Origin of the sequence: Curtobacterium luteum, assembly GCF_001475545.1 — a bacterium.
GTDB classification, from domain to species: Bacteria; Actinomycetota; Actinomycetes; order Actinomycetales; family Microbacteriaceae; genus Curtobacterium; species Curtobacterium luteum_A.
This window is the reverse complement of record NZ_LDQC01000061.1, coordinates 1-57,671: the sequence shown is the minus strand read 5'-3', so window position 1 is coordinate 57,671 and position 57,671 is coordinate 1. Positions and strand designations below refer to the sequence as shown.

The 57,671-nt window shown below is 70.9% G+C and carries 51 protein-coding genes and 1 riboswitch (1 of these 52 running past the window's edge); of the genes, 24 read left to right on the top strand and 27 right to left on the bottom strand.

Translation table 11 applies throughout. The features are described 5' to 3' along the window. Positions 1-42, bottom strand: the 5' end (the start) of a protein-coding gene (locus tag NS184_RS11400) for a ferritin-like fold-containing protein (protein WP_242863036.1). It extends 672 nt beyond the left edge of the window; the window shows 42 of its 714 coding nt (coding positions 1-42); the start codon lies at positions 40-42; its stop codon lies off the left edge, out of view. A gap of 84 nt (positions 43-126) precedes the next feature. Here NS184_RS11400 and NS184_RS11395 point away from each other — a divergent pair, with 84 nt between their 5' ends. Further along, a complete protein-coding gene (locus tag NS184_RS11395) occupies positions 127-1,623 on the top strand; it encodes a DEAD/DEAH box helicase (protein WP_058726230.1) in 1,497 nt (498 codons plus the stop codon). Positions 1,624-1,701: 78 nt separating this feature from the next. Here NS184_RS11395 and NS184_RS11390 read toward each other — a convergent pair whose 3' ends face one another. Further along, positions 1,702-2,583 carry a PHP domain-containing protein gene (locus NS184_RS11390; protein ID WP_058726229.1) on the bottom strand — a complete coding sequence of 294 codons (882 nt, stop codon included), beginning with the start codon at positions 2,581-2,583 and terminating at the stop codon, positions 1,702-1,704. A gap of 61 nt (positions 2,584-2,644) precedes the next feature. Here NS184_RS11390 and NS184_RS11385 point away from each other — a divergent pair, with 61 nt between their 5' ends. Beyond that, complete coding sequence (locus tag NS184_RS11385) at positions 2,645-4,129, top strand: aminopeptidase P family protein (RefSeq protein WP_058726228.1); 1,485 nt, start codon at positions 2,645-2,647, stop codon at positions 4,127-4,129. Between the two features lie 9 nt (positions 4,130-4,138). Further along, positions 4,139-4,621, top strand: coding sequence for a GNAT family N-acetyltransferase (locus NS184_RS11380; RefSeq protein ID WP_083513643.1), 483 nt, complete (start codon positions 4,139-4,141; stop codon positions 4,619-4,621). A gap of 222 nt (positions 4,622-4,843) precedes the next feature. On the opposite strand, the gene NS184_RS11375 is transcribed toward NS184_RS11380, so the two are convergent. Then, a complete protein-coding gene (locus tag NS184_RS11375; protein WP_058726227.1) occupies positions 4,844-5,836 on the bottom strand; it encodes a general stress protein in 993 nt (330 codons plus the stop codon). Between the two features lie 150 nt (positions 5,837-5,986). On the opposite strand from NS184_RS11375, the gene NS184_RS11370 reads away from it, so the two are divergent. From NS184_RS11370 to NS184_RS18895, 5 genes are all read left to right on the top strand, one after another. Next, complete coding sequence (locus NS184_RS11370; protein WP_058726244.1) at positions 5,987-7,306, top strand: magnesium transporter MgtE N-terminal domain-containing protein; 1,320 nt, start codon at positions 5,987-5,989, stop codon at positions 7,304-7,306. A 34-nt stretch (positions 7,307-7,340) separates the two neighbouring features. Further along, entirely contained in the window at positions 7,341-7,838 is a 498-nt protein-coding gene (locus NS184_RS11365; RefSeq protein WP_058726226.1) for a DUF1003 domain-containing protein, read from the top strand. Then, positions 7,831-8,991, top strand: a complete 1,161-nt coding sequence (locus NS184_RS11360; protein ID WP_058726225.1) for an Mrp/NBP35 family ATP-binding protein — start codon at positions 7,831-7,833, stop codon at positions 8,989-8,991. Before NS184_RS11365 ends, NS184_RS11360 begins: the two co-directional genes overlap by 8 nt. A gap of 52 nt (positions 8,992-9,043) precedes the next feature. Further along, positions 9,044-9,892 carry a class I SAM-dependent methyltransferase gene (locus tag NS184_RS11355; protein ID WP_058726224.1) on the top strand — a complete coding sequence of 283 codons (849 nt, stop codon included), beginning with the start codon at positions 9,044-9,046 and terminating at the stop codon, positions 9,890-9,892. Positions 9,893-10,038: 146 nt separating this feature from the next. Then, complete coding sequence (locus tag NS184_RS18895; RefSeq protein ID WP_206556279.1) at positions 10,039-11,355, top strand: carbohydrate-binding protein; 1,317 nt, start codon at positions 10,039-10,041, stop codon at positions 11,353-11,355. Positions 11,356-11,510: 155 nt separating this feature from the next. On the opposite strand, the gene NS184_RS11345 is transcribed toward NS184_RS18895, so the two are convergent. After that, the gene (locus NS184_RS11345; RefSeq protein ID WP_058726223.1) at positions 11,511-11,879 is read right to left on the bottom strand and encodes a hypothetical protein; all 369 of its coding nucleotides are present in this window, start codon (positions 11,877-11,879) and stop codon (positions 11,511-11,513) included. A gap of 64 nt (positions 11,880-11,943) precedes the next feature. On the opposite strand from NS184_RS11345, the gene NS184_RS11340 reads away from it, so the two are divergent. After that, complete coding sequence (locus NS184_RS11340; protein ID WP_058726222.1) at positions 11,944-12,576, top strand: O-methyltransferase; 633 nt, start codon at positions 11,944-11,946, stop codon at positions 12,574-12,576. A 146-nt stretch (positions 12,577-12,722) separates the two neighbouring features. Here the strand turns inward: NS184_RS11340 and NS184_RS11335 are convergent, their stop codons facing one another. Together NS184_RS11335 and NS184_RS17445 are read right to left on the bottom strand one after the other, a co-directional pair. Next, entirely contained in the window at positions 12,723-13,448 is a 726-nt protein-coding gene (locus NS184_RS11335; RefSeq protein ID WP_058726221.1) for an AAA family ATPase, read from the bottom strand. Positions 13,449-13,678: 230 nt separating this feature from the next. Then, entirely contained in the window at positions 13,679-13,849 is a 171-nt protein-coding gene (locus tag NS184_RS17445) for a DUF3117 domain-containing protein (protein WP_017887054.1), read from the bottom strand. A 127-nt stretch (positions 13,850-13,976) separates the two neighbouring features. Here NS184_RS17445 and NS184_RS11330 point away from each other — a divergent pair, with 127 nt between their 5' ends. Beyond that, complete coding sequence (locus tag NS184_RS11330) at positions 13,977-15,131, top strand: AI-2E family transporter (protein WP_193750451.1); 1,155 nt, start codon at positions 13,977-13,979, stop codon at positions 15,129-15,131. A gap of 70 nt (positions 15,132-15,201) precedes the next feature. Here NS184_RS11330 and NS184_RS11325 read toward each other — a convergent pair whose 3' ends face one another. Both NS184_RS11325 and dapE read right to left on the bottom strand, forming a co-directional pair. After that, the gene (locus NS184_RS11325; RefSeq protein ID WP_083513646.1) at positions 15,202-16,458 is read right to left on the bottom strand and encodes a hypothetical protein; all 1,257 of its coding nucleotides are present in this window, start codon (positions 16,456-16,458) and stop codon (positions 15,202-15,204) included. After that, positions 16,443-17,525, bottom strand: a complete 1,083-nt coding sequence (dapE, locus tag NS184_RS11320) for a succinyl-diaminopimelate desuccinylase (protein WP_058726219.1) — start codon at positions 17,523-17,525, stop codon at positions 16,443-16,445. The genes NS184_RS11325 and dapE overlap by 16 nt, the downstream gene beginning before the upstream one ends. 212 nt (positions 17,526-17,737) lie before the next feature. Between dapE and dapD the strand changes: the two genes are divergently transcribed. Further along, complete coding sequence (dapD, locus tag NS184_RS11315; protein ID WP_058726218.1) at positions 17,738-18,703, top strand: 2,3,4,5-tetrahydropyridine-2,6-dicarboxylate N-succinyltransferase; 966 nt, start codon at positions 17,738-17,740, stop codon at positions 18,701-18,703. A 9-nt stretch (positions 18,704-18,712) separates the two neighbouring features. Next, entirely contained in the window at positions 18,713-19,522 is an 810-nt protein-coding gene (locus NS184_RS11310) for an alpha/beta hydrolase (protein ID WP_058726217.1), read from the top strand. 411 nt (positions 19,523-19,933) lie between these two features. Here NS184_RS11310 and NS184_RS11305 read toward each other — a convergent pair whose 3' ends face one another. From NS184_RS11305 to typA, 7 genes are all read right to left on the bottom strand, one after another. Further along, entirely contained in the window at positions 19,934-21,232 is a 1,299-nt protein-coding gene (locus NS184_RS11305) for a citrate synthase (protein WP_083513640.1), read from the bottom strand. 199 nt (positions 21,233-21,431) lie between these two features. After that, complete coding sequence (gene dapC, locus NS184_RS11300) at positions 21,432-22,559, bottom strand: succinyldiaminopimelate transaminase (RefSeq protein ID WP_058726216.1); 1,128 nt, start codon at positions 22,557-22,559, stop codon at positions 21,432-21,434. A gap of 14 nt (positions 22,560-22,573) precedes the next feature. Further along, the gene (gene fdxA / locus NS184_RS11295; RefSeq protein WP_058726215.1) at positions 22,574-22,891 is read right to left on the bottom strand and encodes a ferredoxin; all 318 of its coding nucleotides are present in this window, start codon (positions 22,889-22,891) and stop codon (positions 22,574-22,576) included. 9 nt (positions 22,892-22,900) lie between these two features. Beyond that, positions 22,901-24,124, bottom strand: a complete 1,224-nt coding sequence (locus NS184_RS11290) for a PIG-L family deacetylase (RefSeq protein ID WP_058726214.1) — start codon at positions 24,122-24,124, stop codon at positions 22,901-22,903. 24 nt (positions 24,125-24,148) lie between these two features. Continuing rightward, a complete protein-coding gene (locus NS184_RS11285) occupies positions 24,149-24,691 on the bottom strand; it encodes a hypothetical protein (protein ID WP_152998179.1) in 543 nt (180 codons plus the stop codon). A 70-nt stretch (positions 24,692-24,761) separates the two neighbouring features. Further along, complete coding sequence (locus NS184_RS11280; RefSeq protein ID WP_058726240.1) at positions 24,762-25,955, bottom strand: amidohydrolase; 1,194 nt, start codon at positions 25,953-25,955, stop codon at positions 24,762-24,764. 111 nt (positions 25,956-26,066) lie between these two features. After that, a complete protein-coding gene (gene typA, locus NS184_RS11275; protein WP_058726212.1) occupies positions 26,067-27,989 on the bottom strand; it encodes a translational GTPase TypA in 1,923 nt (640 codons plus the stop codon). Positions 27,990-28,114: 125 nt separating this feature from the next. On the opposite strand from typA, the gene NS184_RS11270 reads away from it, so the two are divergent. The 3 genes from NS184_RS11270 to NS184_RS11260 all read left to right on the top strand — a co-directional run bounded on the left by NS184_RS11270 (position 28,115) and on the right by NS184_RS11260 (position 30,231). Then, positions 28,115-28,864, top strand: coding sequence for a CPBP family intramembrane glutamic endopeptidase (locus NS184_RS11270; RefSeq protein ID WP_058726211.1), 750 nt, complete (start codon positions 28,115-28,117; stop codon positions 28,862-28,864). Positions 28,865-28,999: 135 nt separating this feature from the next. Then, positions 29,000-29,479: a peroxiredoxin gene (locus NS184_RS11265; RefSeq protein WP_058726210.1), complete on the top strand. Its 480-nt coding sequence runs from the start codon at positions 29,000-29,002 to the stop codon at positions 29,477-29,479. Positions 29,480-29,691: 212 nt separating this feature from the next. After that, positions 29,692-30,231 carry a PH domain-containing protein gene (locus NS184_RS11260; RefSeq protein ID WP_058726209.1) on the top strand — a complete coding sequence of 180 codons (540 nt, stop codon included), beginning with the start codon at positions 29,692-29,694 and terminating at the stop codon, positions 30,229-30,231. 135 nt (positions 30,232-30,366) lie between these two features. Here NS184_RS11260 and NS184_RS11255 read toward each other — a convergent pair whose 3' ends face one another. Then, positions 30,367-31,233, bottom strand: a complete 867-nt coding sequence (locus NS184_RS11255) for a helix-turn-helix transcriptional regulator (protein WP_242863035.1) — start codon at positions 31,231-31,233, stop codon at positions 30,367-30,369. Between NS184_RS11255 and NS184_RS11250 the strand changes: the two genes are divergently transcribed. Then, positions 31,228-32,304, top strand: a complete 1,077-nt coding sequence (locus NS184_RS11250; protein ID WP_058726207.1) for a zinc-binding dehydrogenase — start codon at positions 31,228-31,230, stop codon at positions 32,302-32,304. The two genes, NS184_RS11255 and NS184_RS11250, sit on opposite strands and share 6 nt — an antisense overlap. A 312-nt stretch (positions 32,305-32,616) precedes the next feature. Here NS184_RS11250 and NS184_RS11245 read toward each other — a convergent pair whose 3' ends face one another. Continuing rightward, on the bottom strand, positions 32,617-34,335 hold the full coding sequence (locus NS184_RS11245) for an ABC transporter family substrate-binding protein (RefSeq protein ID WP_083513638.1): 1,719 nt from the start codon (positions 34,333-34,335) through the stop codon (positions 32,617-32,619). A 253-nt stretch (positions 34,336-34,588) separates the two neighbouring features. Here NS184_RS11245 and NS184_RS11240 point away from each other — a divergent pair, with 253 nt between their 5' ends. The 3 genes from NS184_RS11240 to NS184_RS11230 are packed head-to-tail and all read left to right on the top strand — an operon-like array spanning position 34,589 to position 38,651. Beyond that, the gene (locus tag NS184_RS11240; protein ID WP_058726205.1) at positions 34,589-35,569 is read left to right on the top strand and encodes an ABC transporter permease; all 981 of its coding nucleotides are present in this window, start codon (positions 34,589-34,591) and stop codon (positions 35,567-35,569) included. Between the two features lie 3 nt (positions 35,570-35,572). Continuing rightward, complete coding sequence (locus NS184_RS11235; protein ID WP_083513637.1) at positions 35,573-36,511, top strand: ABC transporter permease; 939 nt, start codon at positions 35,573-35,575, stop codon at positions 36,509-36,511. Next, positions 36,504-38,651, top strand: coding sequence for a dipeptide ABC transporter ATP-binding protein (locus tag NS184_RS11230; protein ID WP_083513636.1), 2,148 nt, complete (start codon positions 36,504-36,506; stop codon positions 38,649-38,651). The genes NS184_RS11235 and NS184_RS11230 overlap by 8 nt, the downstream gene beginning before the upstream one ends. 94 nt (positions 38,652-38,745) lie before the next feature. Here the strand turns inward: NS184_RS11230 and NS184_RS11225 are convergent, their stop codons facing one another. Continuing rightward, positions 38,746-40,524, bottom strand: coding sequence for an ABC transporter ATP-binding protein (locus tag NS184_RS11225; RefSeq protein WP_058726203.1), 1,779 nt, complete (start codon positions 40,522-40,524; stop codon positions 38,746-38,748). 116 nt (positions 40,525-40,640) lie between these two features. On the opposite strand from NS184_RS11225, the gene NS184_RS11220 reads away from it, so the two are divergent. Beyond that, complete coding sequence (locus NS184_RS11220) at positions 40,641-41,270, top strand: PH domain-containing protein (RefSeq protein ID WP_083513635.1); 630 nt, start codon at positions 40,641-40,643, stop codon at positions 41,268-41,270. A gap of 14 nt (positions 41,271-41,284) precedes the next feature. On the opposite strand, the gene NS184_RS11215 is transcribed toward NS184_RS11220, so the two are convergent. From NS184_RS11215 to NS184_RS11205, 3 genes are all read right to left on the bottom strand, one after another. Then, positions 41,285-42,301, bottom strand: a complete 1,017-nt coding sequence (locus NS184_RS11215; protein ID WP_083513634.1) for an ABC transporter permease — start codon at positions 42,299-42,301, stop codon at positions 41,285-41,287. 70 nt (positions 42,302-42,371) lie between these two features. Beyond that, complete coding sequence (locus NS184_RS11210; RefSeq protein ID WP_058726201.1) at positions 42,372-43,895, bottom strand: ABC transporter permease; 1,524 nt, start codon at positions 43,893-43,895, stop codon at positions 42,372-42,374. A gap of 240 nt (positions 43,896-44,135) precedes the next feature. Beyond that, positions 44,136-45,899, bottom strand: coding sequence for an ABC transporter family substrate-binding protein (locus NS184_RS11205; protein WP_058726200.1), 1,764 nt, complete (start codon positions 45,897-45,899; stop codon positions 44,136-44,138). A 317-nt stretch (positions 45,900-46,216) separates the two neighbouring features. Between NS184_RS11205 and NS184_RS11200 the strand changes: the two genes are divergently transcribed. Continuing rightward, positions 46,217-48,256 carry a S9 family peptidase gene (locus NS184_RS11200; RefSeq protein WP_058726199.1) on the top strand — a complete coding sequence of 680 codons (2,040 nt, stop codon included), beginning with the start codon at positions 46,217-46,219 and terminating at the stop codon, positions 48,254-48,256. Between the two features lie 87 nt (positions 48,257-48,343). On the opposite strand, the gene gcvP is transcribed toward NS184_RS11200, so the two are convergent. From gcvP to gcvT, 3 genes are read right to left on the bottom strand one after another with little or no spacing between them, the layout of a single operon-like run. Continuing rightward, positions 48,344-51,286, bottom strand: a complete 2,943-nt coding sequence (gcvP, locus tag NS184_RS11195; RefSeq protein WP_058726198.1) for an aminomethyl-transferring glycine dehydrogenase — start codon at positions 51,284-51,286, stop codon at positions 48,344-48,346. Next, entirely contained in the window at positions 51,283-51,660 is a 378-nt protein-coding gene (gcvH, locus tag NS184_RS11190; RefSeq protein WP_058726197.1) for a glycine cleavage system protein GcvH, read from the bottom strand. The genes gcvP and gcvH overlap by 4 nt, the downstream gene beginning before the upstream one ends. 4 nt (positions 51,661-51,664) lie before the next feature. Beyond that, positions 51,665-52,780: a glycine cleavage system aminomethyltransferase GcvT gene (gene gcvT / locus NS184_RS11185; RefSeq protein WP_058726196.1), complete on the bottom strand. Its 1,116-nt coding sequence runs from the start codon at positions 52,778-52,780 to the stop codon at positions 51,665-51,667. Between the two features lie 168 nt (positions 52,781-52,948). Beyond that, a riboswitch (glycine riboswitch) is annotated at positions 52,949-53,048 on the bottom strand. A gap of 105 nt (positions 53,049-53,153) precedes the next feature. On the opposite strand from gcvT, the gene NS184_RS11180 reads away from it, so the two are divergent. From NS184_RS11180 to NS184_RS11170, 3 genes are read left to right on the top strand one after another with little or no spacing between them, the layout of a single operon-like run. Then, complete coding sequence (locus NS184_RS11180) at positions 53,154-53,528, top strand: BlaI/MecI/CopY family transcriptional regulator (RefSeq protein WP_058726195.1); 375 nt, start codon at positions 53,154-53,156, stop codon at positions 53,526-53,528. A gap of 12 nt (positions 53,529-53,540) precedes the next feature. Beyond that, complete coding sequence (locus tag NS184_RS11175; RefSeq protein ID WP_058726194.1) at positions 53,541-54,281, top strand: M56 family metallopeptidase; 741 nt, start codon at positions 53,541-53,543, stop codon at positions 54,279-54,281. 12 nt (positions 54,282-54,293) lie between these two features. After that, complete coding sequence (locus tag NS184_RS11170; RefSeq protein ID WP_058726193.1) at positions 54,294-54,776, top strand: FBP domain-containing protein; 483 nt, start codon at positions 54,294-54,296, stop codon at positions 54,774-54,776. Positions 54,777-54,814: 38 nt separating this feature from the next. On the opposite strand, the gene NS184_RS11165 is transcribed toward NS184_RS11170, so the two are convergent. The 3 genes from NS184_RS11165 to NS184_RS11155 form a co-directional block, all read right to left on the bottom strand. Further along, positions 54,815-55,651 carry an alpha/beta fold hydrolase gene (locus tag NS184_RS11165; RefSeq protein WP_058726192.1) on the bottom strand — a complete coding sequence of 279 codons (837 nt, stop codon included), beginning with the start codon at positions 55,649-55,651 and terminating at the stop codon, positions 54,815-54,817. Between the two features lie 67 nt (positions 55,652-55,718). Beyond that, positions 55,719-56,432: an alpha/beta fold hydrolase gene (locus NS184_RS11160; RefSeq protein WP_058726191.1), complete on the bottom strand. Its 714-nt coding sequence runs from the start codon at positions 56,430-56,432 to the stop codon at positions 55,719-55,721. 37 nt (positions 56,433-56,469) lie between these two features. Then, positions 56,470-57,408 carry a helix-turn-helix domain-containing protein gene (locus NS184_RS11155; protein WP_058726190.1) on the bottom strand — a complete coding sequence of 313 codons (939 nt, stop codon included), beginning with the start codon at positions 57,406-57,408 and terminating at the stop codon, positions 56,470-56,472. Positions 57,409-57,671 lie beyond the last annotated feature (263 nt).

The window sequence follows — 57,671 nt, the reverse complement described above, 5'->3', positions numbered from 1 at the left end:
GGCCAGCCGCGCGGCACGTTTCCGGTTCCACCAAGACACCACGCCAGCAGCATAGGGGTCCGGACCCGGGACCCCGGTCTGCGTCGGTAGACTGGTCGGGACTTCCACCAGGACTAAGGTGATTCTTTGACTTTCGCAGACCTCAACATCGAGCAGGACATCGTCGACGCGCTCGCGACGAAGGGCATCACCGAGCCCTTCCCGATCCAGCAGCAGACGATCCCGCTCGCCCTGACCGGCCAGGACATCATCGGTCAGGCCAAGACGGGCACCGGCAAGACCTTCGGCTTCGGCCTGCCCCTCATCCAGCGCCTCGGTGCCGCTCCGGAACCGGGCGTGAAGGCCCTCGTCGTCGTCCCGACGCGCGAACTCGCGGTGCAGGTCACCGAGGACCTCGAGCTGGCCACCTCGAACCGCCCGACGACCATCGTGTCGATCTACGGCGGCAAGGCGTACGAGGGCCAGATCGAGCAGCTCAAGGCCGGTGCGCAGATCGTCGTCGGCACCCCTGGGCGCCTCATCGACCTGCAGCGCCAGCGCCTGCTCGACCTCTCCCACGTGCAGGAGGTCGTCCTCGACGAGGCTGACCGCATGCTCGACCTCGGGTTCCTCTCGGACATCGAGCGCATCTTCCAGGCCGTCCCGGCCGTGCGGCACACGATGCTGTTCTCGGCGACGATGCCCGCGCCGATCGTCGCCCTCGCCCGCCGCTTCATGTCGCGCCCGGTGCACATCCGCGCCACCGACCCGGACGAGGGCCTGACGCAGGCCAACATCAAGCACGTCATCTACCGCGCGCACTCGCTCGACAAGGACGAGGTCATCGCCCGCATCCTGCAGGCCGAGGGTCGCGGCAAGACCGTGATCTTCACCCGGACGAAGCGCGCCGCCGCGAAGCTCGTCGAGGAACTGAAGGACCGCGGCTTCAACGCCGCCGCGGTCCACGGGGACCTCAACCAGGAGCAGCGCGAGCGGGCCATGGCCGCCTTCAAGGCCGGCAAGCGCGACGTCCTGATCGCGACCGACGTCGCCGCCCGCGGCATCGACGTGGACGACGTGACGCACGTGATCAACCACACGATCCCGGACGACCCCGACACCTACCTGCACCGTGCCGGCCGTACGGGCCGCGCCGGCAAGACCGGCATCGCGGTCACGTTCGTCGACTGGGACGACCTCCACAAGTGGACGCTGATCGACAAGGCGCTCGAGTTCGGCATCCCGGAGCCCGTCGAGACCTACTCGTCGTCCCCGCACCTCTTCTCCGACCTCGACATCCCCGCGGGCACCAAGGGTCGACTGCCGGGTGCGTCCGCGCACGCCGCGTCGGCCGGCGAGGCGAAGGGCGGCGACCGCCCGCGCGGTGGACAGCAGGGCGAGGGTCGCTCCGGCGGCTCGCGTTCGCGGTCCCGGAGCCGCACCCGGTCGGGAGGCTCGGCACCGGCCTCGACGGAGCAGTCCGACACGCAGGTGCCCACCACTCCCCCCGCGGACGGTGCGACTGCTGAGGCCGGTTCCGGCGACGGAGCGGCCAAGCGCCGCCGGCGGCGTCGTCGCCGCAGCGGTGGCGGCTCGTCCGAGGCGACCGCCGCGACGCCGCAGGCCGCCGGCGAGGGCGAGTAGCGCCTCCAGGCCGAAGGGCCCGTCGCTGACGCGACGGGCCCTTCGTCGTCCCACCCGTGCGGGCAGGGCGGGCCGTGGTCAGGCCAGGCGGGCGCCGGGGCCGGAGACGGGTGCGGATCCGGTGGCCGCGGCGACGATCGCGTCGAAGGCGGCGCGCGACGTGCGGTGCTCGCCGAGCCGGTTCGGCTTGCCGGTCCCGTGGTAGTCGCTCGACCCGGTGACGAACAGGTCGAAGCGGGTGGCCCAGTCGAGCAGGGTGCGCTTGCCGTGGGAGACGTTCTCGCGGTGGTCGACCTCGAGTCCGCCGAGCCCCGCGTCGACGAGCGTGCGGAGCATCTCCTCATCGATGACGATGCCCCGCGAGGACGCCGCCGGGTGCGCGATGACCGGGACACCACCGGCACCGCGGATGAGCTCGACACCGTGCAGGGGCGACGGTGCGTCGTGCGGCTCGTAGTAGCCGGAGGCCGGGTGCAGGATGCCCCGGAACGCCGCGCTCCGGTCGGGTTCCAGCCCGCGGGTCACCAGGGCGTCCGCGATGTGCGGGCGTCCGATGGTCGCGCCCTCGCTGGCCTCGGCGAGCACGTCGTCCCAGGTGAGCGGGTGGTCGGCGCCGATGCGCTCGACCATCCGGCGGGCGCGGGCCAGACGGCCGTCCCGGATGCGCGTGGTCTCGGCGACGAGTGCCGCGTCGGTCGGATCGACGAGGTACCCCAGGACGTGCACGCTGCGGTACCCGATGCGGGTGCTCAGCTCGAGGCCGGGGAGGAGCGTGACCGGCAGCTCGCGCGCGGTCGCGACGGCTTCGTCCCACCCGGCGGTGGTGTCGTGGTCCGTCAGCGCGACGCCCTCCAGCCCTGCGGCCACGGCGGCCTGGAGGAGCTCGGCAGGCCGCTCGGTGCCGTCGGACACGCTCGAGTGCGTGTGCAGGTCGATGAACGGATCGGGCACATCGCCCATGCTATCCACAGGTGGCGACGCGCAGAGGCCGCGGTGGGCCGGACGGTGCGAGGATGGGTGCATGGCCGACACCACTCCCCGCGCGACGAGCAACCGTTCCACGACCCCCGGTTCCTCGACCTTCAAGGACCACATCGGATCACAGTGGGCCGAGCGCGAGCGTCCGCTCCCCGAGCCCCGTGAGCAGGCACCCCACGCCGCGGCACGTCGGGCACGCATCTCCGAACTGCACCCGGGCCGGACGATCGTCGTGCCGGCCGGGCAGGCGAAGGTCCGCTCGAACGACTGCGACTACCCGTTCCGACCGCACTCCGCGTTCGCCCACCTCACCGGATGGGGCACGGACACGGTCGTCGGCTCCGTGCTCGTGATGACGCCGAACGGCTCCGGCCACGACGCCACCCTGTACTTCCGTGCCACGGCGGGCCGCGAGTCCGAGGAGTTCTACGCCAACCCGGAGATCGGCGAGTTCTGGGTCGGACCGCGTCCGTCCCTGGCCGAGGTCGCCGCCGACCTCGGGCTCCCCACCGCCGACCTGGGCGACCTCGACGCGGTCGTCGACGGCCTCGACGCCACGGTGCTGGTGGTGCGCGACGCCGACGCCGAACTGACCCGGTCGTTCGACGAGCGTCTCGGCAGCTCGGTCGGCGGCGCCCCCGAGCAGGACGGCGTCCCCGCGACCGACGACGTCCTCGCACGCGACCTCTCGGAACTCCGCCTGGTGAAGGACGCGTACGAGGTGCACGAGCTCCGCCGGGCCGTGGCGGCGACGAAGGCCGGCTTCGACGACGTCATCGCTGACTTCGACGCCGTGCTGGCGCACCCCCGCGGTGAGCGCATCGTCGAGGGCACCTTCAACCGTCGGGCCCGGGCGGACGGCAACACCGTCGGCTACGACACGATCGCGGCGTCCGGTCACCACGCCTGCATCCTGCACTGGACCCGGAACGACGGCGCCGTGCAGCCGGGCGACCTCATCCTCATCGACGCCGGGGTCGAGGTCGACTCGTTCTACACCGCCGACATCACCCGGACCCTCCCGGTGAGCGGCACGTTCACCGACGTCCAGCGGATGGTCTACGAGGCCGTGCTCGAAGCGGCGGACGCGGCGTTCGCGATCGTCAAGCCGGGCATCACCTTCCGGCAGGTGCACGCCACCGCGATGGAGGTCATCGCCCGCAAGACCGCCGAGTGGGGCTTCCTGCCCGGCACGGCCGAGGAGTCGCTGCAGCCGGAGAACCAGTTCCACCGCCGGTACATGGTGCACGGCACGAGCCACCACCTCGGACTCGACGTGCACGACTGCGCGAAGGCCCGCCGTGAGATGTACATCGACGGCGTCGTGCAGCCCGGCATGGTGTTCACGATCGAGCCCGGTCTGTACTTCCAGCAGGACGACCTGACGGTCCCGGAGGAGTTCCGCGGCATCGGCGTCCGCATCGAGGACGACATCCTCGTGACCGAGGACGGCGCGGAGAACCTGTCGGTCGGGATCCCTCGGACCCCCTCGGAAGTGGAGGGGTGGATCGCCCGGTCCGGCCGCTAGCCTGAGCGGGTGACCACGCCCGAGCACACGCCGACGACGGACGACATCGACATCGAGGTCGAGCACTTCGACTCCCCGGACGCCCAGCGGCTCCGTGCCGCACAGCGTGTGGAGATCGACCGCGCCTACGGGCAGGACACCGAGCCGGGCGAGAAGCCCACGGCTGAGTCGATCGCGGTGTTCTTCGTCGCGCGGGACGCCTCGGGCACACCGCTCGGTTGCGGCGGGCTGCGGATCGTGCAGGACGGCATCACCGAGATCAAGCGGATGTACGTCCGGCCGGAGTCGCGCGGTGCCGGGGTGTCGACCGCGCTCCTCCGTCGCCTGGAAGAGGCAGCGCTCGACCTCGGTTCACCAGCGCTGGTGCTCGAGACGGGCACGGAGCAGAAGCGGTCGATCGGGTTCTACGAGCGCGAGGGCTTCACACGGATCGCGAACTTCGGCCCGTACGCGGGCGTACCGACCTCGGTCTGCTACTCCAAGGTGCTCTAGTCGGGCAGCGTCGGGCGGCGGCACCCGAGGTTCCACGATCCCGGCACCTCGAGCGGCATCGTCGTGGGTTCGTGGAACCTCGGCGGACCGGCCACGGCAAGTCGTGGAACCTCGACGGCTCGGATCAACCGACAGTGGCCAGACGCAGGCCGCGATCCGTCGGACACACACGTGGACGATCGGATCCGCCGACCGTGGACGGTGTTCGGCGGTCGGGCGGCGTCAGGACCGGCTGTCGTCGATGCCCTTCCCGTACTCCGGCGCGGACGACGGCGCGGAGGTCGGCGCGGACGACGGCGCGGACGACGGCGCAGAGGTCGGCGTCACGCGTTCGCCGAACTGGGGCTGCTCGTCGGGGCGAGCTGCGTCGGCGGGACGGTTCGTCCCTGCTGCCTGCGGCTGGTAGCGGGGCCCGTCGTTCGTCCCGTACCGCGGCGGACCGGCCGGAGCTCCCGAGGGAGCGGCGGGAGCTCCTGCGGCTGGCCCCGCCGAGCCGCCGGACGGCGCGTCGCCGTAGCGCGGCCCGTCGTTCGTGCCGTAGCGCGGCGCCCCCGCCTGCGGGCCGGGGGCCGACGCGCCGGGCTGCTGTGTGCCTCCAGGCTGCTCGTGGGGCGTGGCCTGCCCGCCGTACGGAGCCTGCTGCTGCCGCGGCTCCGGCCGCCAGGGCTCCTGCCGGTTCACCGGCGCACCCTGCGAGGACGACGGCGAATCCCAGTGGGTGGACTGGGTCGCGCCGAACTGTCCGAGGATCTTCTGCGCCTGCCCGGTCAGCTGCGGGTCCACCACGATCTGGTAGTTCGTCGCGAGCACCTGGTGCACGCTCGTGAAGTCCCGCTGCCGCTTCGTGATCGCGAACGAGACGATGCCGTAGAGCATGCCGAAGGCGGCGCCGATGATCGCCGCGGCGATGATGAGGCCGCCGGCCGTCGGGGAGAAGAGGGTGAGGACGATGCCGAAGAAGATGCCGAGCCAGAGGCCGGACAGCGCGCCCGCGATGGCGGCGCGGCCGTAGGTCATCTTGCCGGTGACACGCTCGACGGTCTTGAGGTCGTTGCCGACGATCGAGATCTTCGCGACCGGGAAGTCCGACTCGGCGAGCTTCGCGACGACGCGCTGCGCCTCCGGGTAGCTGTCGTAGGTGCCGAGGACGTCGCCCCGCGGCAGCGTCGGGAATGCCTGGGCCGTCCGGCCGCCGAAGGGGCTCTGATTGCTCACCCAGCCATCATCCACCGGACACCTTGCAATCGCACGTGCGCTCCCAGGGAAGCCACCGACCGGGACCGGCTCGGCGGACGGCTGAGCCGATCGGTGGAGCTCCTCAGGCGCGGCGGCGTCGGCGCAGGGCCGAGCGACTACGCTGGACGGGTGAGCGCCACGAAGGTCTTCGTCGCCCGCCTCGCCGGGTGCTCCGTCTTCGACCCCGCGGGCGACCGCGTGGGCCGCGTCCGGGACGTCCTCGTGGTCTACAGACGGGTCGACGCCCCACGCGTCGTGGGGCTGATCGTCGAGGTCCCCGGCAAGCGTCGCATCTTCGTGTCGGTCGGACGGATCACGTCGATCGGCGCCGGGCAGGTGATCACCACCGGCCTCGTGAACATGCGCCGCTTCGAGCAGCGCGGGGGCGAGGTCCGCGTGATCGCGGAGATGCTCGGTCGCAAGGTGCTCATCAAGAACCAGCGGATCCGCGCCACCATCGAGGACGTCGCGATCGAGGACCGCGGGCAGGGCGACTGGGAGGTGTCGCAGCTCTTCCTCCGCAAGCCGAAGACGACGCCGTCCCCGTTCGGCAAGGGTCCGACGACGTTCGCGACGTGGAACGAGGTCACCGAGGACGAGCTGCCCGGCGAGGCACAGTCCGCCGAGCACGTCATCGCCGCCTACTCCGACCTGCTGCCGGCCGACCTCGCGTCGACGCTGCTCGACCTGCCCGAGGAGCGTCGGTTCGAGGTCGCCGAGGAGCTCCCGGACGACCGGCTCGCCGACGTGCTCGAGGAGATGCCCGACCAGGAACGCATCGAGATCCTCAGTCGGCTCGAGGACGCCCGCGCCGCCGACGTGCTCGACCAGATGCAACCGGACGACGCCGCCGACGTGCTCGCGCAGTTCCCGGACGACCGGTCCGAGGCCCTCCTCCAGCTCATGGAGCCGGAGGAGGCGCAGGACGTCCGCATGCTCCTCGAGTACGAGCCCGACACCGCCGGTGGTCTCATGACGACCGAGCCCGTGATCGTCTCCGCCGACGCGACCGTGGCCGAGGGGCTCGCGCTCGTCCGCCGCCACGAGCTCGCCCCGGCCCTCGGCGCGAGCGTCTGCGTCGTGCTCCCGCCGTACGAGCCGCCGACCGGTCGGTTCCTCGGCCTGGTGCACTTCCAGCGCATGCTCCGCTACCCGCCGAACGAGCGGCTCGGCACCCTGATCGACCAGCAGACCGAGCCGGTCCGGGTCGACGCCAGCGCCGCCGAGGTCACCCGGATCATGGCGACCTACAACCTGCTGTCCGTCCCCGTGGTCGACGACGCCCACCGTCTCGTCGGGGTGGTGACGATCGACGACGTCCTCGACCACGTCCTGCCCGACGACTGGCGAAGTCAGGGCGAGGGAGAACCCTCACCCCTGCCTCGCCAACGCTCGCGCAAGACGCCCGTGACCACGGGAAGGAGGACCACCAGTGGCCCGAACGGATGACACCCGCCAGGAACGTCTGGACTCCCCGAAGGGCATGCGCACCCGCGTGCTCCCGACCCGCCGTCGTGGTCGCGGAGACACCTTCGGACGCGCGACGGAGGGCATCGCGCGGGCGATGGGCACGCCCTGGTTCCTCGTCGGCCTGACGCTGTTCTGTGCCGTGTGGATGATCTACAACTCGGTCGCGCCGGCGCGCTGGCAGTTCGACTCGGCGTCGATCGGCTTCACGGCGCTCACCCTCGTGCTGTCGCTCCAGGCGTCGTACGCGGCACCGCTCATCCTCCTCGCGCAGAACCGGCAGGACGACCGCGACCGCGTGCAGTTCGAGCAGGACCGCCAGCGCGCGGAGCGGAACCTCGCGGACACCGAGTACCTCGCCCGCGAGGTCGTCGCGCTGCGCCTCGCGATGCGGGACATGGCGTCGAAGGACTTCATCCGAGCCGAGATCCGGTCGCTCCTCGAGGAACTCGACCGCCGCGACGCGGACGACGCCGGCTTCGCCGACGAGCCCGGTACCGCTGCTCGTGGCTGACGGCGGACCGTCCGACGAGCAGCTGGGCGGGGCCGTCCTCGCGGCGCTCGGCCGGGTGATCGACCCCGAGATCCGTCGGCCCGTCACGGAGCTCGACATGATCCGCGGGGTCGACGTCCAGCCGGGAGGCACGGTGCGCGTCGACCTGCAGCTCACGATCACGGGGTGCCCGGCCGCCGACACGATCGAGCGCGACGTGCGCGCCGCCGCCGGTTCGGTGGACGGCGTCTCCGCCGTCGACGTGGACGTGTCCGTGATGTCGCCGGCGACGCGTGCGGCGCTGACCGAGCGGCTCCGCGCGGGTCGTCCCCGGGGAGTGCAGTTCACACCGGACTCGCTGACGCGGGTGATCGCGGTGACGAGCGGGAAGGGCGGCGTCGGCAAGTCCACGGTCACGGCGAACCTCGCCGTCGCGCTCGCCGCTCGGGGACAGCGGGTGGGCATCGTCGACGTCGACGTGCACGGCTTCAGCATCCCGGGGCTCATGGGCCTCACCGACGCCGCGGGCGTGGCACCACGACCGACCCGGGTCGACAGCATGATCCTGCCGCCGGTGGCGCACGACGTGAAGGTCGTGTCGATCGGCATGTTCGTCGACGACGTCTCGACCGCGGTGTCGTGGCGCGGGCCGATGCTGCACCGGACGGTGTCGCAGTTCCTCACCGACGTGTTCTTCGGCGACCTCGACGTGCTGCTCCTCGACCTCCCACCCGGCACCGGCGACGTGGCGATCTCGGTCGGTCAGCTGCTCCCCCACGCCGAGGTCCTCGTCGTCACCACGCCGCAGACCGCCGCCGCGGACGTGGCCGAGCGCAGCGGGATCGTCGCACGGCAGACCGGGCAGCGGGTGATCGGCGTCGTGGAGAACATGGCAGGACTCGTCCAGCCCGACGGCTCGGTCCTGCACCTCTTCGGCGAGGGCGGCGGTGCCGAGACCGCTGCTCGGCTCTCCCGCGGGCAGGACGCCCCGGTCCCGGTGCTCGGCAGCGTGCCGCTCTCGGTGCCGCTGCGGGAGGGCGGGGACGCGGGCGTGCCCGTGGTGCTCGGGACCCCGGAGGACCCGGCGGCGGTGGCCCTCGGCGCGATCGCCGACCGGGTGTCGGCGATGGGCCGGGGGCTCGCAGGTCGCAAGCTCGGGCTGTCGGTCGGCTGATCCCCACCGAGCGTCGGCAGGGCCGGGACGCTCGCTCGGTAGGGTCGAGGGCATGAGCACTGATCACGTCAACGTCGACTGGGACCAGGCCCGCGACACGAACCGCGCGAACTGGGACGACCGCGTCCCGATCCACGAGGGCGCCTACGACATCGACGCCCTGAGCGACCCCGCGCACCGCTCCGGCGTCGTCCGCGAGGACCTGCCCGTCCTCGCCCGCTGGCTCCCCGGTGGCTCCCTCGCCGGACTCGACCTCTGTCACCTCCAGTGCCACATCGGCACGGACACGGTCTCCCTCGCCCGCGAGGGTGCCCGCGTCACCGGGGTGGACTTCTCCCCCGCGGCACTGGACTCCGCCCGAGGGCTCGCCGACCGCCTCGGTGTCGAAGCCACCTGGGTCGAGACGGACGTCCTCGACGCCCGGGCCGCGGTCACCGGCGACTTCGACGTCGTGTACACGAGCATCGGGACGATCTGCTGGCTCGACGACCTCGACCGCTGGGCCGCGCAGGTCGCTGCGCTCCTCCGTCCGGGCGGGGTGTTCTTCATCCGCGACGGCCACCCGGCGCTCTACGCCCTGGACGAGGACGCCGACGAGCTCGTCGCACGGCACCGGTACTTCGCGGACGGGACGGCCCAGCAGTGGGACGACGCCGGGACGTACGTGGGCGACGGGACGGTCGCCAACACCCGGACGTACGAGTGGCCGCACCCGCTGTCCGAGATCGTGAACGCACTCCTCGCCGTCGGACTGCGGCTGCGGTTCCTGGACGAGGGCCGGACGCTCCCATGGCGGTTCAGCGCGCGCATGGAGGACACCGGAGACGGGAACTACGTCTGGCCGGGCGCGGATCGGGACCGTGTGCCCGCCACGTTCACCATCGTCGCGACGAAGGACTGAACGCTCCTGCTGTACGTCCTTTCATGGACAGGTCCTCCCACGCGGGTGCATTGTGCAGGGGTATTCCACAATGCTCCTGCGGAATCGGGTCCGCAGGAGCTCCACCCCGCTCGGCAACGTCGCCGGGCCGAGGACAGGAGGACCGTGTGATCAGCAGGACCAGGATCGGGATCGTCGCGGTGGTCGCGGCCGCGTTGGCGGGCGGAGCCGTCGCAACGGCTCCGGCAACGGCGGCCACGCCGACGTGCGCGACCGCGTGGAGCGCCGGCACCGCGTACACCGGCGGCGCGACCGTGAGCGAGAACGGCACGAACTACACCGCGAACTGGTGGACGCAGGGCGACGAGCCCGCGACGCACTCGGGCGCGACGGGCAGCGGACAGCCGTGGACCTCGACGGGCGCGTGCAGCGGCACGAGCACGGGCGGTGGCACCGGGGGTGGGAGTGGTGGCGGCACCGGCACCGGCACCGGCACCGGAGGAGGCACGGGCGCCGGGACCGGCGGCAGCGGCGGCACCGCGAGCGGGCTGGTGTTCAGTCCGTACAAGGACGTCACGGTGAACCTCGACTGGAACACGAACGTCATGAACACCGCGGTCACCGGGACGCGCATCCCGGTCGTCGGGTCGTCGAACAGCCTCGTGTCCACCCGCGAGCCGGGCCTGAAGGCGATCACCCTCGCCTTCGCCACCGGTACCTGCGGGAGCGAGAACTGGGGCGGTGTCGCGGCCGACGCCTTCGCGAGCGCCAACATCCCGAAGCTCGACGCGGCCGGGGTGGACTACATCGTCAGCACCGGCGGCGCCGCGGGCTCGTTCACGTGCTCCGGGACGGCACTGCAGTCCTTCATCGCCCGGTACGCGACGTCGCACATGATCGGCGTCGACTTCGACATCGAGAGCGGGCAGTCCGTGGCCGACGTGCAGAACCTCGTGAACGCCGCGGCGCTCGCGCAGTCGAAGTACCCGGGCATGCGGTTCTCGTTCACGCTCGCGACCCTCGCGGCGTCCGACGGGTCGTACGGCGGGCTGAACAGCACCGGTGACGCCGTCGTCAAGGCCATCAAGGCGTCGAGCCTCACGCACTACACGGTCAACCTCATGACGATGGACTTCGGCCGCGCGACCACCGCGAACTGTGTGCTCTCCGGCTCGACCTGCGAGATGGGACAGTCGGCGATCCAGGCCGTCACGAACCTCGAGCACACCTACGGCATCGCTCTGTCGAAGATCGAGGTCACCCCGATGCTCGGCGTGAACGACGCCGCCGACGAGGTCTTCACCCTCGCCGACGTCGACACGCTGACGTCCTACGCGAAGGCGAACGGCCTCGCCGGCGTCCACGTGTGGTCGCTCGACCGGGACACCCCGTGCTCCTCGAGCACGGCGATGGCCACGTGCAGCTCGGTCCCGAGCGCACCGGCACTCGCGTGGACCGACCGGTTCCTCGCCGACCTGCGGTAGACGCCACCCAGTGACGGACTGGAGCGCGCCCCGCTCAGCGGCAACGCGAAGCGTTGCGCGGGGCGCGCCGACCGAGCCTGCGAGGGAGGAGTGCCAGCCGGCACCGCGCCTCCAGTCCGTCTCCCGGTCGCCTGACAGGCCGTCAGCGCGCGCGGTCAGGTGGCTTCGTTGTCGAACGGTGCGGCCTCGCCAGCGGCGAGCGGCACCACGGGTGCCGTCGCACGCACCTTCGATGCGGTGACCTGCGCCGTCTCGACCGCAGCCACGCTGCCCCCGCTGTCGAGGAGGGCGTCACGGATGATGCGCCGTGGGTCGTACTGCCGCGGATCGAGCTTCTGCCACTCGATGTCGTCGAACTCCGGGCCCATCTCGTCGCGCATCCGCTCCTTCGCGGTGTCGGCGAACCGGCGGACGGCCTTCACGAACTCGGCGAGCTTCGCGGCGTACGTGGGCAAGCGTTGCGGCCCGACGATCAGGACACCGATGATCCCGATGACCAGGAACTTCTCGAAGCCGTCGAACACGGTACGAGCGTAACCCGTCCTCCCCGCGCATCAGCCGTAGAGTTGTCAACCGAACGGAGTGTGCGTGTCAGAGAAAGAGTCGAACTGGAAGTTCGCCGAGGACATCGTCGCCGAGCCCGAGACGATCGCCCGCGCGCGTGAACACTCGTTGGAGCTCGGGGTCGAGGCGATCTCCCCTGCCATCGGCGCACAGATCAGCGTGATCGCCGCGGCCTCGCGGGCGACGAGCATGATCGAGATCGGGACCGGACTCGGGGTCTCCGGACTGTACCTGCTCGCCGGCGCTCCCGAGGCGACGCTCACCACGATCGACGTCGAGGTGGACCACCAGCAGGCTGCTCGTGACGCGTTCATCGCGGCCGGCACCGCCCCCGCGCGCATCAGGCTCATCCCCGGCCGGGCGAACCAGGTGCTCCCGCGGATGAACGAGGCCTCGTACGACGTCGTGCTCGTCGACGCCGACCCGGAGCACGTGATCGAGTACGTCGAGCACGGGCTGCGGCTCGCGCGGCTCGGCGGGACCGTGCTCGTGCCGCACGCGCTGTGGCGGGGACGTGTCGCGGACCCCGTGAAGCGGGACCGTGCGACGACGGACTTCCGGCTGCTGCTGACCGAGGTGTCGACGTCGGGTGCGGTGCGGAGTGCGCTCTCGCCTGCCGGGGACGGCTTGCTGCAGCTCACCAAGCTCACGGCGTAGCGCCGCGTCCTCGGGCGCCTCCATCGCCGGGGGTCCACGCTCGCTCGTCGTCTGCGCTCGTTCGTCGTCTGCGCTCGTTCGTCGTCTGCGCTCGTTCGTCGTCCGCGCTCGTTCGTCGTCTGCGCTCGTTCGCCGTCTGGCCTCGGTCAGTCGTCCTCGTCGGTCAGGTGGCGCAGGTAGCGCTCCGGCGACTCGAGGAACGACCGCTGGTGCCGCACCAGATCGAGGTCCTCCCACGCCGTCCGACGGAGGCCCCACTCCCCCACCTCGTGGATCGTCGCGCCCGGGAACGCCGCGAGCACGGGCGAGTGCGTCGAGAGGATCACCTGCCCGATCCCGCTGTCGACGATGGACTGCAGCAGCCCGATGAGCGCGAGGCACCCGGAGAACGACAGCGCTGACTCCGGCTCGTCGAGGATCCAGAGGCCCGGCCACCGCGCGCGGTCGATCACGAAGTCGAGGAAGGACTCGCCGTGGCTGCGCTCGTGGAACCGCGGCTCGGGGCGGCTGCGGTTCGGGTGTTCCTCGAGGTAGGTGAAGAAGCCGTGCATGGTCTCGGCACGCATGAAGAAGCCACCCCTCGGCGCACCGGGTTCGCGGCGGAGGCGGATGTGCTCGCAGAGCATCGACTCCGACGGGCGGGTCGAGTGCTGCGATCCCGTCCCACCGCCTTCCGGCCCCATGCCGAACTGCAGGGCGATGGCCTCGACGATCGTGGACTTGCCGACGCCGTTGTCGCCGACGAACACGGTCACGGGGTCGAGGTCGAGCCCCTCGTCGAGCAGCTGCCGGACGGGTGACAGCGTCGCCGGCCAGACGTCGCGGGGCATCGGGCCCGGGTCGTTGAACTCCTCGACCCGGGTGATCGGCATGAGGGACCTGCGCACGGGGCCATCCTGCCGGACGCCACCGACGGCATCGTCGCGGAACCGTCCGGCGCCGTCGCCGTCGCCGCCGTCGTCGTCGTCGCCGTCGCCGTCGCGTCGTCGTTGTCGCCGCCGTCGTCGTTGTCGCCGCCGTCGTCGTCGCCCTCGTCCGCGCCGGACGCGACGAAGCCCGGAGCGTACGCGCTCCGGGCTTCGTCGTTCAGTGCTTCGACGGACTAGGCCGAGACGACCTCGGCGAGTGCGTCGTGGAGTTCCTTGGCCTCGGCATCGTTGACCGAGACGACCAGGCGGCCTCCACCCTCGAGCGGAACCCGCACGATGATGAGTCGACCCTCCTTAACAGCCTCCATCGGCCCGTCACCGGTCCTCGGCTTCATGGCTGCCATCAGATGTCCCCTTTCGTGCAGTACATGCCTGCCCATTATCCCGTATCGGAGGGGCAACTGCGAAACCGCCCAGGTTGGGGGTCGCGAAACGCGACGTTCTCGCGGGTCTGCTCCCTAACCTATGCGGATGCCGAACATCCGCTCCATGCTCCGCGGAAGCGATCCCGCGCCCACCGACGACGCGGTGCCCCCGGGCATGCGGATCGCCGCGGCGTTCTCGTGGCGCCTGCTCGTCGTCGGAGCAGCACTCGCGGTGCTGATCCTGCTGGTGGTCCTCCTGCAGGACATCATCGTGCCGTTCCTCATCGCGCTGCTGCTCTGCGCCCTGCTCGTGCCGATGTCGTCGTTCCTCCGCCGACACCGCTGGCCGAAGTGGGTCGCGATCCTGACGAGCCTCGTGTCCGTCGTCGTCGCGATCGGCGGTCTCGGCCTCATCGTGACGGCGCAGATCCGTTACGACCTGCCGTCCCTCGAGAAGCGCCTGCACGCGAGCATCTCCTCGCTGCAGTCGCTGCTCGCCTCGGAGCCGTTCGGCATCACGGCGACCCAGGTCAACCGGTGGATCTCGGACGGCGCGGACTACCTCCAGTCGCACGCGTCATCGATCTTCTCCGGGTTCGTCGCGGCGGGCTCGGGTGCGATCCACGTCTTCGAGGGCCTGTTCATCATCATCTTCACGACCCTGTTCGTCCTCATCGACGGACCGCGCATCTGGCAGTGGGTCGTCCGCATCTTCCCGCGCCGAGCGCGCGCTCGTCTCGACGTCGCCGGTCACGCGGGGTGGAAGACGCTCACGAGCTTCATCCGGGTCCAGCTGGTCGTGGCGATCACCGACGCCCTCGGTGTGGTCATCGGAGCACTCATCCTGCAGATCCCGCTCGCGATCCCGATCGGCGTGATCGTGTTCTTCGGCGCGTTCCTGCCGGTCGTCGGCGCCATCGTCGCGGGCATCGTCGCGGTCGTCATCGCGCTCGTCTTCAACGGGTGGGTGCCCGCGCTCATCATGCTCGGCATCATCGTCCTCGTGCAGCAGCTCGAGAGCCACGTCCTGCACCCGTTCCTCACCGGCAGCGCCGTCAAGGTGCACCCGCTCGGCGTGGTCCTCGGGGTCACGGCCGGCACGACGATCGCGGGCGTCGTCGGAGCGTTCTTCGCAGTGCCGTTCATCGCCACGGTCAACGCGATGGTGAACGCCGCCGCGGCCTGGCGGCCCGAGGACGGTGTGCCGCTCTCCGACATCGAGCGGATCGAGCGGCACGAACCGGCGCCGGCGACCGACTAACGGGAGCCCACGCCGAGAGCACACCAGCGCCCCGTGCCGGCGCCGGGGAGGGGACGGTGGGAGCCCTCGATCACGGCGGCGTCCAGTCGTAGCCGTCCACCCACCAGTTCGCGTACAGCCACACCCACTGGAGCAGCACCGCGACGACGACCAGCACGACCCGGTACACCCGTGACCGCGGCAGCGCAACGACCGCGAGCAACGGTGCGACCGGCATGAGGATGCGCCACGTGCTCGACTGCGGGAAGAACACCGCGAGGAGGTAGACCACGTACGCCACGACCCAGAGACGCAGCTCGAGCCCCACCCGACGTGCTGCGGGCGCCCACACGAGGAACGCGAGCGCCGCGAGGCCGAGCGGGATCGCGAGCGCTGCCGGCCAGCCGCCCGGGTAGCGCAGCCACCACGCGAACCCCTCGACCCACGGCGAGAACGGCAGGAGCTCGCCCCACCCGACGTAGGACGACCGCCAGGCGAGCTCGGTGTCGGTGTACGCCTTCGGCACCCCGGTGACGGCCCACGCGATCGCCGGCCACGCCAGCCCGACGAGTCCGGAGATGACCGCCACGACGAGCGGGGGCAGGCCGGTTCGGAGCGTGGGACGCGCGGTTTCGCGGACCCAGGCGGGTCGGAACCACCACACGGCCAGGAACAGGGCGAGGAAGAACGCGAACGCCAGCCCGGTCGGCCGGGTCATGCCGAGCAGCAGCACGACGGGCAGCATCGTCCACCACCGGCGGTCCACCGCGAGCAGCAGCGCCGCGAAGAGCAGGAACAGGCCCATGGACTCGGCGTAGGCGACCTGGAACATCACCGAGGTCGGCGCCACGCAGAGGAGCACCGTGGCGAAGGTTGCGCGGGATGCGTCCAGGAACCTCCCGACGAGCCGCCGGAACACGAGTGCCGCGCCCAGACCCGCCAGGAGGGACACCGTCACCGCGACCGCCTCGAACGACGCACCGGTGAGCAGCATGAGCCCGCGCACGAGGAACGGGTACGCGGGCATGAAGGCCCAGGCGTTCTCGGTGACGTGCCCCGCGGCGTCCACGGGCAGGGTCGACGGGTAGCCGCCGGTCGCGATCACCCGGTACCAGGCGCCGTCCCAGATCGCGGCGAACGACAGGTACGACGGGTGCTCCGACGTGAAGGAGTTCGCCGACTGCACAGCTGCGAACCCCTGCATCACCACGGTCGTGACGACCCGCGCGAGCACGTAGACGACCGTGATCCGCACCCACCACGGCACCGCTCGGTAGCGGGCGCGCCACCGCACGGCCCGATCGGACCGGGCGCGGAGGGTCCCGCCGGTCGTCAGGCGGTCAGCCACCGACGGAGGCCGTCCTCGACCGACGTGATCTGCGCGAGCGGCACCTGCTCGTCGTCGTGGTGCGCGAAGACGGGCTCGCCAGGGCCGTAGTTGACCGCGGGGACTCCCAGGGCGGAGAACCGCGCGACGTCGGTCCAGCCGTACTTCGGTCGGGGTGCCGGACCACCGACCGCAGCGACGAACTCTTGCGCGAGCGGTGCGTCGAGCCCCGGCCGGGCACCGGCCGCGAGGTCGACGATCTGCACGTCGTAGCCGTCGAAGAGCGCGCGGATGTGGGCGACGGCCTCGTCCGCGCTGCGCGACGGTGCGAAGCGGTAGTTCACGTGGACCATGGCCTCGTCCGGGATGACGTTGCCGGCGATCCCGCCCGAGATGCCCACGGCGTTCAGCCCTTCTCGGTACTCGAGGCCGTCGACCGTCACCGTGCGCGGCTCGTACGCCGCGAGCGTCGCGAGGATCGGCGCCGTCTTGTGGATCGCGTTGTCGCCGATCCAGCTGCGGGCGCTGTGCGACCGCTTGCCGAACGTGCGGATCTCGGCGCGGAGGTTGCCGTTGCACCCGCCCTCGATCTGCGCTCCGGACGGCTCGCCGAGGATCGCGAAGTCGCCGGCCAGGAGCTCGGGCCGGGTCCGCGAGAGCCGGCCGAGGCCGTTCAGCGAGTCGCTCACCTCTTCGTGGTCGTAGAAGACCCAGGTCACGTCATTGGTCGGCTCGGCGAGGTCGTGCGCGAGCTTGAGCTGCACCGCGACGCCGGCCTTCATGTCCACCGTGCCGCGGCCCCAGAGGATCTCGGTGCCGTCCTCGGTCGTGCGGAACTCGGTGGGCAGGTTGTCGTTCAGCGGCACCGTGTCGATGTGCCCGGCGATGACGACCCGGCGGTCACGACCGAGGTCCGTGCGCGCCACGATCGCGTCGCCGTCCCGGACGACGTCGAGGTGCGGCAGCGGCGTGAGCGCCGCCTCGATCGCATCGGCGAGGGCGCCTTCGTTGCCCGACACCGACTCGATGTCGCAGATCGCGCGGGTGATGTCGATGGACGAGGCGGTGAGGTCGAGCTGCTGCGGCATGCGGGCAGCCTACCGGCCGACCCTTGTCGGCTGCCGTCGAGCCGGCCACCTGTGGACGGCGGGCGACCGGTCCACAGGTGGCGTGCCTCCAGGCCCGGCGCGGAGGCGCGGATCGCGTCCCGCGCGAGCCGGCCGGGAGGCCCGTGGCGCGTTCTCCACAGGCCGTCCGGCCGGACGGTGGTCGCCGCTCGCACCTCGCTACCCTTGTCCACGTGACCGACACGACCGCCTCCGCCCGCCCGACCACCGCCTGGGGCCACGGCCTCGCGACGATCGCCGCCGACGGCACGACGCTCGACACCTGGTACCCGGAGACGCACCTCGGCGCGCGGCCGTCCGACGCCGCCTTCCCCGAGGACCTGCTGGCGCACGTCGGCGACGACCCTCGTCGCGCCGTCCGGATCGAGGCGGTCACCACCGAGGTCACGATCGACGCGGCCCCCACGAGCACGCCGGACGCGTACCTGCGACTGCACCTGCTCAGCCACCTGCACGTCCGCCCGAACGAGGTCAACCTCGACGGAGTCTTCGCGCACCTGCCGATCGTCGCGTGGACGAACGCCGGCCCGGTCTCCCCCGCAGACCTCACCCGGCTGCGTCCGTCGCTCCAGCGTGCGGGCATCGCGGTGCACGCGATCGACAAGTTCCCGCGGCTGGTCGACTACGTCGTGCCGGACCGGGTGCGCATCGGCGATGCGAACCGGGTCCGTCTCGGCGCGCACCTCGCCCCCGGCACCACGGTCATGCACGAGGGCTTCGTGAACTTCAACGCGGGGACCCTCGGCGACGCCATGATCGAGGGGCGCGTGTCCCAAGGCGTCGTCGTCGGCGACGGCACGGACATCGGTGGCGGTGCTTCCATCATGGGCACGCTCTCGGGTGGGGGCACGCACCGGGTGTCGCTCGGCGCGCGGGCCCTGCTCGGCGCCAACGCCGGCCTCGGTGTCTCCCTCGGCGACGACTCCGTGGTCGAGGCCGGCCTCTACGTGACCGCCGGCACCAAGGTCGTCCTCGTCGGGGCAGCACCGAACCCGGACGGCACCCCGAAGACCGTCAAGGCCGCAGAGCTCTCGGGCACCCCGAACATCCTCTTCCGGCGCAACTCGGTCACCGGCGCGGTCGAGGCCCTGCAGCGCCAGGGCCAGGGCATCCAGCTGAACACCGCCCTGCACGCGTAGCCGACCCACATGGGGGCGCCACCCGCGGGTCCGACGATCTCTGGTCCGCACGGTCCGGTCCCGGTCCGACACTACGGGTCGGGTTCGGCCGTCACGCTCGTGTGGCTGCACGGCGGCGGGTTCTTCCGGGGCGACCTCGACCTCCCGGAGTCGCACGCGGTGGCGACGGAGTTGGCGGCCCGCGGGATCGACGTCATCGCGGTCGACTACCGGCTCGCTCCCCTGCCCGGGCTGCCGTTCGTCGGTCGCCGGGGGCCCCGCGGCCGACGACGCCATCCGGCCGCGGCTGACGAGGTGCGCGCCGTGCTCGACGCCGTCCGCGACGAGGTCTCAGGGCGGCTGCTCCTCGGCGGAGCGAGTGCCGGGGCGTGCATCGCTGCGGCCGTCACTCGAACGCTACCGACGGGGGCCCGACCTGACGGGCTGTTCCTGGCCTACGGCTTCTTCCACGCGCTCACCCCGCGCGACGCTGCCGTCACCCGGACCGTCCGGGGACACCGCCGGTTGACCCACCACCCCGCGCTGCTCGATCGCGCCAACCGGAACCTCGTCGGACGCGGAGCGCCGACGGACACCGCGTTCCCGGGCGGCCAGGACCTGTCCGGGTTCCCGCCCGTCCTCATGGTCGACGCCGACCACGACACGATGCGGTCGTCGGGTGACCTCTTCGCGGCCGAACTGCGCAGCGCCGGCGCAGACATCGAGCGGCACGTGCTGCCCGACGCTCGACATGCCTTCCTCAACCGCCCGCGCACGCCGGATTCGGACGCCGCGCTCGACCTCGTGACCGCCTGGGCGCTGACGCAGCCCACCCGCTAGCCGCCGGCGCGCCGCGCCTGAGCCGACCGATGCGCCCGCCGCGCCGTCCTGCTCGGCGTCCGCCGCGCCCGACGGATCCGCACAACCAAAGACAGAACGAACCGCGCGTTTCCACGGTTTCACACGTCTTTGGTTGTGCGAGGCCAACCGGCACCACGGGACGTGGCAGCGACGCGTCGTCCACGGGACGCCGGCGCTGACGCCGAGACGTCGGCGGCGACGCGTCGTCGGCCTGGAGGCGCGTGGCGGGCCGGCACCGCGCCTCCAGTCCGCCACGTGTGCACGACCAGGGACACGCCGCACCACGTGTATCCGTGGTGCGGCGTGTCTCCGGTCGTGCGCCGATCGCGCGCGCGAGGGACGCACCGGTCTCGCGCGCTGGAGCGCGCGCAGCCCGCCCCGCCCCGCGCCTCAGCGCGCCGGCAGGTCCCGCTCGGGGTACCCCACGTAGAGCTGCTGCGGACGCCCGATCTTGTTCAGCGGGTCGTTGTTGAGCTCACGCCACTGCGCGATCCACCCCGGCAGCCGCCCGATCGCGAACAGCACCGTGAACATCCGCGGCGGGAAGCCCATCGCCTTGTAGATGATGCCCGTGTAGAAGTCGACGTTCGGGTAGAGCTTGCGGCTGACGAAGTACTCGTCCTCGAGCGCGATCCCCTCGAGCTCCATGGCGATGTCGAGCAGGTCGTCCTGCACCCCGAGGGCCTCGAGCACCTCGTGCGCGGACTCCTTCACGAGCTTCGCGCGCGGGTCGTAGTTCTTGTAGACGCGGTGGCCGAAGCCCATGAGCTTCACCCCGCGTTCCTTGTTCTTCACCCGCTCGACGAAGCGCGACACCGGCTCGCCGGAGTCCTTGATCTGCTGGAGCATCTCGAGCACGGCCTCGTTCGCACCACCGTGCAGCGGGCCGTAGAGGGCGTTGATGCCGGCCGAGATCGACGCGAACATGTTCGCCTTCGTGGAGCCCACGAGCCGGACGGTCGCGGTGGAGGCGTTCTGCTCGTGGTCCTCGTGCAGGATGAGCAGCCGTTCGAGCGCCTTGGAGAGCACGGGGTTCGGCTGGTAGGTCTCGGCCATGGTGCCGAAGTTCAGCCGGAGGAAGTTGTCGACGAACGACAGCGAGTTGTCCGGGTACAGGAACGCCTGCCCGATCGCCTTCTTGTGCGCGTACGCCGCGATGACCGGGAGCTTCGCGAGCAGCCGTACGGTCTGCAGCTCGACCTTCTCCGGGTCGTCGACGCTCATGTCGTCCTCGTAGTACGTCGACAGGGCGCTGACGGCGCTCGACAGGACGGACATGGGGTGCGCCGAGTGCGGGAGGGCGTCGAACAGGCGACGGAGGTCCTCGTGCAGCAGCGTGTGGCGGCGGATGCGGGCGTCGAAGGACTCGAGCTCGGCGGCCGTCGGCAGCTCGCCGTAGATGAGGAGCCACGCGACCTCGAGGAAGGTGCAGTTCGACGCGACCTGGTCGATCGGGTACCCCCGGTAGCGCAGGATCCCCTGGTCGCCGTCGATGTACGTGATCGCGCTCTTCGTCGAGCCGGTGTTCACGAAGCCGTAGTCGAGGGTGTTCATCCCCGTCTGCTTCTTGAAGGTCGAGATGTCCACCGTGGACGCGCCGTCGACGCTCGGCAGGATCGGGAACTCCGCCGAGCCACCCGGGAACGTCAGCGTCGCGGTCTCGGTCTGCTGCTCCGCAGCCGGGCTCACGGGGACGGGCGTGGTGGGCGGTGTGGCCGTCTTCTGAGCGTCGTTGGCAGTGTCAGTCACGATGACAGCCTAATCGCGCCCACTGTCGGTCGTGCACACTCCCGCGCTCCGGGATTGGTGGGAACCACGGATTGCGCTGACAGCGCACCACGTGGTGCCGACCGGACGGGAGGCACGACACCCGCCCGTCGGACACGGTTCAGTCCGCGGACACCCGGCTCGTGCGCCGCGCGCTCGCGAGCCGCTGCGCGGCCGCCGCGATGCGCTCGTCGGTCGCGGTGAGGGCGACGCGGACGTGCTCCTCCCCGGCTGGACCGTAGAACGTCCCGGGCGCGACGAGGATCCCGCGGTCGGCGAGCCACGCGACGGTGTCGAGCGCGGGCTCGCCCCGCGTCGCCCAGAGGTACAGGCCGGCCTCGCTGTGGTCGATGCGGAAGCCGGCGCCGTCGAGTGCCCGTCGCAGCATGTTCCGGCGCGCCTTGTACCGGGACTTCTGCTGGTGCACGTGCGTCTCGTCCTCGAGCGCGACGATCATGGCCTGCTGCACGGGCAGCGGCGGCATCATGCCGGTGTGCTTGCGGACCGCGAGGACCTCGGCGAGGAGCGCGGCGTCGCCGGCCACGAACGCGGCGCGGTAGCCGGCGAGGTTCGACTGCTTCGAGAGCGAGTACACGCTGAGCACGCCCGAGAGCGAGTCGCCCACGACGCGCGGGTCGAGGATGGTGGGGGTCGGCGCGGTGTCGTACGGCGGTTCCCACCCGAGTTCGGCGTAGCACTCGTCACCCACGATGACGGCGCCGAGCTCGCGGGCACGCTCGACCGCGACACGCAGCTGCTCGATCGACAGGACACGGCCGTCGGGGTTCCCCGGGGAGTTCAACCACACGAGCTTGGTCGACTCCGGCCACGCCGCGGGGTCGTCGGAGGCGAGCGCGTCCGCGCCGACGAGGGCGGCACCGAGCTCGTACGTGGGGTAGGCGGCCTCCGGGAACACGACCGTGTCGCCGCGGCCGATGCCGAGCCACAGCGCGAGTCCGGCGATGAACTCCTTGGAGCCGATCGTCGGCAGGACCTGCTCGGGGGTGAGCGTGACACCCTGTCGGCGGCCGTACCACGCGGCGATCGCCTCACGCAGGGCCGGGGTCCCGGCGACCTGCGGATACGCGTGCGCGTCGGTGGCCTCGGCGAGGGCACGGCGGACGAGCTCCGGTGTCGGGTCGACGGGCGAGCCGACGCTGAGGTCGACGATGCCGCCCTCGACGGCCGCCGCGCGCTGCTTGAACGGGACGAGCTGGTCCCAGGGGAAGTCGGGGAGGTCGAGCGCCACGTGCGGGGTCCGGGTCAGCCGCGCGGGGGCTCGGCGAGGACGACCGGGTGGTCCTTGTGGATCACACCGACCTTCGCGGCGCCGCCGGGCGAGCCGACCTCGTCGAAGAACTCGACGTTGGCCTTGTAGTAGTCGGCCCACTCCTCGGGGAGGTCGTCCTCGTAGTAGATGGCCTCGACCGGGCAGACCGGCTCGCAGGCTCCGCAGTCGACGCACTCGTCCGGGTGGATGTACAGCGAGCGGTCACCCTCGTAGATGCAGTCGACCGGGCACTCGTCGATGCAGGCGCGGTCCTTGACGTCCACACAGGGCTGAGCGATCACGTACGTCACGGTTCGATCCTACTCGCGGCCCTGGGCGGATCCGGACAGGCCGGTGTCCGACGGCGCCGCGGAGGCCACCCCGGTCGTCGCCGGTCCGGCCGAACGACGCCTGTCGCCGAAGTCCGGCCAGACGAGCACGACGAACGCGACGGCCGTCGGGGCGATCATCCACGTGTAGCCCGCGGCGTTCGCGAGGACGAGCTGCAGCAGGAACGTCGTCGCGAGCGCGATGCCGAGCCAGACCGCGACGACGAGCACCCGCGAGCGGTACAGCAGCCGGATGCCCGCGAGCAGCCCGATCACCACGAGCGTCGGCAGGAAGATGCCGATCGGGAACGTGCCGATCGTCTGCTGGTGCGTCACGGAGCCGAGGCCGCCCGCCACGAGTCCGAGCACGAACGACACGACGACCGCCGTGGCCTTGCCCTGCGGGGAGAACTCGGCGAAGGTCTGCGGCGCCGGCGGGACCGGGTCGGCATCGTGCCGGAAGGCCTCGACGGCGGGGGCGGACTGCCGTTCACCGTGGGGCATCACCCACGAGAGCGCGGTCGGGTCGGCGGGGTCGACCGGATCCACGGTGAGCTGCGAACGGTACTGCTCGAGCGCCGCACGGACCTTCGCCCGCACCGGGACGACGTCCACGGTCAGGTCGGCCTGCCCCGTGTCGGCCGGGACGATCATCGAGAAGGCGACCTCCTCGGCGCGCGCGGCGTACCGAGCCGCGTGGTGCACCCGCACGTGGTCGGGGTGCCCGTAGCCGCCGTCGTCCGCGTAGCTCACGACGGCGTCGGCCATCGTCGACCGGATCGCGGCACGGACGTCGTCCACGACCTCGCCGAGGTCTGCCGCGGTGAGCGAGTCCGCCGGGGCGTCGTCGGCGGCCGTCGCGCGTCCGTCCGGTCCCCACTGCATCCCCGAGTCGGCGTACCGACGCTCGGGCAGGTCGGTCGGGCGCGCTCCCGCTCCCCCGAGCCAGAGGTGCGCCGGACCGCCGAGCGCGGCCAGCGCAGCGGCGATCTCGCCCTCGCGGTGGGCGGCGACGCGGGGGCCGTCACCCTCGAGCGGTGCGAGCTCGGCGGTGAGCATCTCCCCCCGCTCACCCCGGGTCGCGGTGAGGACGGTGACCTCGGCGCCGAGCTCCAGCAGGGTGGCGATCGTCCCGCCCGACACGAGGGTCTCGTCGTCGGGGTGGGCGTGCACGAACAGGACGCGCTCTGGGCGGGTGACGGGGACCTCGGACATCGGTGCCCAGCGTACGGGACCGGCCTAGCGCGAGGTCACGATGTACGTCGCGGTCACTCCGGCATCGGTCTTCGCGAGGGTCAGGACGACGCGGTACCCGTCGCTCCGGAACAGCCCGAACGCGCTCGACGAGTCCTCCCGCTTCACCGACTCCGTGTAGCCGGCGCGCGTCAGGGCGTCGGCCGCGGCCTGGAACTCGTCGACCGACCCGACCCGGACCTGGGCGACCCAGCCGGAGCCGTCCGGACCCGAGCCGCCGCCGAGGACCGTCCCGTCGACGAGCGGCACGTCCTTCGTCGGGAAGCCGTCGGGCAGCTGCCCGTCCGAGGTCACCTTCGCACCCTTGAGCGCCGTGTCGAGCGCACCGTCGATGCCGCCCGCGACCGACGCCATGCCGTCCTGGATCGCCTTGCCGTCGATCCCCTGGACCGCGTTCGACACGTCCGAGGCGACCGACGAGCCGAGGTCGGTGGCCTGTCGGACGGTGTCGGAGGAGCAGCCGCTCAGCCCTGCCAGGGCGATGCCGGCGGCGACGGCGGCGATCAGGGTGCGGGTCGGGGTGCGCATGCGCAGCACCCTAGAGCGTCTGCCGGGAGGCGCGGCGCACGTTCGCTGTGAAGCTCCCGTCCGACGACGCTCAGGCCAGGTACGCGCGCGCCGCGGCCACGGCCGCGTCCACGCCGACGGGGATCGACGTCTCGGCCTGCGGCGCGTAGAACGGCGAGTGGTTGCTCGGGATCTCCTGCCCGGTGCGGAACAGCTCCGGGTCGGTGATGCCGGTGAACCAGTACACGATCGGCACGCCCGCGGCGGTGGCGAGCTGTCCGACGTCCTCGGACGCCATCGCCAGGCCCGACTCGAGGTCGATGGCGTTGGGCACGGCCTCGCGGACGGCGGCGAGGACCGTCGCGGCCTGCTCCGGGTCGTTCACGAGGACATCGGCACCCGGTGCGCGGTCGATCGTCGGCTCGGGCAGCCCACCCGCTTCGCTCTCGGCACGGACGATCCGCTCGATCGACGCGATGATCCGGCCGCGGGTCTCCTCGTTGCGGGCGCGGGTGGAGATCTCGATGACCGCCTGGTCGGGGATGATGTTCGCGCGCGTGCCCGCGTGGAACGAGCCGACCGTGACGACCCCGGCGTCGCTCGGGGCGACCTCGCGCGAGACGACGGTCTGCAGCCGGACCACGGCCGAGGCGGCGGTGACGACCGGGTCGAGCGAGGCCTGCGGCGCCGAACCGTGGGCGCCGCGGCCGTTGAACGTCACCGTGAGCCGGTCGCTCGACGCCATCACCGGGCCGGACCCCACCGCGACGGTGCCGACCGGCGCCGGGGCGGAGTGCTGGCCGAGGACGACGTCGGGCTTCGGGAAGCGCTCGACCAGGCCGTCGTCGATCATGGCGCGCGCGCCGGAGATGACCTCTTCCGCCGGCTGGAACACGCCGACGACGGTGCCGTGCCACTCGTCCGTGGTCGACACGAGCCGCTCGAGCGTGCCGAGGAGCCACGTCACGTGGATGTCGTGGCCGCAGGCGTGCATGGTCGCGACCGTCGCGCCGGACTCGTCCTGCCCGGTGTGCTCGCTCGCGTACGGGAGTCCGGTGCGCTCCTGGACGGGCAGCCCGTCCATGTCGGCACGCAGCCAGACCGTCGGTCCCTCGCCGTTGTGCAGGACGGCGACGACGCCCGTGCCGCCGACGCCCGTCGTGACCTCGACACCGGACAGCTCCGCGAGCCGCTCGGCGATCACCCCCGCCGTCCGGTGCTCCTGGAAGCCGAGCTCCGGGTGTGCGTGGAGGTCCTGGTAGATGGCAAGCAGATCGAACGTCACGCAGACCACCGTACAACCGTGCCGTGACACGACCGCGGCCCGGCCACCTCGACGAGGTGACCGGGCCGACGGACGGAGGACGGGCCTCCCGGCTGCTGCTCCGCGGCGTGCCTACGCATCCTGGCGCTTGAGGCGGGCGTACGCGCGCTGGCGCGCCTGCGCGTCCAGCTCGACCTTGCGGATGCGGACGGCGTCGGGGGTGACCTCGACGCACTCGTCCTCCCGGGCGAACTCGAGGCACTCCTCGAGCGACAGCTGCCGCGACGGGGTCATCGACTCGAAGGTGTCGGCCGTCGACGAACGCATGTTCGTCAGCTTCTTCTCCTTCGTGATGTTCACGTCCATGTCGTCGGCGCGCGAGTTCTCGCCGATGACCATGCCCTCGTAGACCTCCTCCGTCGGGTTGACGAAGAACGTCATCCGCTCCTGGAGGTTCGTGATGGCGAACGGCGTGACGACGCCCGCACGGTCGGACACGATCGAGCCGTTGATGCGGGTCTGGATCGGACCGGCCCACTCGCCGTAGCCGTGCGAGATGGCGTTCGCGATGCCCGTGCCCCGGGTCTCGGTGAGGAACGACGTGCGGAAGCCGATGAGGCCGCGCGACGGGACGATGAACTCCATGCGGATCCACCCGGTGCCGTGGTTCACCATGTTCTCCATGCGGCCCTTGCGAGCGGCCATGAGCTGGGTGATGGCGCCGAGGTACTCCTCCGGCGTGTCGATCGTCATGTGCTCGTACGGCTCGAGCGTCTTGCCGTTCTCGTCCTTCTTCGTGACGACCTGCGGCTTGCCGACCGTGAGCTCGTAGCCCTCACGGCGCATCTGCTCGACGAGGATCGCCAGCGCGAGCTCGCCGCGGCCCTGGACCTCCCACGCGTCGGGACGGCCGATGTCCTGGACCTTGAGCGAGACGTTGCCGACGAGCTCGCGGTCGAGGCGGTCCTTCACCATGCGGGCGGTGAGCTTGTGGCCCTTGACCTTGCCGACGAGCGGGCTCGTGTTCGTGCCGATCGTCATCGAGATCGCCGGGTCGTCGACCGTGATGGTCGGCAGCGGCCGGACGTCCTCGGGGTCGGTCAGGGTCTCACCGATGGTGATGTCCTCGAAGCCCGCGACCGCGACGATGTCACCGGGGCCCGCGGACTCGGCCGGGTAGCGGTCGAGCGCCTTCGTGATGAGGAGCTCGGTGATGCGGGCGTTCTGCACGGAGCCGTCGTGCTTCACCCAGGCCACGGTCTGGCCCTTCTTCATCGTGCCGTGGAAGATGCGGAGGAGCGCGAGGCGGCCGAGGAACGGCGACGCGTCGAGGTTCGTGACGTGGGCCTGCAGCGGGTGCTCGTCGTCGTAGGTCGGCGCCGGCACGTGCTGCAGGATCGCCTCGAACAGCGGCTCGAGGTCCTCGTTGTCCGGCAGGCTGCCGTCCTCCGGCTTGTTGCGCGACGCGGCTCCGGCGCGGCCCGAGGCGTACACGACGGGGACGTCGAGGATGGCGTCGAGGTCGAGGTCGTCGACCTCGTCCGACAGGTCGGAGGCCAGGCCGAGCAGGAGGTCCTGCGACTCGGAGACGACCTCGTCGATGCGGGAGTCCGGGCGGTCCGTCTTGTTGACGAGGAGGATCACCGGGAGCTTCGCGGCGAGCGCCTTGCGGAGCACGAAGCGGGTCTGGGGCAGCGGACCCTCGGACGCGTCGACGAGCAGCACGACACCGTCGACCATCGAGAGGCCGCGCTCGACCTCACCGCCGAAGTCGGCGTGGCCGGGGGTGTCGATCACGTTGATCGTGATGCGGCCGCCCGGGTTGAACTCCTCGGCGTGCTTCCCGTTGTAGAGCACCGAGGTGTTCTTCGCGAGGATGGTGATGCCCTTCTCGCGCTCGAGGTCGTTCGAGTCCATCATCCGGTCCTCGCCCTCGAAGTGGGCGTCGAACGAGTTGGTCTGCGTGAGCATCGCGTCGACGAGGGTGGTCTTGCCGTGGTCGACGTGTGCCACGATGGCGACGTTGCGCAGGTCGGACCGGGTGGCGAGCGCCATACAGGACATCCTTCAAGTGTTCGGAGAAGATCGGGCGGCCGGTCGACGTGGACACATGGCACCCGTGGGCAGAACGCCCGACACGCCAGTCTACCGGTAGTTCGCAACCAACAGGAGTACAGACCATGAGCCGACGGCGAACGTGGACCGAGATCACGATCGTCCTCATGCTGTCGCTCGGCGGCAGCGCGCTCTACTCGATCCTGCAGATCATCGACGACCTGTCCCAGACCACCCCGCTCGGGCAGCAGTCCACCGCGCTCAACCAGTCGACCACGACCGTGCAGTACGTCGACCTCGCGCGGCAGCTCGTCGGCATCGCCGTGGACCTCGCCCCGGTCGCGCTCGTCTGCTACCTCCTGTGGAGCACCACGCGCCCGCACCTGTCCCGCCTCGGGATCGACCGGTTCCGGGCGCGGCCGGACCTCGGCGGCGCGGCCCTCATCGCGCTGTGCATCGGGGTCCCCGGGCTCGCGCTGTACTTCACGGGCCGGGCGCTCGGGTTCACGGTGAACGTCGACCCCGCGGCACTCGACTCGTACTTGTGGACGATCCCGGTCCTGCTGCTCTCGGCCGTCCGGTCGGGGCTGCAGGAGGAGGTCATCGTCATCGGCTACCTCTACGAGCGGCTCGGCGGGCTCGGGTGGGGCCGGTGGCAGATCATCCTCAGCACCGCCGTGCTGCGCGGCAGCTACCACCTCTACCAGGGGTTCGGCGCGTTCGTCGGCAACGCGGTGATGGGCATCGTGTTCGGGTGGATCTACACGAAGTGGGGCCGGCTCCTCCCCCTCGTCATCACGCACTGTCTGCTCGACGCCGTCGTGTTCGTCGGGTACCCGTGGGTGGCGGCCGCGTTCCCGCAGCTCTTCCGGTGACGGCCCGCTGGACCGCGTACCCCCGTCCGGGCGTCAGCGACCTCACGGACACCGTGCACCCCACTCCTGGGGACGCACAGCAGATCCACAGCGCTCCGCGGACAGCCGCCTCGCCGCCGGCCGTACCGTGAGCACATGAGCATCCCCGAGGTCGGCGAACCCGCACCGGCCTTCAGCCTGGCCGGCACCGTCGTCCGTTACGGGAACCGCACCGACGGCGTCTACGACCTCACCTCGCAGATCGGCCGCACCGTGGTGCTCGCCTTCTACCCGGGTGACGCCACCCCGGTGTGCAGCGCGCAGCTGTGCAGCTACCAGGAGGAACTCGACGACTTCGACGACCTCGGTGCCGTCGTGTGGGGCATCAGCCCGCAGGCGCTCGACTCCCACGAGGCCTTCGCCCGCGGGTCCTCGCTGACCTTCCCGCTGCTGAGCGACCCGTCCGGCGCCGTCGTGCGGTCCTACGGCGTCCGCGCGCCCGGGATCGGCCTCCGGCGGTCGGTCTTCGTGATCGGACCGGACGGCATCGTGCGCTGGCGGCACATCGGGCTCGTCGGCCTGCGGTTCCCGAAGGCCGAGGTCATCCGCCAGCAGATCGAGCAACTCGTCTCGTGACGGCGTGTCGATCCCCGGAATCTCCCAGCCTAGGGTATTGACACCCGAACGGGGGTCCGGCGACCATTGGTGGAACGAGAGGTCCACGTAGGACTTGCCTCCCCGGAGAATCGGGTCGTCCGGAGATACGCGCCGGTGTGTCACACCCGCTCCCCGGACGTCTCCGGGGAGGCACTCTCGGAACACGCATTCGTGTCTCCTACCCTTGGTGCGTGACCGTCATCGTCGCGCCCGGGATGCGCCTGCTCGCCGTCGTGCTCTGGGCCGCCTCCGTCGCGCTCGTCCCCCTCGCCCTCGTCGGCGACGGATCGCCCTGGCTCGCGCCGATCCCGAGCGTCTTCATCGCGTTCCTCGCATGGGCAGTCCTCTGGCGCCCGCGCATCGAACTCGCGCCCGACGCGCTCCGCGTCGTCGACGTCCGCCGCACCAGCAGTTACGCCTGGCGCCGCGTCACCGAGGTCCGCACGAAGTACGGCCTCGAGGTCGTCTCCAGCGAGGGCGTCCGCCGCACCTGGATCGCGACGCGGCCGACGGCTCGCCTCGCGGCACACCGACCGGGAGGCTCGGTGCGGCTCACCGTCGACGCCGCGGCCGACGAGGTGCGCGCGATGGTCCCCGCGGCGGCACCGCAGGGCGGCCCGCCCCCGACGAGCGTCACCGCGGCCCCGATCACGCACCGGGCGCACGGTTGGTCGGTGCTCGCGCTGGTCGTGCTCGGCTTCGTCGCGACGATGGCGGCCGCGCAGCTCTGACGCAGCACCGACGAGGACGACGGATCTCCCCCCGCGAGGAGCGATCCCGGACTGTGAGCCACTCCCCGACGACGTCGTCCAGCCCACCGAACAGGTGCAGGGCCGGAGCGGCGGACGGTTCCGCGAGGCGCACCCTCACAGCAGACGGTAGGTCGTCATGGTCTGGTCTGGTCGGTCTGCGACCTCGAACGACGTGTAGGCCAGGTGTTGCAGTTGCCCGTCGGCTCGCCGAACGCGTTTGATCCCCCCTCGTTCGGTACCCACGTCGTAGCGTGTCCACCATTCGTCGGCCTCCGGGCTGCCCCGGCGCAGCTCGTCCTCGAGTTGCGTGAAGGCCGCGTCACCCGGGCGCCGTCCGGCTCGGGCGCGGAACCGTCCGAGGAGCCCCTGCGCCACGTCGGTCCAGTCCGGCAGGACCTCACGCGCATCCGCCGCGAGGAACATCCACCGAACGAGGTTCGGATGCTCGTCGTGCGTCAGCGCGCCGCGGAACAGGTCGGCCGCCGCCGTGTTCCACGCGAGCAGGTCGAAGCGCGCGCCCGTCACGTACGTCGGGGCCGGACCCAGCAGGTCGACCACGCGCGCTACCTCCGGATCGAGGACGTCCACCGAGGTCGTCGCAGCGTGCGGCTGCCCCGCGATGGCGATCAGGTGCGCGCGCTCCGCATCGCCGAGTTCGAGCGCTCGCGCCAGCGCTTCGAGCACCTGGCGCGACGGGTGGACGTCCCGGCCCTGCTCCAGGAACGTGTACCAGGTGGCGCTGATGCCCGCGAGCATCGCCAGTTCCTCACGACGCAAGCCCGGGGTTCGACGACGAGGCGATCCGGGCAGGCCGACCTCGGTCGGGCGGACTCGTTCCCGTCGGGCACGCAGGAACGTCCCCAGCTCTCGACGCTGCTGCTCGGTGACGTCACGCAAACCGTCCCTCCCTGGTGGTCTGGGTACCAGTATGCGGCGGCTCTGGATGCCGGGACCAAGCCCGCCGAGGCTGTCGTCATGCACGCATGGACTCTCGACAGCATCGGCTCGCCACTCGTCGTCGAGGAGGTGGCGGATCCGGCCCTGCGCAGCGGGGGCGTGTCGTTGCGCATGCGCGCGGTGCAGGTCCCCGCCTACACACGGGTGCTCGTCGAGGGTGGCCGCGGCAGCATCGCGACACCGACCGTGCTCGGCATCGGCGGCATCGCGACCGTCGAACAGGTCGCGGACGACGTCACGACCGTTCGTCGGGGCGAGACGGTGCTGTGCACCGGATTCCTCCGCAGCGGACGTGTCGCCGAGCCGGAGGAGGTCCTGCTCGGGTGGACCGGGATCGGCGGCCGCGGGACGACGACGGACACCACCGATCGGATGCGTCGGCTCTGGCGGAACGGCACCTTCGCCGAGCGCGCCGTCGTGCCCGCGTCGACCGTGGTCGCGCTCCCCGGCGCCGACGCCTACGCCGATCCGACGAAGCTCGCCTTCCTGCCGTGGTTGAGCGTCGCAGCCGGCGCGGTCGAGCGCAGTGAGATGACGGCCGGAGACCGCGTCGTCGTGCTGGGCGCGAGTGGGCAGATGGGCGGAGCTGCTGTCCTCCTGGCACTCGCCCGCGGTGCCAGCCGGGTCGTGGCCGTGGGACGGGACGCTGGCAGTCTCGACCGACTGGAGGCGTTGGACCCACGCGTGCGGGCCGTCCGGTCCGTCAGCACCCGCGGTGACGACGCCGCAGCGATCGGCGCAGCGGTCGACGGCGAGGCGGACGTCGTCATCGACGCGCTCGGACCGACGCCGACCCCGGGCCTCACCATGGCCGGGTTCGACAGCGTGCGTGCAGACGGCACGATGGTCCTCCTGGGCGGGGTCCGCCAGACCCTCCCGATCCCGTACGGCGAACTCATGCGACGGCGGATCACCCTCCGGGGCTCGTGGATGTGCTCCGAGGAGACGGCGTTCCGCGTCTGGCGTCAGGTCCAGGCCGGCGTCATCGACCTCCGGAGCCTCGGAGTCGTCACCGTCGACATCGACGAACCCGCAGCGGCGCTCGCTCAGGCGGAGCGGACCCGCGGGCTGTCCATCGTGGTCCTGACCCCCTGACCCTCCGCCCGCGACCCCGTGCCCCGCTGACGCTCAGACATCGTGCGGGGGCCGATGGCCGATCGGGTGCTGCGGCCGGCGGTGGAACGGCGACGACGTCGCCGGTCCGACCGAGCGCCGTGCCGATCGGGTGCGGACCGGCCGGACCGGGCCTGCGCGCCGGACGCGAGGCCCACCGGACGCGCGCCGACCCACCGGGCCCGGGCCGAGCCTCCAGGCCGACGGCGGGGTGACGGACCTGTCCGGCCCGGTCGCGACGACACCCCCGACGCCGAGGCGCCGGGGGTGTCGTGTGCGGTGCGTGTCCGCGGACTACTTCTCGTAGCCCACGTCCTGCCACTTCACCGAGGACTGCTGGAACTGCGCCGGACCGTAGTTCACGAGGTCCTTGCGGACGCCCCACGCGTAGGGCTCCGGAAACAGCGGGATCGTGCCGGCGAGCGAGACGATCACCTTGTCGATCGCGTTCGCGTCCTTGATGCGTGCGCTCGGGTCGAGCTCACCGTTCGCCGTGTCCCACATCCCGCCGAGCGAGTCGTCGGTGATGCCCATGTAGTTCTGACCCGAGTTCGCCGGGTAGTAGATCGACTTCGTGGACGACACCGGGAAGGGCGTGCCCTGCCAGGCGAAGTACGTCGCGTCGAAGTCGCGCGTGGTCGTGGTGATGTACTTCGTGAAGAAGTCGTCGGTCGGCACGGTGTCGATCGTCACCTTGAAGCCGGCGGCCTTGGTCTGCTGCTGCACGAGCTGCGCGATGTTCGCCGAGTTCTGGTTGTCCGACGGGATCACGAAGCGGACCGAGAGCGTCTTGCCGCCCTTGGCCGCGTAGCCGTCCGAGCCGATCTTCCAGCCGGCGTCCTCGAGCTTCTGCTTGGCCTTTTCGACGCTGTAGCCGTACACGCTGGAGGCGTGGTCGGTGTAGCCCTTCTGACCCGGCAGGTAGATGAGGTTGTTGAGCACCGTGACCGGACTCTTCACCGGCGACAGGATCGCCTGGGCGAGGGTCTGGCGGTTGATCGCCTGCGCGAAGGCCTGGCGGACCTCCTTGTCCTTGAAGACGTCGGAGGTGCCGTTCAGGGTGATCTGCCGCTGCGTCGTGCCGAGCGAGCGCTCGATCTTCGAGTCGCTGCGGGTGTTCGCGGTCTTGAAGTTGTCGGCCGAGCCGTTCAGGTTGAAGGCGTCGAACTCCTTGTTGGCGTACGCCTGCGCGACACCGTCACGCGACACCGTCTTGAAGACGATCGTGTCGAGCTTCGGCGTGTCGCCCCACCACTTCGGGTTCTTCTCGAACGTGAGGACGCCACCGTTGCTGTCGAACGACTTGACGATGTAGGGGCCGCCGGAGACGTAGGTCTTGCCGTCCGCGGCGTACGGGCCCTTGGCCCACGCCTTGTTGAAGTGGTCGGGGGTGTCCACGGCCCAGTAGGGGTAGATGGTCCCGAGGACGCTCGGCCAGTCGGCGTTCGTCTTCGAGAACGTCATGATGACGTCACGCTCGTCCGAGCCCTGCTTGACCGAGTCGACGTCCTCCCACACGTTGGTGGCGAGGGGCGCGAACGCCTTGTTCGAGCCGTTGAGGGCCTTCCAGTTGGCCTCGACGTCCTTCTCGGTGATCGGGGTGCCGTCGGACCAGGTCGCCTTCGGGTTGATCGTGATCTCGACGGTCTGCGGCGAGTCCTTGGTCAGCTCGACCGACGTGGCGAAGTCCTTGTTCACCTCCCACTCGCCGTTCTCCTTGAACTGGATGAAGCCCGGCAGGTAGACGCCCGAGATGGTGGCGTCGTCGACCGTGCCGGAGTCGAGGTTGCTGACCTGGAAGTTCGCCGGAGCCGAGTCGATCGGCAGTGTGAGCGAACCGCCGTCCTTGATGTCGCTCCGGTCCGCGGTCGTCCAGCCCGTCGACTTCAGCGTCGACTGGGCGACGGCCGAGCTGCTTCCTCCGGCGTTCCCGCCGCCCGAGCAGCCCGCGAGCACGAGTGCTGCTGCGGCTGCCGTGGCGAGCACGGCCGTCGTCTTGATCCTCATTCGCATGGCGAGGATTCCCTTTCCTTGTGGTTCGCGCCGAGGCGCAGACGCGCGGCAGCCCCCGGCTGACACGCCTGTTGGTGAAGAACCCTGTCACACGTGCACAGCCGACACAGGCGATCGTGCGAGATCGAAACATGCTCGTAACGCGGGCCGCATAGCGTCGCTGTCGATCACCCTCCACGGTCCGGACCCGTTAGCCTGTCCGGACCGAACAACGCCGTCCGGACGGACGGCCGCACCCAAGAGGTCCCAGTACATGCTTGCTTTCCTCGCGAAGCGGATCGTCAACTACGTGATCCTGACGATCGTCGCGACGACCCTCGGTTACATCCTCGCCAGCGCGACGCTCAACCCCGCCGCACGGTTCCTGGGCCGCAACCCCGCGGTTCCCCAGGGCACCATCGACGCTTCCCTGCAGAAGCTCGGCGCCGACCCCAACGTGCCGCTCCTCGTCCGCACCTGGAACTGGTGGGTCAACCTCGTGACGCACGGCTCGCTCGGGATCAGCTCGCGGGGCACCGAGGTCACGGCCGACATCTTCGCCCGTGCCGGCACCAGTCTGCGTCTCCTCGTCATCGGCACGTTGCTCGGTGCACTCCTCGGCGTGCTGCTCGGCGTCTGGAACGCGGTGCGTCAGTACAAGACGTCCGACCAGGTCTCGACCTACCTGTCGTTCGCGGTACTGGCGACCCCGCCGTTCGTGATCGCGGTCGTCCTGATGATCCTCGCGACGACCACGAACAACGCCGTCGGCACGCAGGTGATCAGCTTCACCGGCGAGTACACCCCGGGGGTGACGGGGTTCTTCCCGGTCCTCGGCGACCGGCTCGTGCACCTGTTGTTGCCGACGATCTCGCTCACCGTCGGTGCCGTCGCCTCGTACTCCCGGTACCAGCGCTCGGCGATGCTCGACGTCCTGTCCAGCGACTACATCCGCACCGCGCGGTCCAAGGGCCGGACGCGGGCATCCGCCATCATGCGACACGGGGTGCGCGTGGCGCTCATCCCGATGTCGACCTTCTTCGCCTACTCGTTCGGCCTCATCCTGACCGGTGCGAGCATCACCGAGCTGGTCTTCAGCTGGCACGGCATGGGTGAGTACTTCGTCCAGAGCATCAGCAACAACGACATCAACGCGGCAGCGGGCACGATCCTCTTCACGGCGATCCTCGTGCTCATCGCAGGCACCCTCGCGGACCTGCTCTACGCCGCGCTCGACCCGCGAGTGAGGGTGTGACCCGTGTCCGTACTCGACCCAACGACCACGACCACCGCCGGTGACCCCGGCGACGGCAAGGCCGGCGAGCCGGCGCACGTCGTCGAGGTGAAGGGAGGCCGCACCCCGCTCTGGCGCAAGGTGTTCGGCACCTGGCGCGCCCGCATCGGCGGCGGCGCCCTCCTGCTCATCATCCTCTGGGCGTTCGTCGGCCCCTACCTCTACCACTGGAACGCGGTGGACTCGGACGGTCTGGCCTTCGGCATGCCGCCGAGCGGGTCGCACTGGTTCGGGACGAACGACATCGGGCAGGACATCTACGCCCAGACGCTCGTCGGCCTGCAGAAGTCGCTGCTCATCGGCCTCATCGCCGGCCCGGCCGCGACCCTCATCGCGGGCATCGTCGGTGCCATCGCGGGCTACTTCGGCGGCTTCATCGACCGAGCGCTCGTCTGGGGCATCGACCTGCTGCTCGTCATCCCGTCGTTCTACGCCCTGGTGCTCCTCAGCCCGCTGTTCAAGAGCCTCAGCTGGTTGGCGCTCATCATCGGTCTGGCGATCTTCGGCTGGATGATCATGGCGCGCGTGATCCGCGGGCAGACGATGTCACTGCGCGAGCGCGACTACGTCAAGGCCGCGCGGTTCATGGGCGTGCCGTCGTTCACGATCATCCGTCGGCACATCCTGCCGAACGTCGCGTCGCTGCTCATCATCGACGCCACGCTCGGCGTCGGGGCGATGATCCTGTCCGAGAGCGCCCTGAGCTTCTTCGGCTTCGGGATCCAGGTGCCGGACGTGTCCCTCGGCACCCTGCTCGCCGCCGGCAGCCAGTCCGCCGTCACCCGGCCGTGGCTGTTCGTCCTGCCGGCCGCGACCCTGGTCGCCACCGTCCTCTCCACCAGCCTGCTCGGCGACGCCCTGCGCGACGCCATCGACCCCACCTCTGGAGCCAACCGTGACTGAGCCGCTGCTCACCGTCTCCGACCTCTCCGTCACGTTCAACCCGTCGATCAAACCCGTGCACGCCGTCCGCGGTGTCGACTACACGGTGAACCACGGCGAGTTCCTCGGCATCGTCGGGGAGTCCGGTTCGGGCAAGTCCGTGTCGTCGATGGCCGTGATGGGACTGCTCCCGTCGTCGGCCAAGGTCGAGGGCAGCATCAGGTTCGACGGTCGTGAGCTCCTCGGTCTGAACGACCGCGAGCTGTCGAAGCTCCGCGGCGGTGACATCGCCATGGTGTTCCAGGACCCCCTGTCAGCCCTGACGCCGGTGTACACGATCGGCCAGCAGATCATCGAGGGGCTGCGCCTCCACGACCGGGCGCTCACCCCGCACGCCGCCCGCACCCGCGCCGAGGAGCTCCTCCGCGCCGTCGGCATCCCGAACCCGACGCGACGGCTCGAAGCCTTCCCGCACGAGTTCTCCGGCGGCATGCGCCAGCGCGCGATGATCGCGATCGCGATCGCCAACGACCCGAAGCTCATCATCGCGGACGAGCCCACCACCGCACTCGACGTGACCATCCAGGCGCAGATCCTCGACGTCCTGCAGAAGGCGAAGGACCTGACCGGCGCCGCCGTCGTCCTCATCACGCACGACCTCGGCGTCGTCGCGGGCAACGCGGACCGGGTCGCGGTGATGTACGCGGGACGGATCGTGGAGACCGCCCCGGTCGAGCCGCTGTTCCGCGAACCGGTGATGCCGTACACGATCGGCCTGCTGCGGTCGATGCCGAACATGGCGTCGTCACGGGCCGAGCGCCTCGTGCCGCTCGACGGCCGTCCGCCGCTGCTCACCCAGAAGCCGACCGGCTGCCCCTTCGCCGACCGCTGCCCGGCCGTGCTCGACGCCTGCCGCGAGGGCGAACCGGCCCTGGTCGCGCCGACCGTGGCCCCGAGCGCCGACAACCCGGTCCTGACCGGCACCACGCCGACGATCACGAACGGCGCCTTCGACGACGAGCACACCGCGGCCTGCATCCGGCGCGACGAGATCGCCGCCGGTACGCTCGCCCGCTCCGAGATCTTCCCCCGCCCCGAGGACGTCCCCGAGGCCTCGGTCGACCACGGCGACGACGTGGTGCTCGAGCTCGACGACGTCGTGAAGACCTTCCCGCTCACCAAGGGTGCCGTCTTCCGCCGCCGCATCGGCGAGGTGCACGCGGTCGACGGCATCTCCCTGACGCTGAAGCGCGGCCAGGTCCTGGGCCTCGTCGGCGAGTCCGGCTGCGGCAAGACGACGACGATCATGGAGATCCTCGAGCTCGCAGGCGCGCAGCAGGGCACGATCAAGGTCAACGGCGTCGACACGAGCACGCTGACGAAGCAGGACCGGCGGGCGCTCCGCAGCGACATCCAGGTCGTCTTCCAGGACCCGATGGCGTCCCTCGACCCGCGCCTCGACATCGGCTCCGTGATCGGCGAGCCCCTCACCGTGCACGGGGTCCCGAAGGACGAGATCCGCCGCAGGGTCCGTGACACGCTCGAACTCGTCGGACTCGAGCCGAGCTACATCGACCGGTACCCGCACGAGTTCTCCGGCGGCCAGCGGCAGCGCATCGGCATCGCCCGCGCGCTCATCGTGGAGCCCAAGATCCTCGTGCTCGACGAGCCGGTCTCGGCGCTCGACGTGTCCGTGCAGGCCGGTGTCATCAACCTCCTCGAGGACCTCAAGCACCGTCTCGGTCTCTCGTACCTGTTCGTCGCGCACGACCTGTCGGTCGTCCGGCACATCGCCGACGACGTCGCGGTGATGTACCTCGGTCGGATCGTCGAGTACGGCGAAGGCGACCGGGTGTTCGACGACCCGCAGCACCCGTACACCCGCGCCTTGCTCTCGGCGGTGCCCGTGCCGGACCCCTCGGCCGAGGCTGCTCGTGGCCGGATCCTGCTCGACGGCGACCTGCCCTCCCCCACCGACCGGATCGAGGGCTGCCGGTTCCGCACACGGTGCCCGCTCTACCAGCTCCTCGACGAAGGCCGGCAGCAGCAGTGCCGTTCGGTGGACCCGAGGCTGCAGGACGTCCACGGTCGCGGTGTGGCGTGTGTCCAGACGGACCAGAACCACCTGCTCACGGAGCGCACGGCCGCCGTCGCTCGCTGAGCCGGCGGGGCGGGCGTGCCCCGCGCCTCCAGGCCGGATGCGGAACGCCCCCTGACACCGAGCCGGTGTCAAGGGGCGTTCTGCGCGTCCAGCGCTACTCGTCCGAGCCGGCCGCGAGGATCTGACGACGCAGCTCGCGCCGCTCACGCTGGACGTCGGGATCCGGCAGCGGCACCGCGGCGATGAGCCGCTGGGTGTACGGGTCCTGCGGGTCGCGGAGGATCTGGTCGCGCGTGCCGACCTCGGCCAGGTGCCCGTGGTGGAGCACGGCGATCCGGTCGGCGAGGACGTCGATGACCGCGAGGTCGTGCGTGACGAAGAGGCACGCGAAGCGGAACTCGCGCTGGAGGTCCTTGAGGAGCTCGAGCACCGTCGCCTGCACCGAGACGTCGAGGGCCGAGGTCGGCTCGTCGGCGATGAGCAGCTTCGGGCGGAGGGCGAGCGCCCGGGCGATGCCGATCCGCTGCTTCTGCCCGCCGGACAGCTCGTGCGGGAAGCGCGTGGAGTACGACGTGGGCAGCCGCACCGCCTCGAGCAGGGACTCGACCTCGCGCTCGAGCTCGCGGCCCTTCATGCCCTTGGCGAGCAGCAGCGGCTCGCCGATGGACTGGCCGATCGTCATGCGCGGATTGAGCGACGACGAGGGGTCCTGGAAGACGATGCCGGCGTTCTGGTGGACCTTCCGGACGAGCGAGCGGGTCGGCTTCGACAGGTCGACGCCGGTCACCTCCAGCCCGCCGGAGGTGATCGGCAGCAGGCCGATCGCCGCGCGGCCGAGGGTCGACTTGCCCGAACCGGACTCGCCGACGAGACCGACGACCTCGCCCTCGTGGACGGAGAGGTCGACACCGTCGATCGCGCGGAACGCCTTGACGCGGCCGCGGCCCGGGTACTCGATGACGACGTTCGAGAACTCGAGCACGGCCGGGCCGAGCGTCGCGACGACGTCGGTGTGGAGCGCCGGCTCCGCGCCGACGTGCACGGGGGCGTCGCTCTCGACGACGGACTCGAGCGTCTCGGTCAGGTCGATCACGGTGTCACCGGCCTGGCCGAGGCGCGGGACCGCGTCGAGGAGCGTCCGGGTGTACTCGTGCTTCGGTCCCGCGAAGACGTCCCGGACGGAACCGGTCTCGACGGCGACGCCCTGCTGCATCACCACGATCCGGTCCGCGAGGTCCGCGACGACGCCCATGTCGTGGGTGATCAGCAGGACCGCGCTGCCGAGCTTGCCGGCGAGGTCGCGGATGAGGTCGAGGATCTCCGCCTGCACCGTCACGTCGAGGGCCGTGGTCGGCTCGTCGGCGATGAGCAGCTTCGGGTCGCAGGAGATCGACTGCGCGATCATGGCGCGCTGCCGCTGACCGCCGGAGAGCTGGTGCGGGTACGAGTCGAACGCCTTCTGCGGGTCGGGCATCTCCACGAGCGTCAGCAGCTCGATGGCGCGGTCCTTCGCCTCGCTCGGCGAGATGCCGTAATGGATGCGGAGGGTCTCGACGATCTGCGAACCGACGGTGAAGACCGGGTTCAGGGCAGTCATCGGCTCCTGGAAGATGACCGCGATCTCCTTGCCGCGGTACTCCCGGAGCTGCGCCGACCGGAGGCCGAGGAGCTCCTTGCCGTTGAACTCGATCGAGCCGTCCACGCGGGCGTTCCGGGGCAGGAGCCCGAGGATCGACATCGAGCTCACGGACTTGCCCGAGCCGGACTCACCGACCAGGGCGAGGACCTCACCCGAGCGGATCTCGTACGAGAGCTTCTTGACGGCCGGGGTCCAGACGTCGTCGACCGCGAAGTCGACGTCGAGTCCGGAGACCTTGACGACGGGGGTGCTGGTGGCGGCCGGGGTGGTGGCCGCGGAGGCGGGCGTGCTCAACGACGTCCGGTCCTTTCCCGACCGCTCGTGGCGGCCGCGTGGGTGGTGTTGGTGGAGCGCTGACGACGGAGCGGCAGGCGTCGGGCCACGGGGCCCCGACCTGCGACGATGGAGGCATGCCTGCTTCCCCGTCGACGCGCGATGTGTTCGTGTCCAAGTTCAACCGCGGTCTCGCGATCGCGCTCTGGCTGATCGTGGCCCTGCTCTTCGCCACGACGACCGCGACCGACACGACCTGGTCGGACCGGGCCCTCGCCGTCGTGCCGGCACTGTTCGGACTCGCGCTCGGCTGGATCGTGCTCTGGCGACCGCGGATGACCGTCGACGACGACGGCATCGAGGTCGTCAACGTGTTCCACACCGTGCGCGTTCCGTGGGCCGCCCTCGTGCACGTCGACACCCGGTTCGCGCTGACCCTGGTCACGCCGAACCGACGGGTCTCGGTGTGGGCCGCGCCCGCGCCGGGCCGTGCCGGCGTCGCCCTCGCCCGTCGCCAGGAGCAGCGCCACGGCCGCAGTGTCCCTGATCTCGACGGCGGACACCGTCGGGCGGGCGACCTGTTGTCCACGGCCTCGGGGGACGCCGCGTACCTCGTCCGTTACCGCTGGGAGGAACTCCGCGAACGCGACGCGATCGAGCTCGGCACGGCCGACGCCGTGCGCGTGCCGGTCACGCTGCACTGGGCGTCGATCGTGCTGCTCGCAGCGACCGCCGTCGGCGGCTGGTTCGCCGTCGCGGCGCGCTAGGAGGGTGGCGCTCGTCACGCGCTGATCATCTCCGAGCCGGCGCTGTTCTGCGGCTCGCGCGTCTTGCGGAGGCTGAACCGCTTCGAGCGCGGGTCGAACGCGTCGCGCAGGCCGTCACCGATGAAGTTCACGCAGAGCGCGAGCAGCACGATGAACGAGGCCGGCCACCAGAACAGGTACGGGCGGGTCTGGAACGCCGACTGGTTCTGGCTGATGAGCAGGCCGAGCGAGGAGTCCGGCGCCTTGATGCCGTAGCCGAGGTAGCTCAGGGCCGTCTCGAGCAGGATCGCGGACGCGATCAGCAGCGTCGCGGAGACGATGATGACGCCGATCGCGTTCGGCAGGATGTGGCGGAAGATGATCCGCGCGTCGGACGCTCCGGCGACCCGGGCCGCTTCGACGAACTCGCGCTCACGGAGCGAGAGGAACTCGGCGCGGACGAGTCGAGCGATGACCATCCACGACACCAGGCCGAGCAGGAGCGCGAGGCCCCAGGCGCCCAGGCCGTTCGCCGTCTTGCCCACCACGGCGCCGATGACGATCGCGGGGATGACGATGAAGATGTCGGTGATGCGCATGAGCACTGCGTCGACGGTGCCGCGGAAGTAGCCCGCGATCGCACCGACGACGACGCCGATGAACGTGGCGAACAGGCCGATCACGATCATGACGAGCACCGAGTTCTGGATCCCGCGCATCGTCAGGGCGAAGTAGTCCTTGCCGATGCGGTCCTGTCCGAACGGATGGTCGGCCGTGGGCGCGCCGCCGTCCTGCAGCGTCTCGAGCGCCTTGTACGAGTAGTGCCACCAGCCCGGGATCGGGCCGAGGCCGACCGCGGACACGGCGAAGAGCAGCACGATGACGTACACGATGAGTGCGATGACCGCGAGCTTGTTGCTGAGGAAGCGGCGGAGGATGATCCGCCCCTGGCTCTCGCCGACGCGGTTCTCGTGCGACTCGGGGGTCTGGCCGACGTCGGTGCCGTCGCCGATGTTGGGCTCGAGCGGTGCGCCGCCCTGGATGGTGCTCATCGGTGGTCCTCCTGGAGGTGCAGGTCCGTCTGGCAGGTCGTGCCCGTGCCCGTGCGGGTCCGAGCGGCGGTCACCGGACACGCACCCGCGGGTCGAGGGCCGAGTAGGCCAGGTCGGCGAGGAAGTTGAACGCGATCGCCGTGATGGCGATGACGAGGAAGTACCCCATCACCGGGTTCACGTCGGTGATCGACAGTCCGCTGTTGAAGAGGTTGCCCATACCCGAGATGGCGAAGACGTTCTCGGTGATGATCGCCCCACCGAGGAGCGCCCCGATGTCGGTGGCGACGAGCGTCGCGATCGGGATGAGCATGTTTCGGAGGGCGTGGCGCACGATGACCGTGCGCTCCGGGAGGCCCTTGGCCCGTGCCGTCCGGACGTAGTCCTGGTCGAGCACCTCGAGCATGCCCGACCGTGAGTACCGGGTGTAGCTCGCGAAGCTGATGAGCAGCAGCGAGATCGTCGGCAGCAGCAGGTGGGTGTACGTGTCGATCCCGGTGATCCAGAAGTCGCCGGTCAGACCGGGCGTCTGGGAGCCGACGGTCGCGATCGGGCGGGACACGTAGTTCTGCGTGTAGTCGACCCAGGAGCGCATGAAGCGGTCGAGCAGGATCACACCGGCGCTGAGGAACGCGGTGAGCGCACCGATGCGCATCATCAGCCCACGGTCGTGGCCGCCGACGAGGAAGCCCGAGATCAGGCCGACCGCGATGGTGGCGACCGCGAGGATCGCGATCGTGCCCGCGGACGAGATGTTGAGCAGGCCCTGCAGCGCGAAGTAGCAGATGATCGCGACGAGCACGTTGATGCCGCCGACGAGCCACGCGCGACGGTTCTTCGTACCGGCGAGCAGCGTCACCATCGCCAGGCCGATACCGGCGCTGAAGAGGATCACGAAGACCGGACCGAGCGACGGGTCGGTGAACCAGCCCGTGGCCTGCATGAGCAGGAGCATCCCGGCGGTCACGACCGCGCTGATCGCGAACACGACCAGGCGGCGCTTCAGGATGCCGCCGACGATCAACTGGATCACGAGACCGACGACGACGGCGATCACGACGAGGTTGGCCGGCGGGATCTTGGGGTCCGCGAGGAAGTTGTTGTAGTCGAGCGCGATGAACGACTTCAGGAGCACGGCCATCAGGAACGACGGCAGCGAGTACAGGAAGAAGCTGACCAGGGTGATGGAGTAGTCGAACCCCGAGTAGACGCGGAGCGCGGTGACGACGCCGAGACCGATGCCGAAGATGATCGCCAGGATGAACGAGAACGTCACCAGCTGGATCGTCGAACCGACGGCCTGCGGGAGGAGCTGCGCCACGGGCTGGTTGGTGAAGGTCGTGCCGAGATCGCACTGACCGATGACGCACTTGCCGACGCCGCTGATCCACAGGCCCCAGCGGAGCGGCGGGATGAGGTCGAGGTGCTGCGCCGCGACCCGCGCCGCGATGAGCTGCTCACGGTTCGGTGAGTTGCTGCTCTGGAGGTCCTGCAGGGGGTTCCCCGCGATCGCCGCCAGGTTGTACATGATGAACGACGCGGCGATCAGGATGAGGATCGAGACGAGGATCCGTCTCGCGATGAAACTCACCATGGGCGGTGGTGCCTCTCCGGTGTGGTGGTTCGAGCTGCTGGTCCCCCGATCGGGCGACCCGAGCAGCAAGGGTACTTGGTCCCGAGGCACGGTCGTCTTCGACGATGCTCAGCGGGGTCGGCCGGTTCGCGGCCGGAGTCGGTGTGCCGATGGGTTGTGTGCCCGGCTCACGGGAGGGCGCCGGACTCGACGAGTCCGGCGCCCCCTTCGTGTGTGGTGCTGATCAGCAACCGGTCAGGATCACTTGGTCCAGTCCCAGACGTTCCAGAAGATGCCCGTCTGGCCGCCGAAGTACTCGACGCCCTTGAGGTTCGAACCCGTGGCGAAGAGGCCGGGGCTCTGGAACAGGGGCAAACCGTACGCCTTGTCGAACGCGATCTTGTCGATCTGCATCTTCATGTCGTTCAGCTTGGACTCGTCCAGCGTCGTCTGCGTCTCGACGGCGAGCTTCGAGGCGGTGGCGTCGGCGAACTTGTTGTAGTTGCCCGAGTTGTTCGTCTGGAACAGCTGCGGGATCGCGGCGTTGCCGGCACCCGGGTTGACCCAGCCGAAGATCGACGCGTCGTAGTCGCCACCGGTGAGGAGCGAGGACCACTCCGGCGAACCGCCGTCGACGACCTTGATGCCCGCCTTGGCGGCCGAGGCCTGGATCGCCTGGAACGTGTCCACGCGGTTCGGGTTCTCGGTGTTGTAGAGGATCTTGACGGTCGGGGTGGCGCCGTTCAGGAGCTTCTTGGCGGCGTCGATGTCGACCTTGCTGTACTCGGACGAGTCGTTGTTCTTGACGCTCTCGTCGTAGCCGTCCTGACCCGGCAGGTAGAGCTGCGAGTCGAGGACCTTGGCGTTCTTGCTGATCGGGGTGACGATCGAGTTCAGGATCTGCTCGCGCGGGATCGTGAGCAGGAAGGCCTTGCGGACGTTCTCGTCCTTGAACACGGACGAGCCGAAGTTCAGGTCGAGGTGGTCGTAGGCGACCTGCGAGCCCTCGATGGTCTTCACGCCGGAGGCCGCGTCGAGCGCCTTCACCGTGTCGGCCGAGGCCTGCGGCTGGATCGCGTCGACCTCGCCGTTCTGGAGGGCCGTCACCTGTGCGTTGGCGTCACCGATGAAGCGGATGACGAGCTTGCCGAACTTGACCTTGTGCTCGCCCGTGTACTCGGGGTTCGGGACGAGGGTCATCGACTGCTTCGGGGTCCACGCGGAGACCATGAGCGGGCCGCCCGAGACGAGCAGCTTCTTGTCGCTCGGCAGGCTGGTCTTGTCGTAGCCGGTGTTGACGAAGTCGGCGACCTTCTTGAGGACCGAGTTCGCGGCGGCGGGCTTCGACGGGTCACCCGCGGGGGTGTCCTTGAGCGCCGTGAGGAGGTCGTCCACCGTGGTGCCGGCCTCTTCCGCGACGACGTGCGCCGGGAACTGGATCGGGTTCACGAGCTGCCAGTCGACGTACGGCTTCTTGTACGTGATGGTGATGGAGTCCTTCGTGATGTCCGAGGGGTAGTCCGTCTGGAACGGAGCAGCCGCCGCGAGCGTGAAGTACTGCGTGCCGCTCGTCACCTTGCCGGTCGACTCGTCCTGCGTGTACGAGTCGTAGTAGCCGGAGTTCTGCGCCCAACCCAGGAGGAGGTCGTCAGAGGTGATCGCCTTGCCGTCGGACCACTTCGCGTCCTTGTTCAGCGTGTACTTGACCGTCAGCGGGTCGTCCTTGACCTTCTCGACCGTGCCGAGGTCCGTGTTCGGCGTGATCTTGTAGTCCGACCCCAGCGTCACGAACTGCGGCTGGGTCATGTAGTTGAGCATCCCGTTGATGTCGAGGTTGCTCTGCGGCGTGTTGAAGTTGAACGACGAGGGGTTGTTCACCTGCGCGACGGTGATGGTCTTGTTCGACGCCGAACCCGACTCGTTCGCGCTGGGAGAAGTGGTGCAACCGGCGAGGGCGATCGCTGCCGCCCCGGCCAGGGCGACGGCGCCGAGCAGCTGGCGCCCTCGCTTCTTGGTGATGTTCACTCTGTGATCCTCCTGATGGAATGTGACCGAACACGTCAGGAGGCAGGCTCCACGGCGCGTTCGCAAGAACCATAGGTGTCCGTCGGAGAGGCCTCAAAATCCCGGAAGAAGTTGTTACACACCGGAAACGTGCGCTGCGGATCGTTGCGTGAGACTGTGGAAACCTGCGTCTACGGGGCAAGATGCGCAACGTGGGTGCTTGACGTCGCCCGCGATTGTCCGCAGTCTTGCGGACATGCCTCCGTGGGTGAACGGCTGAGGAACGCTCGGCGGCCAGTTCCGGACGTGTCGGACGGCGAGGGCCGTAGCGTGGCAGCGTGCTCGCCAACGACATCCCTCACCTCCACGTCCCTTCCTCCCCGACGCTCTCCGGCGACCCGCGGACCGGGGGTGCTGCCTTCGTCTCGGTGACCCGCCCGGACCTCGACGCGGACGCGTACCGCACGACCGTCGAGCAGGTGACCGGGTCCGGGCCCGTCCGCTGGACCGCGGGCGACCGTGACTCCGCTCCGGTGCTCTCGCCCGACGGCCGGTCGATCGCCTTCCTCCGGGTCGTCGCGGACGAGCACGGAGCAGACCGTCCGCAGGTCGCGGTCGCACCCGTCGACGGCGGCGAGGCGCGTGTCGTCACCGCACTGCCGCTCGGCGCCGGCGCCCCGGTCTGGTCGCCCGACTCCACGCGCGTCGCCGTGACGGCCCGCTTCCCCGAGCCGGGTCGGTACGGATCCGCGGTGACCGGCGACGAGGACCGACGCCCGGCCTCCGCCGCCGAGGCTCCGCGGCTGATCACGCGTCTCGACTTCCACGTCGACGGCGCGGGCTACCTGCTCGACAAGCCGCAGCAGGTGGTCGTCGTCGACGTGACCGACCGTGACGCCGAGCCGGTCCGGACCGCACTGACGAGCACGACCTGCTCGCTGGGCTCCCCCGTCTGGTACCCGGACGGCAACGCCCTCCTCGTCGTCGCGCCCCGCGACCTCGGCGAGCGGGAGACCCATGACGACGATCTCTACCGCGTCGACGTGGCTGACGGCTCCCTGACGCTCGCGATCCGTTCCGAGGGGTCGATCGGCTCCGTGGCGGTCGGCGACGCCGGCTCCGTCTACTACACGGGCGCGTCACACGCCGACGGCCAGCTCGTCGCGGAGCCGCAGGGCCTCTGGCGCGCCGACCACGGATCGGACCCGGTGCGCCTCACCGCGCGGGAGACCGTGGAGGTGACCGGAACACCCGTCGTGCACGGCGAGGACGTCCTCGTCGCGGTGCTCGACCGCGGCACGGTCGGCGTCCGCCGAGTCCCCGGCAGCGCGGACGGTCCGCTCGGCCTCGACGACCTCGAGGTCGTCCTCGGTGGCCACCTCGTCGTGTCGGACTTCGACGTCGCCGGCGACGTGCTGCTGGCGACGGCCGCGACCACCGACTCCCCCGGCGAGGTCCTGGTCGTCGACCTCGCCCGCGGCGCGAGCGCCGAGCCGACCGACGACGCGAGCGGCGAGCCGACCGACGACGCGAGCGGCGAGCCGACCGTCCTGACGGACTACGCGGCACCCCTTCGCGAGGCGGCGTCCGCTCCCGGCGTCCGGCGCATCGAGGAGCTCACCGGCACCTCCGCCGACGGCACCCCGGTCCACGGCTGGGTCGTGCTGCCGGAGGGCGACGGCCCGCACCCGGTGCTCCGCGTCGTGCACGGCGGCCCGTTCGGCCAGGACACCTGGGCGTTCTTCGACGAGGCGCAGGTGTACGCGAGCGCCGGCTACGCCGTCGTGATCGGCAACCCCCGCGGATCCGGCGGCTACGGCCTCGACCACGGCCGCGCGGTGATCGGCGCCATGGGCACCGTCGACGTGGACGACGTGCTCGCCCTCCTCGACGCAGCGCTCGAACGGCCGGACCTCGATGCGAGCCGCGTCGGCATCATGGGCGGCTCGTACGGCGGCTTCATGACGAGCTGGGTCGCCGCCCACCACGGCGAGCGGTTCGTCGCAGCGTGGAGCGAGCGTGCGGTCAACGCCTGGGACTCCTTCGCGGGCAGTTCCGACATCGGCTGGTTCTTCGCCGACGCGTACGTCGGGGCCGACCCGGAGGAGCAGCGTCGCCGCAGCCCGCTGACGTACGCCGATCAGGTCTCGATCCCGTTCATGGTCGCGCACTCCGAGGAGGACTGGCGCTGCCCGATCGAGCAGGGCCACCGGCAGTTCGTCGCGCTCAAGCGGGCGGGCGTCGACGCGTCGCTCCTCGTGTTCCCGGGTGAGGGGCACGAGCTCTCCCGCTCGGGGCGTCCGCGTCACCGGGTGCAGCGCTTCGAGCACGTCCTCGACTGGTGGGCGCAGCACCTGCCCGTCTCGCCGGTCGCCTGACGCTGATGACGACGAACGGGAGGCCCGTGGCGGATCCGCCACGGGCCTCCCGTGTGTTCACTGGTGCGTCGCGGACGACGCGGCTCGCTACGCGAACGCCTCGACCGGCGGGCAGGCGCACACCAGGTTGCGGTCGCCGTACGCCTGGTCGATGCGGCGCACCGGCGGCCAGTACTTCCTGGTGCTGATGCCCGGCAGGGGGTACACGGCCTGCTCCCGGGTGTAGGCGTGCGACCACTCCCCCGAGATCACCGACGAGGCGGTGTGCGGCGCGTGCACGAGCGGGTTGTCCTCCGCGCTCCACTCGCCCCGCTCGACGGCCGCGGCTTCGGCACGGATCGCGAGCATCGCGTCGACGAAGCGGTCGAGCTCCGCGAGGTCCTCGCTCTCGGTCGGCTCGACCATGAGCGTCCCGGCCACCGGGAACGACATCGTCGGCGCGTGGAACCCGTAGTCGACGAGGCGCTTCGCGACGTCGTCCACGGTGATGCCCGTGCTGTCGCGGAGCGGCCGGAGATCGAGGATGCACTCGTGCGCGACGAGCCCGTCCTGCCCCGTGTAGAGGACCGGGTAGGCGTCGCGGAGCCGCGCGGCGATGTAGTTCGCCCCGAGCACGGCGGCCTCGGTCGCACGCGTGAGCCCCTCGAGGCCCATCATGCGGACGTACGTCCACGTGATGGGCAGGATGCTCGGGCTGCCGTACGGCGCGCTCGACACCGGGCCGCCGGCGTGCGCGAGACGTCCGTCCGCGTCCGCCTCGGTGGCGCCGGAGCGACGGTCGGCCTGCTGCGCCATCGGGTGGCCGGGCAGGTACGGCGCGAGGTGCGCCTTCGCCGCGACCGGCCCGACGCCCGGGCCGCCGCCGCCGTGCGGGATGCAGAAGGTCTTGTGGAGGTTGAGGTGCGAGACGTCGCCCCCGAAGTCGCCGAACCGGGCGTGGCCGAGCAGGGCGTTGAGGTTCGCGCCGTCGACGTACACCTGGCCACCGGCGTCGTGCACGGCGGCAGTGATGTCGGTGATGTCGTGCTCGTACACACCGTGCGTCGACGGGTACGTGATCATCAGCGCGGCGAGCTGGTCCCCGTGCTGCGCGGTCTTCGCCCGGAGGTCGTCGAGGTCGACGTTGCCGTCGTCGTCGCACGCCACGACGACGACCCGCATGCCGGCGAGGACCGCCGACGCCGCGTTCGTGCCGTGTGCGCTCGACGGGATGAGGCAGACCGTGCGCTCGGTGTCGCCGTTCGCGAGGTGGTACCCGCGGATCGCGAGGAGACCCGCCAGCTCACCCTGGCTGCCTGCGTTCGGCTGCAACGACACGGTGTCGTACCCGGTGACCTCGGCGAGCCAGGACTCGAGGTCGCCGATCATGTCGAGGTACCCGGCGACGTCCTCGGCCGGCGCGAACGGGTGCACGTTCGCGAACTCGGGCCACGTCACCGCGGCCATCTCGGTCGCCGCGTTGAGCTTCATCGTGCAGCTGCCGAGCGGGATCATGCCGCGGTCGAGCGCGTAGTCCTTGTCGGACAGGTGCTTGAGGTACCGCATCATCCGCGTCTCGCTGCGGTGCGCGCTGAAGACCGGGTGCGTGAGGTACTCGCTGCTGCGCAGCAGACCGGCCGGGAGGCCCGTGGCCGCGTCCCGCACGGCGGTCTCCGTCGCGGGGACGGTCGCGTCCACCGCACCGAACACGGCGGCGAGCGCCGCCACGTCGTCCGGCGTGGTGGTCTCGTCGACGGACACCTGGAGCGTGTCGGCTTCGACGAGGTGCAGGAGGTATCCACGGTCGCGGGCAGCGCGGACGAGCGCCTCCGCACGACCGGGCGCGCGGAGGGTGACGGTGTCGAACCACGCGTCGTGCACGACCTCGAGACCGGCCCCGCGAGCGGCGTCGGCGAGCGCGGACGTCGTGCGGGCGACCCGGTCGGCGATGAAGCGGAGCCCCTCGGGTCCGTGGTAGACGGCGTACATCGACGCCATGACCGCGAGGAGCACCTGCGCGGTGCAGATGTTGCTCGTGGCCTTCTCGCGGCGGATGTGCTGCTCGCGGGTCTGCAGGCTGAGCCGGTAGGCCATCTGTCCGTCGGCGTCGAAGGAGACCCCGACGAGCCGGCCGGGCAGCTGGCGCTCGAGCCCGGCACGGACGGCGAGGTACCCCGCGTGCGGGCCGCCGAAGCCGAGCGGCACGCCGAAGCGCTGGCTCGTGCCCACGGCGACGTCGGCGCCGAGGTCGCCCGGGCTGGCGAGGAGCGTCATCGCGAGGAGGTCAGCGGCGACGACCGCGATGCCCCCACCCGCGTGGACGCGCTCGATCGTGGTGCTCGGGTCGACGATGCGACCGGAGGCGCCCGGGTACTGCAGGACCACGCCGAACGCGCCCTCGAGCTGCTCGTCGGTCGGGCCGTCGGCGGCGTCGAACGTGCGGAGCGCGATGCCCACGGCGTCGGCGCGGTGGTCGAGCAGCGCACGGGTCTGCGGCAGGAGGTCGGCGTCGACGAGGAACGCGTCGCCCTTGACCTTCGAGGCGCGGCGGGCGAGGAGCATGCCCTCGACGACGGCGGTGCCCTCGTCGAGCATCGACGCGCCGGCGGTGGCCATGCCGGTGAGGTCGGACACCATCGTCTGGAAGTTGATGAGTGCTTCGAGCCGGCCCTGCGAGATCTCCGGCTGGTACGGCGTGTAGGCCGTGTACCAGCTCGGGTTCTCGAGGACGTTCCGCTGGATGACCGCGGGCGTGTGGGTGCCGTGGTACCCGAGGCCGATCATCGCGCGTCGGACGGTGTTGCGGCTGGCCTTCGCGCGGAGCTCGGCGAGCGCCTCGGTCTCCCCGACCGCTGCCGGGATCACCGAGTCCGTGACCGGTGCCGCGTGGATCGACTCCGGGATGGCGGTGCGGACGAGGGCGTCGAGCGACGGCTGCCCGACGACGTCGAGCATGACCTGCTGGTCGGCGCTCGTCGTGCCGATGTGCCGGTCGGCGAAGGACGTCTGGAGGTTCTGCGACGTCGTGAGGTCCTGCTGCACGTCGCTCATGCGAGGGAGGCCCGGTACGCGTCGTGGTCCATGAGGTCCTCGGGGAACGAGGTTCCCTCCACCTTGATCTTCACGAGCCAGCCGGCGCCGAACGGGTCCTGGTTGACGGTGTCGGGGGCGTCGACGACGGCGTCGTTCACCTCGACGACCTCGCCCTCGATCGGGGCGAAGAGCTCGCCCACGCTCTTGGTCGACTCGATCTCGCCGATCTGCTCGCCCGCGGTGGTCGTGGTGCCGACGGCGGGGAGCTCGACGAAGACGACGTCACCGAGCTGGTCGGCGGCGTGGTCGGTGATGCCGACGGTGACGGTGTCGCCCTCGACGAGCAGCCACTCGTGGTCGGCGGTGTACTGGAGTGCGGTCTGGTCGGTCACGGGTTCAGCCTCTCGAAGAACGGCGGTAGAAGGGGAACGGGGTCACGGTGCTGGGGATGGCCGTGCCACGGACGTCGATGTGCAGGACTCGCTCGCCCGCGGACACCGCTTCGAGCGCAGCCGGGTCGACGAAGGCCATCGCGACCGGGTGACCGAGGGTCGGGGACAGCGCCCCGGAGGTGACGGTGCCGACGACCTCGCCGTCGAGGACGACGTCGTAGCCCGCGCGGGGAGCGCGACGACCCTCGGTGACGAGGCCGACGAGCACGCGGGCACCCTCGGCGGGCGAAACGCCGGCTGCACCGACGAAGTCGCCCTCGGTCGCGACGACCCGGTCGAGTCCGGCCTGCGCGGGACGGACGTCGGTGCCGAGCTCGTGCCCGTAGAGGGGCATGCCGGATTCGAGCCGCAGGGTGTCGCGGGCGGCGAGCCCGGCGGGGACGACGCCGCGGTCGGCTCCGGCCTCGAGCAGGGCGTCCCAGATCGACGCTGCGACCTCGGTGTCGCTGTAGATCTCGAAGCCGTCCTCGCCCGTGTAGCCGGTCCGGGCGACGAGCACCTCGGCGCCGTCGAAGAGCGCGTGCAGCACGCGGTAGTAGCGGAGCTCGTCGAGGGGTGTCTCCGGCTGCAGGCGGTCCGCCACCACGAGCGCGTCGAGGGTGCCCGCGGCGGCCGGGCCCTGGATCGCGACGAGCGCGGTCGTGTCGGAGTCGTCGGACACCTCGACGTCGAACCCGTCGGCCCGCGCGGTCAGGGCGTCGACTGCGACGGCACGGTTCGCGGCGTTCGCGACCACGAGGAACACGTGCTCCTCGGTGCGGTAGACGACGAGGTCGTCGAGGATCCCGCCGTCGTCGCCGAGGAGCAGCGAGTACTTCGCCCGGCCGACGGTCATGGCGCCGAAGGACCCGGCGAGCGCGTGGTCGAGGAACGCGACGGCGTCGGGGCCGGTCACACCGACCTCGGCCATGTGGGACAGGTCGAAGACCCCTGCGGCACTGCGGACCGCGTGGTGCTCGGCGAGGTCGGACGAGTAGCGGACCGGCATCCGGTACCCGGCGAAGTCGGTGAAGGTGGCCCCGGCGGCTTCGTGCGCGGCCTCGAGCGGTGATGAACGCATGGCGGAGTTCTCTCGTCCTCGACGACACCCGACGACCGTCGTCGGGTGGGAACTCCCCCTCTGTCATGGGCCTGAGAGTTTCACCGCGGCCCGTGAGGTCCGGCGGCTTTCACCGTGGGCGAGGAGCCGGACCGACCGGGGTCGGGAGCGCCTGCTTTTCAGAGTGGCCTGTCCGTCGCGGTGTTGGACCTGAGAGATTGGCGGGGACGTTGCTCCTTCGGTGCAGGACGCCGGCGAACCGGGGTCCGGCGTCTCCCGCGGCGGGTGATCGGCCGTGCTTCAGTTGTCGCCGTCGAGCATACCGCCGCCGTGTTTCCGGGAGGTGTCGCCGCCGGTTCGACATCTCGTAGAAGCTCCGTCGTAGGATCCTCGGGTGGCAGGACAGCGATCGCGCCCCCGTGGGCAGCTCGAACAGGCGGTGCTCGACGCCCTCTGGTCGGCACCGGACGGGCTCACCGCCCGGCAGGTGCTCGATGCGTTCCCCGAGCCCCGACCCGCGCTGACGACGGTGCTCACGGTCCTCGACCGGCTCGGCCGCAAGGGCCAGGTCGAGCGCGAGCAGCACGACGACGCACCGCTGACCTTCCGCGCGACGAACAGCCGGGAGGAGCAGACCGCCTCGCTCATGTCGAACGCCCTCGCCGCCGCCACCGACCGGGAAGCCGCGCTCCTGCAGTTCACCGGCTCGCTCGCATCGGACGACCTCGACGTCCTCCGCCGCGCCCTCGACGCCCGCTCCCGGGGCTGATCGGCAGCACCCGTGGTCGTCGCCGGAGTCGTCCTGATCGTGCTCGCCCTCGCGGTCGTCGTCCTCGCGCCGCGCGTCCTCACCCGCTCCGCGTGGACGATCGACCACCCCAGGACGGCGCTCGTGTCGTGGTCCGTCGCGGTGCTGCTCGGCGTCGCGGGCTTCGTCGCGGGCATCGCCCTCGTGGTCCTCGCGGACCGTCCCCTCACCGACCTGTTCGGCATCGCCGCCTCGCCGTCGCACGGTCTCAACGTCGGGGTCGCCCTCGTCGCGGTGCTCGCGTTCGTCGTCGCGGTCCGCGTCCGTCCCGGGCCGGAGCACGACGCCGTCCGCGAGGCGATGCGCTCCGGCGCCGCTCCGCACCGCGAGATCGCGGGTGTCCCGGTCGCGCTGGTCGAGGCAGACCACGCACTCGCGTGCGCGGTCCCCGGCCGGGCCGGCGGCGTGCTCGTCAGCACCGGGCTCGCGGACCAGCTCCGCACGGACGAACTGGAGGCCGTGGTCGCCCACGAACGCGCCCACCTGTCCCAGCACCACGCGGTCGCGGTCGCGGTCGCCGAGTCGATCGAACGCGCGGTCCCGTGGGTGCCCGGTGCGCGCGCCATGGCGCGCTCGACGCGCGTCCTCGTCGAGTTCGCCGCGGACGACGCCGCCGCCAGGCGGCTCGGCCGCGACGCGGTCCGCCGGGCCGTCCTCGTGGCGGACGGGACGAGCGCGCTCGGGGTGATCCGCGCCTCCAGGCTGGAGGGTTAGGGTGGCGGCACCGTGAAGCCACTGACCGAAGCAGACATCCGCTCGTCGTTCGTCAACGCCACCCCGGAGGAGCTCGAGCAGCTGCCCATCCCGGGGCTGCACGAGATGCTCTGGGACGAACGCGAGTTCCTCGGGTGGCGCGACCCGCAGGCGGCCCGTCGCGGGTACATCGTGTCGTGGATCGACGACCGACCGGTCGGCATCGTCGTCCGGTCCGCCGGCGGCTCGCTCCGTCCGGGGATCGCGGCGATGTGCTCGTTCTGCCACTCGCCGCAGCCGGCCACGCAGGTCCGTCTCTTCTCGGCCGCCCGCGCCGGGGAGTCCGGCCGGAACGGCAACACGATCGGTTCCTACATCTGCGAGGACCTCGGCTGTTCGATGCTCATCCGCACGGCACCGCCGCACCTCAACCCGCCGGCGACGATCGCGATGCGCGGCGAGGCCCTGCTCCGTCGCGTGCGGAGCTTCACCGAGGACGTCGCGAAGACCGCGTAGCCGGCACAGCGCTGGGCTGCGCCGACCACGCGGCGGACTCACTTCTGGATGAACTCCAGGATGTCCTGGTTGAGGACGTCGGCGTGCGTCGTGAGCAGGCCGTGCGGGTAGCCCTCGTAGATCTTCAGCGTCGCGTCCTGCAGGAGCTCGGCCTGCTTGACGGACGCCGCACGGTACGGGACCACCTGGTCGTCGTCGCCCTGCAGGACGAGCACCGGCACCGTGATCGCCCGCAGGTCCTCGGTCTGGTCGGTCTCCGAGAACGCCTTGATCCCCTCGAGGTGGGCGAGCGCGCTGCCGGTCATGCCCTGACGCCACCAGTTCGCGACGACCGGCTCGGACGGCTCGACACCGGGACGGTCGTACCCGTAGAACGGGCCGGACGCGACGGCCTGGAAGAACTCGGCGCGGTTGGCGGCGAGGGCCTCGCGGAAGCCGTCGAACACCGAGATGTCGGTGCCCTCCGGGTTCGCGTCGGTCTTCAGCATGAGCGGCGGGACCGCTGCCACGAGCACGGCCTTCGCGACGCGCCCCTGGGGCTCGCCGTACTGCGCGACGTAGCGGGCGACCTGGCCACCGCCGGTGGAGTGGCCGACGTGGACCGCCTCGCGCAGGTCGAGGTGCTCGACCACCGCCGAGACGTCGCTCGCGTAGTGGTCCATGTCGTGGCCGGTGTCGATCTGCGAGGAGCGTCCGTGCCCGCGGCGATCGCTCGCGACGACCCGGAATCCCTTCGACAGGAAGAAGAGCATCTGGGCGTCCCAGTCGTCGGACGAGAGCGGCCATCCGTGGTGGAACACGATCGGCTGGGCGTCACGGCTGCCCCAGTCCTTGTAGTAGATCTCGGCACCGTCGTCGGTGGTGATGAAGGCCATGCGTTCGTCTCCGGTCTCTCGTTCGGTGGTGGTCGGTGGGTGCTGGGGTCCCTGCTCTGCTCCGCGCTCAGCCGAGCTCGGCGATCGCGGTCGTGATGACCTCGGTCACCTCGGCGGGGTGCGAGTGCATCACGAGGTGCGGGGCGTCGAGCTCGACGACGGAGCGCAGTCCGGCGCGCTCGTACCCGAAGCGCTCGACGTCCGGGTTGATGGTGTGGTCCGCGGCAGAGACGATGCCCCAGCCCGGCTTCGTCCGCCAGGCGGTGACGGCCGCGGGCTCGCCGAACGCCACCGCGGAGAGCGGTCGCTGCGACACCGCGAGGACCTCGGCGGTCGCCCGGTCGACACCGGCGGCGAACACGTCGGGGAACGCCTCGACGACCACCGAGACGTCGGTGCCCGGCTCGCCGCCGTCGACCGGGTACGGCGCGTACAGGAGGTTCTGGGCGAGGTCCGAGTCCGGGAAGCCGCCCTGCAGCTGTGCCAGGCTCTCCCCTTCCTCGAGCGCGTAGCCCGCGACGTAGACCAGACCGACGACGTTCTCGGCGACCCCGGCCACGGTGATGACGGCCCCGCCGTAGCTGTGCCCGACCAGGAGCACGGGTCCGTCGATCTGCTCGACGACGGCTCGGATCGCGGCCGCGTCACCCGAGAGGCTCCGGTTCGGGACGGCGGGGACGCGGACGGTGAAGCCACGGTCGAGCAGCAGCCGGGTCACTGGCGCGAAGCTCGCGGAGTCGGCGAACGCTCCGTGGACGAGCACGATGGTGGGCGATGTCATGGTGGCGCATCCTCTCGTCGGTGTAATGCCACCGACGCTAGGGGCGCGCGTCCGGGCTGTCGTGCCCCTGCGAGTACCCGGCTCGGTGGCGGGCGAACCGGCTTCCGTCGGTCGGTGTCGTCGGACGTGCCGCCTGCGGTGTGGCGTCCCCCTCCAGCAGGCGTGCCCGGAGGACGGCGAGCGCCCGCTCACCCTCGCTGCCGGGGGCGCCGTAGCAGACGAGCGTGTACAGCCCGGGGTGCGCCTCGAGCACCTGCCACCGCAGGTCGACCCACCCGTGGTCGGGGAAGTAGTTCGGCGCGCGGCCGGACGTCATCGGGTGCGCCTCGTGCCGACGCCACAGATCGGCGAAGTCATCGTCGTCGAGCAACAGCGCGATGATCTCCTGCCAGCGCGGGTCGGAGGGGTTGCCGTAGTAGCGCAGGCGGGAGACGGTCGTCCGCGCACCCTCCGTCCACGACGGCAGCGCCCGGACCTCGGGCGGCGCCTCGAACTGCATGAGCCCGAGGTTGTTGCCGACTTCCATGTACCCGGGTGCGACCGCGCGCATCAGGTCGTTGAGGACGAGGACGTCCTGGTTGCGGTCGATGATGTACGCCGCGGTGTGCTCCCAGAGCGTGATCATCTCGACGAGGTCCGGGGGCGGGGCCTCACCGCGATGGACCTCGTAGGCGGCCTCGGCGCCGGGGAGCGCGAGTCGTTGCAGGTACGCCATGCCCGCGCGGTCGAGGCGGAGCGCCCGGGCGAGCGACGCACACACCTGCAGGGACATCTGGTGTCCGCTGCCCTGTTCCAGTCGGCGGTAGTACTCGACGCTGATGCCTGCGAGCCGCGCGACCTCCTCGCGCCGGAGCCCGGACACGCGTCGTCGCGCATCGGTGGCCAACCCGACGTCGGCCGGGGCGAGCGCCGCCCGCCGCGCACGGAGGAAGCTCGCCAGGGCACTCTGCTCGTGATGTCCGTGCCGGATCTCCACGGTCGGATTCTCGCGGTTCCGGCGTCGGTCGCGCCACCCGCGCCCGTGTCGGGGGACGGCTCGAGCTCCCGAGGTCGGGGGTCGTCGGTACTGTGCGGCCATGGCCTCCCGATTCACCGCCGCGCGCTGGGCCGTCGTGTCCGACGACGGCGACGGTCGCTGGCGCTTGACCGTCACCGACGAGGCCGACGACGACCTCGGCACCATCGGGCTGGGCGTCGAGGGCTCCTGGGAACCCGATGTCGAACCGCACGTGCGGTTCG

What these genes read in the sequence shown, in the direction of transcription:
- NS184_RS11390 (WP_058726229.1), bottom strand. Translation starts at nt 2,583, where the DNA reads ATGGGCGATGTGCCCGATCCGTTCATCGACCTGCACACGCACTCGAGC.
- NS184_RS11385 (WP_058726228.1), top strand. Translation starts at nt 2,645, where the DNA reads ATGGCCGACACCACTCCCCGCGCGACGAGCAACCGTTCCACGACCCCC.
- NS184_RS11365 (WP_058726226.1), top strand. Translation starts at nt 7,341, where the DNA reads ATGCGCACCCGCGTGCTCCCGACCCGCCGTCGTGGTCGCGGAGACACC.
- NS184_RS11355 (WP_058726224.1), top strand. Translation starts at nt 9,044, where the DNA reads ATGAGCACTGATCACGTCAACGTCGACTGGGACCAGGCCCGCGACACG.
- NS184_RS11335 (WP_058726221.1), bottom strand. Translation starts at nt 13,448, where the DNA reads ATGCCGATCACCCGGGTCGAGGAGTTCAACGACCCGGGCCCGATGCCC.
- NS184_RS17445 (WP_017887054.1), bottom strand. Translation starts at nt 13,849, where the DNA reads ATGGCAGCCATGAAGCCGAGGACCGGTGACGGGCCGATGGAGGCTGTT.
- NS184_RS11330 (WP_193750451.1), top strand. Translation starts at nt 13,977, where the DNA reads ATGCCGAACATCCGCTCCATGCTCCGCGGAAGCGATCCCGCGCCCACC.
- dapE (WP_058726219.1), bottom strand. Translation starts at nt 17,525, where the DNA reads ATGCCGCAGCAGCTCGACCTCACCGCCTCGTCCATCGACATCACCCGC.
- NS184_RS11310 (WP_058726217.1), top strand. Translation starts at nt 18,713, where the DNA reads ATGGGGGCGCCACCCGCGGGTCCGACGATCTCTGGTCCGCACGGTCCG.
- NS184_RS11290 (WP_058726214.1), bottom strand. Translation starts at nt 24,124, where the DNA reads ATGTCCGAGGTCCCCGTCACCCGCCCAGAGCGCGTCCTGTTCGTGCAC.
- NS184_RS11285 (WP_152998179.1), bottom strand. Translation starts at nt 24,691, where the DNA reads ATGCGCACCCCGACCCGCACCCTGATCGCCGCCGTCGCCGCCGGCATC.
- typA (WP_058726212.1), bottom strand. Translation starts at nt 27,989, where the DNA reads ATGGCGCTCGCCACCCGGTCCGACCTGCGCAACGTCGCCATCGTGGCA.
- NS184_RS11270 (WP_058726211.1), top strand. Translation starts at nt 28,115, where the DNA reads ATGAGCCGACGGCGAACGTGGACCGAGATCACGATCGTCCTCATGCTG.
- NS184_RS11265 (WP_058726210.1), top strand. Translation starts at nt 29,000, where the DNA reads ATGAGCATCCCCGAGGTCGGCGAACCCGCACCGGCCTTCAGCCTGGCC.
- NS184_RS11250 (WP_058726207.1), top strand. Translation starts at nt 31,228, where the DNA reads ATGCACGCATGGACTCTCGACAGCATCGGCTCGCCACTCGTCGTCGAG.
- NS184_RS11245 (WP_083513638.1), bottom strand. Translation starts at nt 34,335, where the DNA reads ATGCGAATGAGGATCAAGACGACGGCCGTGCTCGCCACGGCAGCCGCA.
- NS184_RS11240 (WP_058726205.1), top strand. Translation starts at nt 34,589, where the DNA reads ATGCTTGCTTTCCTCGCGAAGCGGATCGTCAACTACGTGATCCTGACG.
- NS184_RS11220 (WP_083513635.1), top strand. Translation starts at nt 40,641, where the DNA reads ATGCCTGCTTCCCCGTCGACGCGCGATGTGTTCGTGTCCAAGTTCAAC.
- NS184_RS11215 (WP_083513634.1), bottom strand. Translation starts at nt 42,301, where the DNA reads ATGAGCACCATCCAGGGCGGCGCACCGCTCGAGCCCAACATCGGCGAC.
- NS184_RS11210 (WP_058726201.1), bottom strand. Translation starts at nt 43,895, where the DNA reads ATGGTGAGTTTCATCGCGAGACGGATCCTCGTCTCGATCCTCATCCTG.
- gcvP (WP_058726198.1), bottom strand. Translation starts at nt 51,286, where the DNA reads ATGAGCGACGTGCAGCAGGACCTCACGACGTCGCAGAACCTCCAGACG.
- gcvT (WP_058726196.1), bottom strand. Translation starts at nt 52,780, where the DNA reads ATGCGTTCATCACCGCTCGAGGCCGCGCACGAAGCCGCCGGGGCCACC.
- NS184_RS11165 (WP_058726192.1), bottom strand. Translation starts at nt 55,651, where the DNA reads ATGGCCTTCATCACCACCGACGACGGTGCCGAGATCTACTACAAGGAC.
- NS184_RS11160 (WP_058726191.1), bottom strand. Translation starts at nt 56,432, where the DNA reads ATGACATCGCCCACCATCGTGCTCGTCCACGGAGCGTTCGCCGACTCC.